This is a genomic window from Cyclobacterium roseum, assembly GCF_010119225.1.
Lineage (GTDB): Bacteria > Bacteroidota > Bacteroidia > Cytophagales > Cyclobacteriaceae > Cyclobacterium > Cyclobacterium roseum.
Genome location: NZ_WNKF01000006.1, coordinates 173,015 through 230,685 on the forward strand (window position 1 = coordinate 173,015; position 57,671 = coordinate 230,685).

Consider the following 57,671-nt stretch of genomic DNA (forward strand, 5'->3'; position numbering starts at 1 on the left):
ATACCGGAGACACGGTACGCGACTTCCTCCTGCACAATGTTGTCTTTTTGGTCTTTGTGGCCTTCATTTTCTACATGGAAAAAAAGGAATTATATTCGTTGTTAAAATCCATCATTAAACCAAAGCATGCAAATTAACGTCATTAACAAATCGAAGCATCCTCTTCCCGAATACCAAACCCAACTAGCTGCCGGTTTGGATTTGCGGGCGGAGCTCGAAGCTCCGGTCGTTTTAAAATCACTGGAACGAAAACTAATAGGAACGGGATTATACATTGAATTACCCGCAGGGTTTGAAGCACAGATTCGACCCCGAAGCGGATTGGCATACAAGTCTGGAATCACCGTGCTGAACAGCCCTGGCACCATCGATGCGGACTACCGGGGAGAAATTAAAATCTTACTCGTCAATAATTCCAGGGAGGATTTTACCGTTCAGGATGGGGAGCGGATTGCACAAATGGTAGTGGCCAAACACGAACAAATCGAATGGAAGCTGACAGAAAACCTTTCAGAAACCAAGAGAGGAGTGGGAGGTTATGGAAGTACTGGAAGTTAGTTGATTGGAAAGACCACCCATGGCTTACGCTCCTGCCTGGGGAACCAAACGCCCACTTATATTGTATGAAAATTAAATTAAATACGTAAAATACCCCTTCAAGCACCTTCTCAGAAACCTTGAGAAGGTTGTGGCCATTACCTACAGGGAACCATTTCAAAGGATATTTTACGCTAACGATAAGAAAGAAAATAAATGAATAAGTGGTATTTAAGACCTTTGATCTGGACTTTTGCGCTGGCATTATTTGCCAGTACCCTACCGGAGTCTGTGTTTGCTCAAAAGAAACTCAGCCGTAAGGAACGAAAAGCCCAGGAAAAAGAAATGATGGCGGACAGGCTTTTCATCGAAGGGCAGAAACACCTTATTTTAGAAGACTTCAAGAAAGCCTATTTTTATTTTAACAAGGCATTGGAGTTTGATACCGAAGAACCGGCCATCTATTTCAAGCTTTCTGAAATGATGATTCGGGCCAACCAACCCGATAAAGCATTGGAATTCGGGCAAAAAGCACTTGCGCTTGCACCGGAAAACAAATATTATCATTTACAAATTGCAGAAATTTACAATAAACAGAATAAAGGCAGAGAGGCCGCAAAAATATTAGAAACATTAATGGAGAAAGAGGGCAACTACCAGCAATACATTCTGGAGTTGGCTTCTATTTACCTTAATTTAAAGGATTTTGACAAAGCACTCGTAGCTTTAAACAAGGCGGAAGAATACTACGGTGTGGTAGAGCAGCTTACGGCTCAAAAGCAACGCATTTACCTGCGAAAAAATAATCTGGAAATGGCAGTAGCTGAGGGGCGAAAGCTTATAGAAGCCCATCCGGGAAATCCCAATTACGTGTTGGCGTTGGTAGAAATACTGTATAACAATAACCAAACCGACGAGGCTCTAGAAATGGTATTGACTTCCATGACTTCCTACCCTAACCAACCGGAATTAAAGATGGCTGCTCATACGCTTTACAAGGAGAAGGGAGAACTGGAAAAAGCGCGACAGTATTTACTAAATGGATTTAAGCATCCGGATTTGGATCCGGCAACGAAAGCCAGGGCTTTTGAGGGGATTCTATCTCAGGTAAAGAATACCGCACGGGACCAATTGTTGACCAAACTCGCCCAGACAATGGAGTCACAGTACCCAAATGACCCGGAAGTAACGGCTGCTTTGGGAAAATGGAAACTACAGGAAGACCATCCGCTAGAGGCCATTTCTTACCTCCAAAAATCCCTGCTTGCCGATCCGGAAAGGGAGGAATTGTTTCAACGGCTTTTGCCGTTAATGTTTGAAAACCAACAGCCCTTTGAAGAAATAGTAACGATGGGCTCGACTGCTACATCCGTTCATCCCGACAAGGCCGAATTCTGGTTTTTTTTGGGTGCTGCTCAGCTGGGAATGAAAGACCATGAAGCCGCCAAAATGGCACTTACCAAGGCTATTGACCTGAATGCGGGTAGCAATCCACAACTTTCCCTCATGGCCAATGCGCAACTGGGTGATGCCCTGCATGCGTTGGGTGAAACAGAGGCAGCTTTTACTGCCTACGAAAAAGTTTTATCGGAAAATAAAAATAATGAGCATATTTTAAATAATTATGCCTACTTTCTATCTCTGGAAAAAAAGGAGTTGGATAAGGCCTATACCATGTCTCACAAACTCGTGTCCCGGTTTCCTGAAAACCCGACCTATTTGGATACCCATGCATGGGTATTGTTTCAGTTGAACAGGTACGAGGAGGCCAGAACCTATATGGAAAAAGCGTTGGACCACCTGGAAGAACCTAGTGGAGAGATGCTGGAACATTACGGTGATATTTTATTCAAACTGGGAGAAAAGGAACGGGCACTGGATTACTGGAACAAGGCTAAGGAGCTGGAGGATACTTCGGAATTTTTAACATTAAAAATCCAAAACAAAAAATATTATGAGTAAGGCCAAGTTAATCGCCTTCATTTTAGGGGTATTCATCGTAAGCTCCTGTGTGCGAAAGCCACTTTCCTACAGCGCAGACAGTGTAATGGAAGAATTCGAGCCTTTTTACCTGGATTATAACTACCTTACAGCAAAAGGCCGTGTGACCCTGGAAGAACAGGATGGGAAAATCACCAAAGGAACGTTAAACATCCGAGCCAAGAAAGACAGCATCATCTGGTTTAACATGTCTCCCGGCCTGGGCATTGAAGCGGTGAGAGGCTATATCAGTACGGATCAAATCAAAATTCGGGACCGGATAAACGGACAAAAAATTGACATGGGGTATGCGGAGTTTCAGGAAAAATTCGGCGTTCCACTATCCTTCTCACTGTTCCAAAACCTGTTGTTTGCCAATATTCCCCACGAATTCAGTTATCGGGATCGATTGATCCGAATTGGAAAAACCTTTGAACTAAGACAAGAAAGAGAAAATATACAGTACAAAACGCTGATAGACGCAGGCCATGGAAAAGTGACGCAATTGGAAAGTGAGGCATCAAAAACCAGATCTGGAAGTGTGTCCGCCTCCTACATGGATTTCAGAGACCTGCAAGGCCAGCCCTTTCCTTATCAGGCCATCATTAAAATGGTGCTCAGCCTGCCACAGAAACCTAAATCCAATTTCTTTCTCAATGCAGAAATGGTAAAAGTAGAACTAACGGATGATCCCATCAGCTTTCCATATAATTTTTAACTTTTCTTTTTATCGCTCAGTTTTCCTACTGGTTATTGCTCTCTTCCTGATGGCGGGTCCATCAGCAGCACAGGTAACGGCCAACAGAGCCGAGCTGGAGCAAGAAAAAGCCAGGATTCAAAAGAGGCTGCGGGAATTTGATACGGTATTAAAAAGGACGACGAATGAAAAACGGACTTCATTGGGAGAATTGCGTGCCGTCAATCAGAAACTAGAAGCCAGAGAAAGCTATATCGCCACCTTAAACAGGGAATTGAGGCTGGTAAAACAGGAAATACAGCAGACCTCTTCCCGTATCGATCAGCTGGAAGAGGAACTGAAAAATCTGAAGGAAGAGTATGCAAAAATGATTTATACTTCGTATAAATTGAATCAGGGCGTAAACCTCGTGGCGTTTATTTTCACTTCTGCCACCTTCAAACAGTTTTACATGAGGCTAAAATACCTCAAGCAATACAGCGATGCGCGTAAAAAGCAGGTGGAGCAGATGGAAAAAGTAAGTCAGGACCTGACACAAAAGCAACAGGAACTGGAAGCACAACGCTCCAATCAACTTGCGGTATTGGAACAGGAAGAAGAACAACGGAAGGAACTGAATGCGCTAAAAACGGAACAGCAGCAATTAGTAAGTTCGTTGAGTCAAAAAGAAGAGGCATTGAAAAAAGAGATTGCTGCCACCCGAAAGCAACAGGAAGAGTTGAATCAATTGATAAAACGAGTGATCGAGGAAGAAATGCGGCTGGCCAGAGCGCGGGAAGAAAGGGAAAACGAGGCGGCTGCCGAGCAGCCTGAGGAAAAGAGCCTTCCTGCTGCACCTAAAGCTACCGCACTTTCCACGTCATTTGCGAGTAACCGGGGTAAAATACCCTGGCCGGTAGAATCCGGTTTTATTTCCAGAAAATACGGCACCTATCCGCACCCTACTCTCAGAGGAATCACCGAAACCAATGACGGTGTCGACATTCAAACCAACAATAACGCTCCAGTTAAAGCGGTATTTGCCGGGAAGGTTACCAAAATAACCACCGTACCGGGCATGGGGGGTACCATTATTATTAAGCACGGTGATTTTTACACGATGTACAGCCGGTTAAAAACCATTTCGGTGAAATCCGGTCAGGATGTCAATACATCCACCGTGATTGGCACGGTATATACAGATTCAGACGGCATATCCGAACTTCATTTTCAAACCTGGAAAGGTTTGGAAGTAATGGACCCAAGTATTTGGCTTTCTAGCAAATAATGCTTAAATTTTACTATATTTAGAAAAAAAAATTACAACATGCTTTATTTCCTTTGCGTTAGAAAAGCACAGTTCTATATTTGTAATAATTTCATAATCAAAATAAGCAAAACATGAGTACATTGGGTTTTATACAAAATATCGGAGGAGGATCACTTGTGATCATCGTTCTGGTAGTCATCCTTCTTTTTGGCGCTAAAAGGATTCCTGAACTGGCCAGAGGCCTGGGTAGGGGTATCCGTGAATTCAAAGATGCCACCAAAGAGATACAGGATGATTTGGAGGAAGGACTGAAGGATGACAACAAAAAAGCAAAAAAATAACAGGTTGGAAAAATTTCTTTCATTCGATGAGATAAAAAAATCGCTGGAAAAAAAGGAAACGAATTGTAAAGCGATTGTTACTTATTACCTAAACAACATTAAGACGAAGGCGCAATTAAACGCCTTCGTTGAAGTTTACGGCCCATCTGCTTTGGAGCAGGCGGCTGTCATAGACGAAAAGATCACTGCTGGCAAAGCAGGCAAACTAGCAGGCATGGTAGTGGGCATCAAAGATGTCCTATGCTACCAGGGTCATGTGGCCAATGCGTCCAGCAAAATTCTGGAAGGATTCGAATCTCAGTTTACCGCTACCGCCATCCAACGGCTAATCGACCAGGATGCCATCATTATTGGCAGACTCAATTGCGATGAGTTTGGTATGGGTTCTTCCAACGAGAATACAGTACATGGCCCCGTGTTAAATGCCCTGGATGAAAGTCGTGTGCCCGGAGGGTCGTCGGGAGGATCCGCTGTCGCCGTCCAAGCTAATCTTTGTACGGTTTCGCTCGGAACAGATACGGGCGGTTCCGTTCGTCAGCCAGCAGCTTTCACCGGCGTTATTGGGATCAAACCTACCTATTCCAGGGTTTCCCGTTTTGGGTTGATTGCCTATGCCTCTTCATTTGACACCATCGGTGTCTTTTCAAGAAATGTCAAAGATAATGCCTTGGTATTGGAAACCATGGCTGGCCCGGATGAATACGATAGCACTTCCTCACGCAAACCCGTTCCTGCGTACAGCAACCTGCTTCATTTCGACAAACCGGCCAAAATCGCCTATCTTAAAGAAACGGTGCATTCGGATGCCTTGCAGCCGGAAATTAAAGCCCACACATTGCAGGTGCTTGACAACCTAAAAAGTGAAGGCCATCAGGTGGAGGAGGTGAATTTCCCTTTATTGGATTATGTCTTACCAACTTACTATATATTGACCACTGCCGAGGCCAGCTCGAACCTTTCCAGATTTGACGGTGTTAAATACGGGTATAGGTCATCAAATGCCCACAACCTGGAAAGCATGTACAAGCTAACCCGGTCCGAGGGATTCGGTGAGGAGGTGAAAAGAAGAATCATGTTGGGAACTTTTGTGTTGAGTGCCAGTTACTACGATGCCTATTTCACAAAAGCCCAAAAAGTACGGCGGTTGATCAAGGAATTCACCGAAAACTTATTGACCAAGTTCGACTATATCGTTTTGCCAACCACGCCGAGTACGGCTTTCAAATTTGGGGAGCATTCCAATGACCCGGTGGCCATGTACCTGGAAGATCTTTTTACTGTACAGGCCTCCGTTTCCGGAGTGCCATCCATATCCATTCCAAATGGAAAGGATGAAAATGGCTTGCCCATTGGTCTGCAAATTATGACCAATTCGTTTAAAGAAGCGGAATTATATGCCTTTGCTAACTACTTAAGTGAGCAGGCAACTACTAATTAGTAAATAAATGATTACGGATATGAGGGAAGGATTTTTAAAAAACGTGTTGAGGGGCGTGCTTGCCGGGATTTTGTTTTTACCCGCAGCAATTGCCCAGGATCAGGTAGCAAGTCTATCGGAAGAAGGAGCAAGTACGGCCACGGTAGCTCCTTATTATGACTATGAATACATTCCGGACTTCACCTATGAGGAAGTGGAAAAGCGAGTCTCGGAAATGGAAACAGATATGCCATTTGAGCTTAACGAGACCATTTTTGCTTTTATAAACTACTTTACCGTTCGAAACAGGGATTATACCCGAATGGTTTTAGCCCGTCAGGACATGTATTTTCCGATGTTTGACGAGGCATTGGATAAGCACCAGATGCCGGAAGACATTAAATACCTGGCGATCATCGAATCTGGGCTGAATCCCAGTGCCCGATCGAGAATGGGTGCCAGCGGATTGTGGCAATTCATGCCTGCAACAGGAAAAGAATTCCAATTATACATCAACAGCCACGTTGATGATCGCCTTGATCCGGAAAAATCCACGGATGCCGCACTGCGTTATCTGAAAGCCCTGAACCGAAGGTTCAACAACTGGGAACTGGCATTGGCAGCCTATAACTGTGGCCCGGGAAATGTCAACAAAGCCATCCGAAGATCCGGAGGAAAAAGGACATTTTGGGGTATTTATCGCTATTTACCCCGCGAAACAAGAAGCTATATCCCCCAATTTCAGGCCATCATGTACGTACTTCGTCACGCCGAAGAACATAACCTGATTTTAGAAGAGCCAGCTTATGCCATGGACTTTGATAAAGTAAGTATGGGTGCCGAATTTACATTGAAGGATTTGGCCAAACATACCGAACTATGTCTGGAAGATCTGGAGTACTTAAATCCCTCCCTTCTCAGAGGAGAAGTACCTGATTTTAAGAAAAACATGACGATCAATGTTCCCAAGTACATGCATGCCTACATCACCGAAAACCAGCCCAGGCTGGTCGATTCCCTGATGGTAGAAAAGGAACGGTATCTGGCATCTCTACCCGATGAACCGGAAAAACCAATCCATAACCTTACCTATCGGGTGCAGAGGGGGGATGTTTTAGGGAAAATTGCACAACAATATGGTGTTTCTGTCAGCCAGTTAAAGTCATGGAATAACCTGTATTCCAATACCATTCGTATTGGCCAGGTAATTCACATCTACCAGGATAACCCCACCTTTGAAAAAAGCATTGCTTCCTCCCAACAACCTGCGGTTTCTGAAACCCGTGCCGGGAAAATGTATACCGTTCAGCCCGGTGATTCCTTATGGTTAATCTCCAGGAGACTGGAAGGAGTAACCATAGAGCAGCTTAAAAAGCTGAATAACCTCAATACAAACCAAATCAAGCCGGGTCAAAAATTGATTATTGGATAATTTTAAAACTAATTTTTTAATTTTATTTTTTTCAATAGGCAATTATTCCTAATTTAGGCTTAGGTAAAAAACTACCCTATGGAAAAAAATATCAGATTATACATTTTCGTCTTATTTGCAGCTTTTGCCCTCGCTTCTTGTGAGGGAAGTAGTGAGAATGATTCCTCCAGCAACAAACCCAGAGCTCGGGGGTCGCTTGGAGAAATCCTGTTGGTGATTGATTCTGCCAAATATGCGGGGCCAGTGGGAGATGCATTAAAGGATATCTTTCAAGCTGATATTCCAGGTATTATTCGTTCTGAATCCATGTTTTACATACGAAAAGTGGATCCGCGAGCACTAACCCGGATCTTGAAGATGGCCAATAACATGGTATATGTCACCACTTTCGATGACTCCAGTCCTGCGAGCAGGGTTATCAATAATCAATTTACGCCTGAATCCGTGGAGATGAGCAGAGGAGATTCATCGCTATTCATGCTGCGAAATAAGGATGAATTTGCCAGAGGCCAGGAGGTGATGTACCTCTTTGGAGAAAATGAAGAAGAACTGGTCCAAAACTTACGCGCTAACAAAACCCAACTTCAGAATTTTTTCATCAACAGGGAAAAAGAAGGACTGGCCAGGGCGCTGTTTAATCGAAAAAATGGGACAGCAAGCACCAAATCCCAGGAAAAATTTGACTTAACCCTGAATTTGCCCGTTTCTTACCAATTCGTACTGGAGGAAGAAAAGTTTTTATGGTTTCGACAACCTACTCCCGGACCGGATAAACCGGACATTAGCCTGTTTTTCTACGAAACGGATTATACCGACGAGTCGCAGGTTTTTCCGGAAAACATCATTTCCTTCCGCGATGAGATTACCAAAACACGTATATTTGGCGACCCGGATATTAAAGAATCGTATCTGGTGACCGAAAAGCAGGTACCTCCGGTCTTCAAAAACACGCAGATTGATGGTAAATTCAGTATTGAGATGCGGGGTTCCTGGAAGACCAACAACTTATCCATGGGGGGGTCCTTTTTGTCGTACACGGTGGTAGATGACAAAAATGGCAAACTATTCTACATGGAAGGATTTGTCTATTACCCCAATGAAGCCCATAGAGCCTCTCTTCGGGAAATTGAAACCATTTTACAAGCCACTTCATTTGAAAATGAGGAAGAAGAAAACTAAGTCCTAATTTGTACCATTTTTCCCCAGCCTATCAATGAAGATCAGAAAAGAGGATGCATTAAATTACCATCAATTCAAAAAACCTGGAAAAATAGAAGTCATACCTTCTAAGCCACTTTCCAGTCAGCTTGATCTGGCCCTCGCTTACTCTCCGGGCGTAGCCGAGCCCTGCAAAGCCATACAGGAGGACCCGGATTCCATCTACAAGTACACCGCCAAAGGCAACCTTGTGGCCGTTATTTCAAACGGTACTGCCGTATTGGGACTGGGAAATATCGGTCCGGAAGCTTCCAAACCCGTCATGGAAGGAAAAGGGGTATTGTTTAAAAAATTCGCTGGAATAGACGTTTTTGATCTGGAAATTGATGAAAACGATCCGGACAGTTTGATTCAGATTATTCGCTCGCTTGAGCCGACTTTTGGTGGAATTAACCTGGAAGACATCAAGGCTCCGGAGTGTTTTATCATCGAAAAGAGACTGAAAGAATTGATGAAAATCCCGGTCATGCACGATGACCAGCATGGAACGGCCATTATATCCGGAGCCGCTCTCCTAAATGCCCTGGGAATGATCGGCAAACGCATAGAAGACATTAAACTTGTCGTCAGCGGTGCAGGAGCAGCAGCGGTATCCTGTGCCCGGTTCTACGTGGGACTTGGGGTAAAGCTGGAAAACCTCATCATGTGTGACATCGAAGGGGTCATCCGGCGGGACAGACCCGGGCTGAATGAGATTCATCAAATGTTTGCCACTGACAAAGATATTCACCACATCACCGATGCCATGAAAGGGGCTGATGTATTTTTGGGCCTCTCTGCGGGTAATATTATCAGCCAGGAACAAGTTCAGTCCATGGCTGCCAATCCAATTGTATTTGCGCTGGCCAATCCCACCCCCGAAATCAGCTATGAAGAAGCCATGGCGGCTCGAAAAGACATCATCATGGCAACCGGCCGATCGGACTATCCCAACCAGGTCAATAATGTCATCGGGTTTCCCTATATTTTCAGAGGAGCACTGGACGTGCGTGCCACGGGTATCAACGAAGAAATGAAGTTGGCGGCAGCTTACGCGATTGCCAATCTGGCAAAGGAACCGGTACCCGATATTGTCAACAAAGCTTACGGTGAAACCAAATTGGCCTTTGGAAAAACCTATCTGATCCCCAAACCGTTGGATCCCCGGCTGATTACCACTATAGCCCCGGCAGTAGCCAAGGCTGCCATGGCTTCCGGAGTGGCTAAAACCCATATTCAGGATTGGGAAGCCTATGAATTGGACCTGCAGGAGCGAATAGGAATAGACCAGCGGTTGATGTCCCGTGTCATTGCCCGGGCAAAGAAAGAGCCCAAACGTGTCGTTTTTGCCGAGGCAGACAATCCCAAAATCCTGAAAGCTGCCCAGTTAATCCGGGATGAAGGTATCGGAGAGCCCATTCTGCTGGGTAACCGCCAAAAAATAAAAAAACTGATCAGGATCAACTCACTGGATCTGGAATCGGTAAAAGTTATTGATCCCAACGAAGAAAAAGCAACGATCAGGCGTTTTGGTGAAATTCTTTACGACAAGCGAAAACGTAAAGGGCTGACTCCCTATGAGGCACGAAAACTCATGAAAGACCGGAATTACTTCGGGGCCATGATGGTAGAAGTGGGCGAGGGAGATGCACTAATTTCAGGACTTACCAAAGATTATCCACGAACCGTATTGCCCTCACTACAAATTATTGGGGTAAAAAAAGGAGTGGACCGCGTAGCCGGTATGTACATCATTAACTCGGACAAAGGGCCCTTTTTCTTTGCCGACACCACGGTCAATGAAAATCCTACGGCTGATGAACTGGTGGAGATCATCGGACTCACGGCCAACGGCGTGCGGTTTTTTGATATTGATCCCAAAGTGGCCATCCTTTCGTTTTCCAATTTCGGATCTGCAAAAGGAACCGTACCTACGAAAACCGCTCTGGCCACCCAAAAAGCTAAAGACCGCTTTCCGGAACTCATTATTGAAGGCGAAATGCAAGCCAACGTGGCCCTGGATGAAAATATCCAAAAAGAAAATTACCCTTTCAGTGCATTGATCAACAATAAAGCGAACACGCTGATCTTCCCCGACCTTGCTTCCGGGAATATTGCCTACAAACTGGTGTCAGAAATAGGAAATGCCGAAGCCATAGGACCTATTCTGTTAGGAATGAATAAATCCGTGCATGTACTCCAACTTGGTAGTTCGGTTCGGGAAATTGTCAACATGGTAGCCATTGCTGTAGTGGATGCCCAAAGTATCGAGTCACCATGATCGCTTATTTAAAAGGAAAGCTTACCTACAAGGATCCGACCTATGTGATCATTGATATACAAGGGATAGGGTACGAGGTTAAAATTTCACTTACTACTTACGGAAAGGTAAAGGAAGAAGAACAAACCTACCTGCATACCTATCAACATATCAAAGAAGACGGTCATACCTTGTATGGGTTCAAAGAGCCTTCGGAAAAAAAGGCGTTTTTAGAACTGATCTCCATTAACGGCGTAGGCCCGAATACCGGTTTGATGATCCTTTCCTCACTGAGCGTGGAAGAGCTGGAGCAGGCCATTTTACAGAACGATCACGCCACCATTCAGCGGGTAAAAGGGATCGGTGCAAAAACTGCCCAGCGTATCGTTTTGGAACTAAAGGATAAAATTAAGAAAGAAGGAATTTCGACTGGCGATGGTACAATCCCTGGCTTTATTCAAAGCAGCAATAAATTAAAACAGGAAGCGTTACAAGCCTTGATTACTCTTGGTTTTACCAAGGCGCAGGCGGAGAAAAATATCCAGACTGTTTTGAAAAAAAGTGGCCCAGATGTTTCGTTGGAAGCATTAATTAAAGCATCTTTAAAGTCGTCATCATAACCAAGCAACATTGGCCTTTAGTTTCTCAAATATTTTTTGGAGAATAAAGTCATTTCATCGGTACAGCATTCTACTTCCGGGAGTGTTTAGTCTGGTGTTGAGTATGTCGTATTCCGTAGCAAATGCCTATCAGGAACCGGCTTCCGATACCATTCCTACCAAGATGGACACCTTAAACAAGCGAAAAGAATTACCTTCTTACCTGCTTTGGGACGATCTCGATACCCAGCCGCTTTACCCCTATCAGAATCCATTTTTACGAAATAAATCTCCTTTTATACTATCGCCTAATCAAAACCAACGGATTGAGGTGGAAGTAGATACGGCGGTAAATTACAGGATCTATCAGGATCTGGATTCCGGTTCTCTGGATCCGGGCTATTCATTGGACTTTGAGGATTATTCGCGGATGCAGGAATTGCGCATCCGCCAGGAATATTGGCGAAACCGCTCCAGAGGGCTTGACGGCGAGAGTGCAGTTGGGGGACGGGGCCTCATTCCGCCCATTACCATGAGTCCTACTTTTGACCGGATTTTTGGTGGAAGTGAAATTACCATTGTGCCTACAGGAAATGTAAACCTGGATTTTGGTGGCATCTTCCGAAGAATTGATAACCCATCCATTCCGATCAGGCAACAGCGCAATGGTGGATTCAACTTCAATCAACAAATACAAATGAGCGTCAACGGCATGTTGGGGGAAAAAGTACGGATTGGAGCCAATTTTGACAGCAATAATTCCTTTGATTTCGAAAACCAGCTAAAGGTGGAATATGCCGGCTTCGACGAGGACATTCTGAAAACCATAGAAATTGGAAACGTCAGCATGCCGATCCAAAACAGCCTCATTCAGGGTGCCCAAAACCTCTTTGGTGTAAAAACCCAGATGCAGTTTGGTAAACTTTTTATGACAACCGTCGCCTCCACACAGCGGGGACGAAGGGATGAAATTGTTATCGAAGGAGGAAATCAAGGCAGGCCCTTTGAAGTCCGCGCCTCTGCATACGATGAAAACCGCCACTTTTTTCTGGGCCATTTTTTTAGAAACAACTATGAAAACTGGTTAAGAGGGCTCCCTCAGGTGTTGTCAGGAGTACAGATCACCCGGGTAGAGGTCTATATTATGAACCGGGCCAATAACACCCAAACCCTGCGAAACTTCGCCGCCTTTATGGACCTGGGAGAAGGACAGCGAATTTATAACCCGGAAAACCCCGGTATCGGTCAGGGAAACCCCCAATCTCCCGCCGCCAACAACGCCAACGAACTGTACAATACCCTAAGAAACAATACCGCTTACCGGGATTTCGAGACCGCTGCCACGGCCATCAGTTCTGATTTGGGACTGGAAAGAGGCGTGGAATTTGAGCAAATCAATGGTGCTCGTAAATTGGCCGAAAACGAATATACTTTTCACCGGCAGTTAGGCTATTTCAGTTTGTCCCGAAAACTCCAGAATGATGAAGTCATTGCCGTATCTTACGAATACACCTATAACGGTCAAAGCTATAAGGTAGGAGAACTATCAGAAGATTATCAAAACAGATCGGAAGACGATGTCATCTTCCTGAAAATGCTCCGCCCGGCGCGGATCAATACCCGGATCCCTACCTGGGATCTGATGATGAAAAACATTTACAATCTGAATGCCAATCAAATTCAGAAAGACGGCTTTCAGCTTCAGGTTATTTACCGGGATGACCGTACAGGCCTGGACAACCCCAGTCTGCTTGAAGGGGAAAATGTCAAAGACATCCCGCTCATTCGCCTTCTGAAACTGGATAACCTCAATCCGCAAAATGACCCGCAGCCGGACGGCAATTTTGACTTTGTACAAGGCCTGACCATACGACCCGAACAGGGGCTGGTAATCTTTCCAGTGTTGGAACCCTTCGGGGAGACCCTTGAGGACTACTTTTTGCCCTCAGAGGTTAATTTGATAGATAAATTTGTCTACGACACCTTATATCAAACTACCCAGGCGGATGCCGAGCTGGTGACCCGTCTGAATAAATATTTCCTGAAAGGAAGCTTTACCTCTGGATCAGCGTCCGAAATCATGCTACCCGGCCTCAATATCAGTGAGGGGTCTGTTCTGGTAACTGCCGGCAACATACCCCTTACGGAAGGCGTGGACTACACGGTTGATTACAATATCGGCCGGGTGGTCATTATCAACGAGGGCATTTTACAATCGGGCAAACGAATCAGCGTCAGTTTTGAAAAGGCTGATTTGGTCTCCTTTCAGACGCGGAGTTTGCTGGGTACTCGCCTGGATTACATGGTCAACGAAAATTTCAACATCGGTGGTACCTTCCTCTACCTCAACGAACGACCTAATATTTCAAGGATCGCTACTGGTAATGAAACCCTTCGGAACTCTCTCTGGGGATTGGACGTGAACTACAATGAAGAATCTTTATTCCTCACCAAGCTGGCGGATGCCCTGCCCTTTACCGAGACCAAAGAACCTTCCCTGATTCAGTTTAGCGGTGAATTTGCCCACCTGATCCCGGGCACTTCCAATCAGGTGGATGGAGAAGGAGCCTCCTATATTGATGATTTTGAGACCGCCATTATCCCGTTCAATTTGGGGTCTTCACCGCAAAACTGGAGACTAGCCGCCACCCCTGTCACCGAAGACAACCAATTCGATGAAAGTCCCATGACAGAGGATCGGCTGGGCAATGCGTACAAGCGGGCCCGGCTGGCCTGGTATTCCATCGATAATGTGTTTTACAGACCCTCCGGAAGAGGAGTCCCACCAAACATTACCAATGATGACCGGCGAAACCATTATGTACGCAGGGTACTGCCCCAGGAAATTTTCAAGGGACGTAACCGGGATGTGCTGATCACCCCGGAGCCCTTGTTTGAAATGGCTTATTTTCCACACGAACGAGGCATGTATAATTTCAATCCCTCGCTGGATGCCTCCGGGTTGCTTCCCAATCCGAGGGAAAATTACGGGGGCGTTACACGAGCCATTACCTCAGAGGTAGACTTTGACCGAACCAATATCGAATACATTGAATTCTGGCTAATGGACCCCTTCCTTCCAGGACCTAATGGACGGGTGTTGGATGGTATTTTCAATGAAAATAACACCACTGGAGGTAAACTAGTCTTTAACCTGGGAGAATTATCCGAAGACGTAATCTTAGATGGCCGCCATGCATTCGAAAACGGCCTTCCGGCTGATGGAGAAGCAGGAGGGACCGCTACCAATGAATGGGGGCGGGTAACCAACCAGCAGTTTCTCACCCCGGCGTTTGACAATTCCCCGGAGGCCCGGGAGAATCAGGACGTAGGCTTAAATGGATTGAGCAGCGAAGAGGAGGTCGAATTTTATCAGGATAGGTTTTTAAACCGGCTAAACGTGACGCCCCAATCCCTGGAGCGGATCAGGGAAGATCCTGCTGCTGATGATTTTCAGTATTACCTGGACAGTGAATTTGACCAAAACGATGTTAAAATCCTGGAACGATACAAGCGGTTTAACGGCTTGGAAGGGAATACCCCCATCACTTCCAATACCAACCTGCCCTATACGCCTTCCGGTTCGAACGTGCCGGACAATGAAGATCTGAATAACGATAATACTTTAAATGAGGTAGAGAGCTATTACGAATACGAAGTAGATCTTAGACCCGGGGAACTTGAGGTAGGCGAGAACAATATCGTTGACCGGGTAACACACGTAGAAAACGGAGAAGAGGTCGACTGGTATTTGTTCAGGATACCGATCCGGCAGCCGGACGCATCGGTGGGAAATATATCCGGATTTAAGTCGATCCGGTTTATAAGAACGTACCTTACTGACTTCCGACAGCCCGTCGTTTTGAGAATGGGGCATTTCCGGCTGGTGGGTAGTCAGTGGCGGATTTTTCAGGAATCCCTTTTTGAAAAAGGATTTTCCGAAATACCTGAGCCAGACAATTCCAACTTAACCGTCGGCGTCGTAAATATTGAAGAAAACGGGCAAGGAGGCGAAAACCAAAGTCCTTATGTATTGCCTCCCGGCATATTCAGAGATCGCGACAATACCTCCACCATCGAGCGGCAGCTGAACGAGCAATCGCTGCGGCTTTGTGTGGAAAACCTTCAAAGCAGAGACTCAAGGGCCGTATTTAAGAATGCCAGCCAGGACCTGGTCCAATACGGCAGGCTTAAAATGTTCTTGCATGCCGATAGTCAGGATGCCAACGATGGCGAGTTGACAGCCTTCTTGCGTATCGGTACGGACTACACCGACAATTATTACGAAATCGAGGTGCCCCTGAACATCACACCTCCCGGCACACGAGATCCCCGGCAAATCTGGCCATTGGAAAATGAAATTGATGTAGCGATCGATGAAATTGTAGGGGTGAAAGCGGAAAGAGACAACAACCAACGGCCTCAGAACCTCCCCTATTCCGTTCAGGTGAGGCAATACCGGATCACCGTTGTGGGCCGGCCGGAATTGAATTTCATACAGGGAATGATGATTGGTATCCGCAACCCCGGGAATACCGGAGGAGCCAGCAAATCCGTATGTGTCTGGGCGAATGAATTGCGGGCCACTGATTTCAATAAATCCTCCGGCTGGGCCGCCAATGCCCGATTAAATGCTCAAATTGCGGATGTGGCTACGATTTCTTCCTCCATAAGGCACAATACCTTCGGCTTTGGGGGATTGGAAACCAGACTATCAGAAAGAGCGCGTGAATCCACCACCCAATACGACATTTCGGCCAATGTAAGTGTGGATAAAATTTTACCGGAAGGACTGGGATTCAGCATCCCGCTATATGTAAGTCTCGAAAACTCCACCACGAAACCGGAGTTTGACCCCTTAAATCCAGACGTTCCTTTCGAAATAGCCTTGCAGAAATTCCGATCGGATTCAGAGCGGGAGGCCTACCGAAACCTGGTTTTGGACCAGTCCAAACGAAATAATTTTAGTCTGAATAATGTGCGCAAAATCAGGGACCCTGAAAAAGAAACCAACCGGCTCTATGACCTGGAAAACTTCTCCTTCTCCTATGCTTACGGCTCTGTAAGGCAGAGCAATACCCAATTGGAAAGTTATAATTTCGAAACCTACCGGGGAAGTATTGCCTATAATTACCAGCCGGATCCGCTGGTGGTCACTCCCTTTCAAAAAATGGGCTTTTTGCGAAACGACCACTTGCAGTTGATCCGCGATTTCAATATCAATTTTTCCCCCAGCCAGGTTTCGGCAAGAATCGACGTGGACAGAAGGTTTATGCGCACGCAAAACCGGAACGACCAACTCAGTACGGCCGGAGTCGATCCTTTATTTCAGAAAAGTTTTTACATTAACCGCTTTTATAGCGTGAATTGGGACCTCACAGAAAGCCTCTCGGTAGATGTGAGTTCCAGCGTGAGTGCCGTAGTAGACGAACCTGAAGGAGACCTGGATACGGAGGGAAAACTGGATTCACTGAGAAACAATATCAGAAGACTGGGCAGGACCACTAACTACAACCAGCAAGCCGTAGTAAACTACAGCGTCCCGCTGGAAAAATCGCCGCTGACAGACTGGATCAGTGCCGACTTGAGGTACGAAGCTACCTATAGCTGGCTTACCGGAGCCATTGGGCAAAAAGACACCCTGGGTAATGTCATTCAAAATTCCCGGGACCGTTCGATTTCGGGCAAGTTGGATCTGGTACAACTCTATAATAAAAACAAGCGACTCAATGCCCTGAATGCGCCAAAACGGCCCAGCATACCCAGCAGCACTCCTGTACCTGCCGCCGCCGATGACGAGGAAGAGGACGAGGAACCCTCTACCGAAGGTATTGTGGCTGATGCCCTGAAATTTCTGATGATGATAAAAGAGGTGAATTTCAGGTACCAGATCACCGAAGGTACCTTCCTACCCGGCTACCTTCCAAACACCGGCTTACTTGGCATGGACCGTAGTTTTCTAAATCCGGGTCTGGGCTTTTTAATGGGCAGCCAAAACAGTGACATTCGCTACGAACTGGCCAATCGGGGCGTTTTGGCTGCCAGCAGCTCGCTTACCCAAGCGTTTCGTCAAAACCAATCTATAAACTTACAGGTCAGCTCACTGATAGAGCCCTTAACGGACTTTCGGATCACCGTAGACTTCCGAAAACGGGAAAATGGGGATTATAGCGAAATATTTCGCAGATCCGGACCGGGAGCGGAAGATTTTACTTCCATCAATCCCAACAGAATAGGCTCCTACAGCATCAGTTACAATATCCTGAAAACAGTATTCAATGGCCAGGACACGCAAAATGTTTCGCCCCTTTTCACGAACTTTGAAAATAGCCGTACCATTATCCAGTCCAGACTGGAAACAGAAAATCCGGGTGGTGCCTATAACATCAACGGGCAAAATGTATTAATCCCCGCCTTCTTAGCTGCTTATTCGGGTCAAGAAGCCTCTTCTATTTCACTGAATCCATTCCCCAAATTCCCCCTGCCAAATTGGCGGTTAGAATACCGGGGACTGGCCCGCTTACCCGCCTTAAGCGAATACTTTTCCTCCATTAATCTAACGCATAATTATACCTCTACCTATAACGTTAGTAATTTTTCCAATGCCCTGATTTACCAGGAAGGATTGGAATTGTACAACACCCTGCAACAACTGCCCATGCCTAGCATGACGGATGAATTTGGATCGTATATTCCCATTATGATTTTGAACGATGTTTCCATTTCCGAGGAATTTGGTCCCCTGATCGGCGTAGACTTACTGACCAAAGACCGGATGAATATTAGCTTTGAATACAATACCCAAAGAAACATTGGATTAAATTTTTCCAATGCCCAGGTAACGGAACAAAACAGCCAGGACTTTCGATTTGACCTGGGGTACACCAAAGCCGGAGTAAAAGTACCCTTCAAGATTCAAGGGAGACAAGAGGTGCTTAATAATGACCTGACCATACGTATTTCTACCCGAATCGTGGATACGAATACCGTACAGCGGAAAATCGAAGGAGAAAACACGCTAACGAACGGAAACCTGAACGTTCAGATGCGGCCCAGTGTGGGCTATGTCGTCAATCAAAAACTGAATATTCAGTTTTATTTTGACCGAACCATCAATGATCCGAAAGTATCTACCGCTTTCAGGAGAAGCTCTACCTCATTTGGAGGACAATTGACATTTAATTTAAGCCAATAATTTTGTCCTGATAAGAAACATTGTATTTTTGAACCGTTAACAACTAGCCAATGAATTTTCCAAAAAATTTACAGTATACCAAAGACCACGAATGGGTCCGAATAGAAGGTAAGACAGCCATAATAGGCATCACCGATTTTGCTCAAAAGGAATTAGGAGACATCGTCTTTGTAGAGGTGGACACCGTAGGGGAAAGCCTGGATGCAGGAGCGATTTTTGGCTCTGTAGAGGCCGTAAAAACGGTTTCCGACTTATTTATGCCCGTTAGTGGCAAAATCCTGGAATTAAATGAGGAATTAGAAGATTCTCCGGAATTAGTCAATGATGATCCCTATGACAAAGGCTGGATGATCAAAATCGAATTAGACGATGATGCGGACCTGGCCTTACTTTCACCAGAGGAGTACGAATCGCTGATCGGGCAATAAAGGCGAAACCTTGAATCTTAGAAAATTGCTCGCATTCGGATGGTCAATAGGCATGGCTTATGCCCTGTTTAGTCCCGGCAGCAACGTTCCGGAGCTTCCCCGCTTTTATGGTTCGGATAAATTAATCCATTTTGGAATGTTCTTCGGAATGGCATTTCTCTGGAGTAGGGTTATTCGCCAACGTCTCAAACCCGAAGAGCGGGAAAAATCAAAAAATTTTACTAATTACTTAGTTTTATGGATTTTTCTTGCTATCTTCACAGAGTACTTGCAAGTACTGGTTCCGGGCAGATCTTTTGACTACCTGGATATTACCACCAATATATTGGGAGGAACTATTGGTACAGTTATTTTTGTTTATATGAATAAGAAGGGTAGCACTCTTGTATAAATAAAAATAATTTGTTATGATTGTTACTTGGAATGAACAAACAGAATCAATAAAATTAAAAAAGGAATTATACCATGGAAGCCAAAAAAACACCAAAAGCTGATCTAACCAAGAAAACAGGAATGTTCCTGAACCTTGGGTTGATGGTCAGTGTTGGTCTGGTTCTATTCGCTTTTGAGTACAAGTCTTATAATGATGGCCTGCTCAAGGATTTAGGATCGATCGATGACGACTTTGAAGAATTATTAGATATTCCGATCACGGAGCAACCACCACCACCACCGCCACCAGTAGAGCAGCCTGAGATTAAGGAAATCCCCGATGAGGTGGAGATTGAAGAAAAAATCGAAGTAAACTTCGATGTGGATGTTCAGGAAGAAACCGTTATTAAAGAGGTTGAGATCTCAGAAGCACCCGTTGAGGAAAAAGCGGAGGAAATCTTCGATGTAGTGGAAAACATGCCTACTCCTCCGGGAGGAATGGAAGGATGGAATAAATACCTTTCTAATAACCTGAAATACCCAACTCAAGCCAGAAGGATGGGAATCGAAGGTACCGTGTATGTTGTTTTCGTAGTGAATACGGATGGTTCCATCCAGGATGTTGGCATCCTGAGGGGAATCGGCGGAGGCTGCGATGAAGAGGCCATGAGAGTGGTTCGAAATGCGCCAGCCTGGGAACCAGGAAGACAGCGTGGACGTCCCGTTAGAGTAAAAATGAGACTTCCGATCCGATTTAAGCTAAGCTAATTTCTAACAGTAAATGTTACATTGAATACAAAACCATAGGTGTTACCATCTATGGTTTTTTTTTATTTAACTGCCTCCACTATGGTAAAGAACGTATTTGGACTAGCCCTTAAACCTTGCTGTTTCTCACCCAAAACAGGGTTCTACCGAGATGGATATTGTCTCACCGGTCCAGATGACACAGGTACCCATACCGTCTGTGCGATCATGACCAAAGAATTTTTGGAATATAGCCGCTCAGTAGGCAACGATTTGACGACTCCCAGGCCAGCATACGATTTTCCGGGCTTACACCCCGGTGACAAGTGGTGCCTGTGTCTGACACGATGGATCCAGGCCTACCATGACAATGTTGCTCCCAAGGTTTTATTAGAGGCCACTCACGAAAAAACACTGGACCTGATAGGACTGGACGAATTGGTAAAATTCGCCGCCAAATAAGGTGGGACTACAAAATATTTAACGCCTGTTCCTTTATCTTCTCCAATTCATCTTTCATGTTGATCACCTGATGCTGTATCGTGGCATCATTGGCTTTGGAGCCAATGGTATTGATCTCCCTACCCAATTCCTGGCTCACAAAGCCCATCTTCTTACCCTCGGATCGATTCGAATTCAGTACCTGCGAAAACAACTTTAAATGTGCTTCGAGTCGCACTATTTCCTCCGAAATATCCAGCTTTTCGAAATAGTAAATCAATTCCTGTTCAAAGCGATTGGCATCAAAATCCTGCTCTTTGACCCAGTCTGAAAAATTATTCTTTATTTTATTTTTTAGCCGTTCTTTACGAATCGGTACCAATTCCTTAATGGAATCCAGACTACTCTGAATCAGGTCCAGGCTTTCAGAAAATTTTTCCATCAATACAGCCCCCTCCCTGAGTCTGGAAAGGTCACATTCTTCCAGGGCTTGTACCAGCACTTCCTTTACTTTTTCCCATGCTTCTGTACTGCCTGTTTTGTCCGAATTTGAAAGCACCACGTTCGGAGATTGCAGTGCCAGTTTGAATAGTTCCGGTGTATTGGTCTCCACCGATGCGGCCATTTCAGCGTATTTCTGAAAATAGCGTTGAAAAAGCTCTTCCTGTATCACGATGGGAAGTTCGTCTTCCAATTTTGACACAAATTCAATGGAGATCATCACCTTTCCTCTCTCCAGGGCAGCGGATACCAGGGTTTTTACCTCCGTTTCTTTATCCGAAAACTGTTTGGGAGACCTGAAACTAAGATCAAGAAACTTGGAGTTCAGTGTCTTTATTTCAATCTGAATCGAATAATTCTGGTCTTCAAAGGCAGCCAGGCCAAAACCTGTCATGGATTTTATCATCACAAAAGATTAGTCTTTAAAAATTATACCCCAAAGTTACATAGAATCTTGTCTTTTCTATGGAGTAATTTCGAACAGGTCGTGCCGCGTCAAGCTTCACATAGTAATTTAACAGAACGGTTCGTATGCCCGCCCCATAGCTTTGCAACCATGGATTATTGAAATTATTTAGGGTAATGACAAATGGCGAACCTTCAGTATTGATTATTTCGGTATTTTGATCGTTTACCCTTTCCCAAGGTGCGGCATTGGTCCAGGCGGATCCGGCATCATAAAACCCTACTAACTGAAAGTTTCTGATAAAATTTGAGGTAATATTTCCTCTGGAGAGGTAAGAAAATAAGGGAATCCGCAATTCGGAACTAAAGGTAATCACATTATTCCCCCTGATTTCATCGTAATCAAACCCTCGTAAGTCTACAAATTCAGCAAACAAAAGATCGGAATTTTCCACGCCCGACTCATTTCGGATTGGCGAAACTTCCGGTCGGTTGGTTGGCGGCTGATGAAACTGATTAAATAGCCAGTTATCCATCCCTCCTACCAGGTATTTTTGAGGGTTATTACCGAAGAAACTACCTACGTACAGTCTTGTGGCCAGGGTAATGTTTTTATGTATTTTCTGATAATTACGAAGATCCAGGTAGGCATTTGTAAAGGAGCGTTCAACCATATTGAGCCCCTGATAATGGACCATTCCTATTTTTCCTTTCAACCCCTGTTCCATGTAAAGTCCCAGCTGCCTGGTCTTATCCACCACTATTTCAGCTCTCCCCCCAGCATAATTGATATCCAGCCGGTTTTGAGGGCCGTCACTTCCCCTGAGAATGGAATCCGGGTTTAGGTTGAAATATTGACTTGTTGCTATAAAAGGGGCCAGACTCACGCGGGTACTAACCGACAAGGGATAAGAAACGCCAATCTCTGATTTAGAAAGAACGTATTTTTGGGAAGTGAGGTCGCCTTCTTCTCTTAAAATGGACCTTCGGTCAAATCTCCCCCTGATATCTAAACGGTATTTAAGGTATTCGTATTCAAAGTACAAATCGCTGCCGGACTGAAAATCCAGTGCCGTCATGACTCCTCCTTTTATCGAATGATTATCAAGAAGATCGGTCATTCGGCCATTCAGGTTGATGCCGAAACCTCTCAATGGATCCACCACAAAAGAGGTATTCAGGCTGGTAGTGATGAACTGAGGAATATAGTTCCTAGGACCCTGAACCCGCTTCACCATGTTCTGCTGCCGGAAGGCATCTAATATGTTACTTCTTCGTTCCTCCGGAGAGGTTTGTTCTTCCTCGGCGCGGGCCGACTCTTGCCCATAAAGATTTGGAATCGTGTCAAAGGTGTAATTATCCGTATCCAATCCATCTTCCCTTTCAAACCGTAGCCGGTCAACATTGATGGCGGTAGTTTGCGCTTCGGTAGCTTCCGGCAGGCTGTCCTGGGGGATCGGTTCGCTGGCATCTGGTAGATTGCCTTCCTCAGCGGCTCCTCCGATCAATAAATCTTCCAGATTATCTACTGCAGCACTTGAGTCAGCTTCCGTCATTTCTGGGCTCGCGTTTTCTAATTCTACTGCCTCATTATCGTTAGTACCGACGGATTCTTCCGCCTCAAGATCTGATTCATCACCGCTTTCATCTTCCCGTTGAATTCTCCGGTTGGAGATCCGTTCGTTTAGCATTTTGGCTTGCTCCAACTGGATTCGGGGTGTACTGGGTGTAAACTGGTCCAGGTTTGGAAAGCTCTCCACAATCAATTTACTCTGACTCCCGTCTCTTACCGCATAAGCCCATTTATTCGTTTGCAGATCATAATCAAAAGATTCCAGGCTTTTATTGAAGGCAGAAACCTGACTCGAAATCGAATTGCCTAAACCAAGCCGCATGATGTTGGTGATACCACTTTGCTCGCTGAGATGAAGAATCATCGTATTGTTAAGCTTTTTAGGCTGCAGGTTGATGTGGTTCAGGTTTGTCAACCGATTTTCATAGGTACTGTCTCCAAGGTTCAGTTGGAATAGGTTGTAGTAGTCCGGTAAATGATGGACATCCATCACCCCTGTCATCAGACTATCCGGCAAATCCGTTTTGTTGGAGGAGTATATGATCGTGGAATCGTTCAGGAAAATGGGCGTTCGGTTATCAAAGATATCGTTTGTGATCCTTCTGCCCTGGCCGCGCATATTTAGGGTGTAAATATCGGTTTTTCCATTATTGATAGCGGAAAGTACCATGGTGCGGGAATCGGGAGCAAAATCCAGGTCAAGTATCTGGGTGATGTTCCGCAAAAATATTTTATCCTGACTACTCCCATCAATGGCACGCATGCGCAAGGTGGTGACTCCTCTTTTGAAGGTTGCGATTACCAGGTTCAGCGTATCTCTCCAGGCCAATGCAGGGGTCGTGTAATCTGCTTGCTGCTCGTAGGAGGCGTAACCTCCTCTAAGAATTACCCTTTCCCTGTTGCTAGAAAGGTTCCTGACCTTCACTTTGAATTTTCCTTCTACATTTTGAACGTAGGCCAGGTGTTTACCATCCGGGCTAAAACTCAAGCTGGAAAGGGCCCCGTATTTATTATTAGGAGTGGAAACCATGACATTACTTTCGTTAATGTCTTTAAAGTTTTGAAAAACTTCCTTGTTAATTCCGGAGTAAAAATCCCTCCACTCGTTTGTGAAATCACGGAACCTTCTTCCCAGGGTATTGGAGATGCTGTTTTCTTCGTTTCGATTGATCCTACTTAGATTTAAGATACTGGAAATATACCTTCTCCCATACTTTTCTACAATGTAATTCCAGATCGACTGCCCTACCAGCCCGGCTTCCTTATCACGTAATTTAAAGAGCTTGGGATTTTCGTTGTCCCGAAGGTAATGCCTGACAAAATCATCCATTTCACGGCTCCATCCATAGGCCAGGTAGCGGGCGGCCCCATCAATAAACCAATCCGGAAAATTATTAATAAGATTAGCCTGAAAAGCATCAGAAATACTGGAACCGTACAGCATTTCTTCGATTATTATTTTTGATGTTTTGTAAAGTAACTCACTTTTAAAAGACTCCCAGGAGCCGGAATAGGCCACTTCGGCAAGCAGCTTACTGAAGAAAGTTTGACCATCTACGGTGTAGTTATTGTTGTTCAAATTTAAGTTACTTTCCAGTAATTCCTGATTCGAATTGTAAATAAATATTTTTGGCTTGGTATAGGCCACGTAGCCGATTGACTGAGTTAGTTCATCAAACTCTTCTTCCAAAAAATCGATGGCCATTCGGGCATTGGTTTGCCCGCCGTCGTAATAATAAACCTCAAAATTATTCGATGCGAAAAAGTACCAATCTTTTTCTTTATGCTGAACCCTGTTTTTTCCAAATCGTTCCTGATCAAATTGGGCCATTAGCGAACCGCCACAGCCACAAAAAACCAGTACCCAAATAAGTGCTAGATTTTTAAGTCTCATTTACTTGCCTTCCAATTATTTGCCAATATCTTAAATATACTTAAAAAAACGATTTATGTTCACTTCTTTTTGAGGTTCCTTTCCTGAAATTAAATATTCGGTCATTTCTTTACTAAAATAGGGAGCCAGGGAAACTCCCTTTGCCCCAAGCCCTCCAAACAGGAAAACGTTCTCTTTTTTGGGATGTCTTCCCATCACCGGTCGCCGGTCCCTCATTGCCGGCCGGATACCTACCTGATGATCAATAATCGCGGAGACCTCTATTGGGACCAGTTGTCGTAATTTATCCAGAATCTCACGCTTACCCGCGGCGGTTGGTTCCAGGTCTATCTCCCGGTTATTGTAAGTAGACCCCACCTTTCCGATCCCATTTCCCAAATCTATTCTGAAAACCCCTCTGTTGATTATTTCATGCGATTTAAATGCCTGCCTTACCGTCAATATTTCTCCCTTCACCGGGGTAAAAGGTACCCAGTTGTAAAAGGAGTTGTCTTTCACGCCGATCCCATTGCAGAAAACCAGTTTTGGGGCACGGATTTCCTGAAACTGCCAATTGCCGGAAGCATCTGCTGTCAATTGCGCTTCCGAAAAGCGGCCCTGGATCAGACTTCCCCTTTTCAACAGCCAGGATCGGTAGCTTTCCAACATCTTTTTAATATCCAGGTAACCGGACGATTTGAGCAACAATCCCCCAAAAGGGTCACTCACCCCTGGAAAACCCGGCTCCCGTACTATTTTTCCGATATACCGGTCATACTGAGAATCTGCACTTTTGGACAGCCACTCGTTTTGCTCCTCGTAGGATATAAACGGCCGGTAGATGCCGGTGGGATGCAGAAAGTTTTGGTTTAAGACGGTTTCCAATTCCCTGTAAAACGTTTCTATCTCGTCAAACAATATATCCGCCTGCCAGGTTTTTACCATTTTTCTACCCGTTATGGGATTATAGAGTCCGGCAGCCACCTTACTGCTACTAGCGGGGCTACCATCGTCTACCAGGCAGACCTTAAACCCTGCCTTTATCAGGCGGTAAGACAAAATACTACCCGCCAATCCCTGACCAATTAGTAAAAAATCAACTTCCATAGTCTAAATTAACGCATTCTTTGTTATTTTGAACTTGAATTTCAAACGATTTTACCATGTTACAGATTAAGTCATTCACATTCAATCCATTTGCCGAAAATACCTACCTGGTTTATGATGACAGTAAGGAAGCATTGATCATAGATCCGGGATGTTATGAGAAACAAGAAAAAGGCGAATTGTTTGACTTTATTTCCAAAAATGGCTTGACACCGGTCAAATTGCTGAATACCCATTGCCACATTGACCATGTACTGGGCAATGCCTTCGTTAAAAGCACCTATGACATTCCATTGTGGTATCATCAGGAGGAAGAGGCGATCCTTAAAGCGGTAAGTAGTTATGCTCCGAACTATGGATTTGCCCAATACCAGGAAAGTAAAGCAGACCATTACATTCGGGAAGGTGAGTATATCAAGTTTGGAAATTCCCAGTTACTTTCCTTATGGGTGCCCGGTCACTCTCCGGGGCACTTGGTATTCTATCACCAGGAATCGGCAACCTGTATCGGAGGAGATGCGCTTTTTAAAGGAAGCATTGGTCGTACCGATCTCCCGGGAGGTCATCACGAAACCCTGATTCAAGCGATCCGGCAAAAACTCTTCGCATTGCCGGATGAGGTAGTGGTCCACCCCGGGCACGGTCCCCAAACAACCATTGGTGAAGAAAAGGAAACCAATCCATTCGTAGGCAAAACAGCATCCTCTTGAACCTAACCAAACACATCCCGAACCTGATCACATGTTTGAATCTTTTAGCCGGAATGGTGGGGATTCACTACGTCATGGTGAACGGTGCCGTTTATGGTTTTTACTTTATTTTGGCAGCAGCCATTTTCGATTTTTTCGATGGATTTGCGGCGCGAATGCTTGGCGTACATAGTGAGATTGGCAAACAACTGGATTCCCTTGCTGACTTGGTTACCTTTGGGGTACTGCCTTCTTTTATTGTCTTTATGCTGATCCAATCCTCGGAAGGACCGGCATATTTACCATACATTGGATTTTTGATCGGGATCCAGTCTGCCTTACGGCTTGCCAAATTCAATATTGATGAGCGGCAAACCGATCGGTTCATTGGCTTGCCCACACCGGCTAATGCGCTGTTTTTTTCCACTCTCCCGTTGATGGGCCAGGAAATGGGAATTTTAGCAGGAATCTGGAACAATCCGTGGGTACTTTCAGCCTTAACACTTATTTTTTCGTACCTATTGACTGCGGAGCTACCCCTGCTGGCATTGAAATTCAAGCATTTTGGTTGGAACCAAAACGAATCCCGCTACCTAATGCTGCTAATTTCACTGGCGGGAATCATTATTTGGGGATGGGCAGGCATTCCCATAGCGGTGGTTTCCTATATATTCCTGTCCCTAATTAGTAATCGACTGGAAAAAAATGAGGGGGAAACGTAACTTTTCCGTGCGCAGGTGTAGGGAATTTTTAATGGGCTTATTCCTCCTATTCCTTGCCGGTCCTCTCATTTCTCAGCAAGAGTTTAAAATCCCCATCGTTTCGGAAGGCATTTACCGGCTTTCGCAGGATCAGGCCAGTGCCTGGGGCCTGGGTAACCTGAACGAAATTTCACTTTATGGGGAAGCCGGATCCCTGCCTCAAAAACTAGATAGCAGTCTGTTTCATTCGAAGGAAGTGCCTCAAAAAAAGATAGGTAATCACCTTTATTTCTTTCTGGGACAGGCCGATTGGATTCGTTTGGAAAATGGTAAAGCCCAATTGGAAACCAATCCCTATACCGATACTTTACACTACCTAATCCGGACGGGAAAGCCTCCGGAAAATCCGGTGCGGAGTATTCCTGAAGAAGCGGTAACTCCGGTACAGCAGATCTGGAATGAATCCCTGATTCAATACCAGGTTTATAAATCGGAAGAATACAACCTGCTGACTTCCGGAAGGTCCTGGTATGGCTTGCGTACTTTTAACAATGGGACCCAGACCATCACCTTTCCGCTACCGGAAACCCTACCGGATGGGCAGGTAGCTATTCGTGCCAGGATGATGGCGCAATCCTTTGGCGAAAGCCGGATTCAGTTCAGATCCCGTGGGGAAGCCTTAGGGGAGCTTTTGATCCCCTCTATCCCCGACAGTCGCTATGCCGTCAAAGGCAAAGAGGCCATATTTGAATCAGCTGTGCCCCTTACAGAAACGAACGAAAACTTCTCACTCCGCTTTACCTATACGACCACAAATCCAAACGGAGCAGGCTATCTAAAAGACCTGCTGGTTGGCTATCCCTATGCGCCCGCGGCCCTACCGGCAGGTATTTTCTACAACTTATCTGAAAATGCCACCTTGATTTCCGAAAATCTGCATACCGTTTGGGATGTCAGTGACTTTCATCATGTAACAGCACTCGGATCGGATCAGTCCATCATCACCACCGCCAAAAAATTAGCCGTTTTTGACCCTGAGCAGGTTCCCGAAATTCCCAAACCCATAGCCATCAACTCGCAATCCGGACTGCCATCCGGTTTTCCCGAGTTAATCATCATAAGCGCCCCCTCACTTCTTTCCCAGGCAGAAAGATTAGCCCGGTTTAAAAATGCGCATGGGACTACTACTGAAGTAGTCTTATCCCAGACCCTTTACGATAGCTTTGGCTATGGTAATCCCGACATTACCAGTATCCGCAATTTCCTGGCGTTTCAGTGGCAGGTAGGGGGAAACCTCAAACACGTCCTCTTCTTTGGGAAAGGAAGTTTTGATTACAAACATAGATTAGGAGGAAGACCCAACCTGGTCCCCACCTACAGTTCAAGAAGCAGCCTGGATCCCCTGACCACCTTTGGGTCAGACGACTATTTTGGATTTCTGGCAATGGGTAAAGGTCAATGGGAGGAGTCCAATGCGGGCGACCACGAACTGGACATAGGTGTCGGCAGAATACCGGCCATCAGCCCTGCAGAAGCGGCAATAGCCGTGGACAAAATCATTCAGTATAGCGAGGCTCCCGCTGGTGCCTGGAAAAGAAAACTACTGTTTGTCGCAGACGACGGGGACCAAAATATTCACTTACGAGATGCCGAAAGGCACGCAACCTATTTGCATAAAACCCATCCCGAGTTTGAGCTCAGAAAATTATACCTGGATACGTTTGAAAAGAACCCATCCGAAACCACCCTTCCTGAGGCCAAAAGTGAGTTGGAAGACCATATAAACGCCGGACTATTACTAGTTAATTACGTAGGTCATGGCAATGAACTGACCTGGGCGGCCGAGGAGATTTTTACGGTGCCCGACATTGGTGACTGGCCCGAAAACAGGCGCTATCCGGTTTTTATCACGGCCACCTGTGAGTTTGGAAGGCACGACAGCCCCTTCTTACGGTCAGGGGCTGAAGAACTGCTGTTTGCCAAAAACAAAGGGGCCATTGCAGTATTATCCACAGGGAGACCCGTATTCAGCAGCATCAACTATGCCTTGAACAAAGCCTTTATTGAAGCGATTTTCGATGAAGGAGGAACCCTATCCTTGGGAGATGTTTTCAAAAAAACCAAGAACGAAAGCCTTTCCGGGGCTTTAAACCGGAATTTTTCCCTTTTGGGTGACCCATCCTTACGATTGGCCATTCCGCAATTGAAAGCGATGACCACTTCCCTGAAAAATCTCCAAACGGGATTCGAAACCGACACCCTTTCCGGATTGCAGCGGATCCAATACCAGGGAGAAATCCAGGACCCGCTGACCGGAGCCCTGATTCCCGGCTTTGATGGAACCTTTGAAATCCGCATCGAAAATGAACCGAAAACCATAGAAACGCTAGGGAATGAAAGCCCGGCTACCACCTTCCTGGACTACCACCAGCCTTTGTTCAGCGGCACCGGAAGGGTCGCTGAGGGACGATTTGAAGGAGAACTTTTTTTGGGAAACGGGGGATTGCATGAAGAGGGGATTAGTGGAAAAATCAAGCTTTTCGCAAGGGATGATGAGCGGTCACGGGAGGCCTTTGGCGGGTCCGAGATTCCCTTACAATCCGGAAACAGTGACTTGCCCCAGGATCGCAGCGGTCCGGAAATAGAAGTGTTTTTATTTGACAGTTTGGAAACGAGGCAATTGATACCTACCACACAGAGTCCAATCTGGATTTATCTGTCCGATGACACGGGTGTGGATTTGGGTAATCCCGAAGGCATCACCTTAAAAATCAATGAAAATGACCCCGTTTCCCTTAGGGATTATTATCAAGCCCGTTCCGGAAATTATCGGCAAGGATACCTTAAGTTCCTCATTGACGATTTGATGGAAGGTATGAATACGTTGGAGATTAATGCCATTGATCCCCTGGGAAACACCTCCACTAGAACCCTTCAAGTGAGGGTAGAAGGCAGTATCAGGCTGAAGGTAGACAGCGTCCACTCCTTCCCCAACCCGGCTTCGGATGTCGTTCATTTTCTTATTTCCCATAACCGCCCGGGAGAAAATTTGCTTTTACACTTACGCATATTTTCTTTGTCAGGACGTGAAATATTTTCATTGGAGCGGCGTTTTCCAAAAGCCGAACGGTTTTTAACAGACATTCAATGGATATTTTTACAAAGCAAAACCAAATATCCGGCAAAAGGAACTTATCTTTACCAAATAGAACTCTTTTCTGAAGGAGACGGCACTTCGGGAAATATAGGAGGCAAAATTATTATTCAATGAAATTGACCAAAAACATTCTTCAGCTCTCACTTTTTTTAGTGGCATTCCTCGCTTTTCAGGTAGATAGCCACGCACAACTTTCCATACCACAGCTATCCGGGCAGGATGTTGATAGGCGGGTAATCATTACCGCAGTACCTTTTCTCAATTTTGCCCCGGACAGCAGGCATTCTGGTATGGGAGACGTAGGGGTGGCCACCTCTCCCGATGCCAATTCAGCCCACTGGAATGCGGGCAAACTGGCATTCATCGAAGATGACATGGGGTTTTCCTTATCTTATTCTCCCTGGCTGGGGCGACTAGTACCGGACATGTCGCTAAACTACCTGACCGGCTACAAGCGGATCGATAATGTTTCTGCGTTTGGCCTGGATCTAAGGTATTTTAATATGGGCGATATCCAATTAACAGACACAAGAGGTAATCCATTGGGGGATTTCAGCCCGCGGGACATTGCGATTGGTGGTACTTACTCCCGAAAATTATCGGATAACCTTTCCCTGGGTATCAGCGCACGATTCATCCACTCCAACCTTTCGGGTAATTTAAGCTCTGCCGGTGGCAACGAAAGCAGACCCGGAGTAAGCATCGGAACGGATGTGGGGATCTACCACACTTCAGAAATCATACTATCGGATAAAGAAGCCAATTTCTCCTGGGGAGTTAACCTCTCCAATATAGGTCCTAAAATTACCTATAACAGTGCCGAGGACCTCGATTACCTGCCGACCAATCTGAAATTCGGATCCGCTTTGCAGCTTCCTATGGACGAATTAAATACCATTACCCTCGCACTGGATTTTAATAAGATGCTGGTTCCTACCCCACCTTTGTACGAGGTGGATGAAAACGGACAATTGGTGCTGGACCCTAATACCAATGAGCCGGTGATCGCGGCTGGTAAGGACCCAACCCGTCCACTGATCAGCGGAATGTTCGGGTCACCCTTTGATGCGCCAGATGGGTTTCGGGAAGAAATCCAGGAAATAATGATTTCTTTCGGTACCGAATATTCCTACGACGATAAATTTGCTTTGCGCGCTGGCTATTTCTATGAAAATCCAAAAAAAGGAGGCCGCAGGTATTTTACCATGGGCGTGGGTTTTAAATTCAACCGTCTGGGATTTGACTTTTCATACCTTGTCCCACAGGTACAAAACCATCCATTGGCAGAAACACTGAGGTTCACACTACTATATAACGTTCCAAGATGAGCATAGACCGCAGTCAGGCTCCCCCATTCCAGATACCCGATCAAATCAACCTAACACCTCCCGAATGCCGGCACCTTAAAGGCGGCACCCGGTTGTACTATATTCCGTCCCCGACCATCGCTGCGGTAAAGCTCGAAGTGATCTTTCCAGTGCATTTTCAGGAAAAGAAAGCCTTCAATCCGCTGGTTCCTTTTTTTATGCTGCACATGCTATCTGAGGGAACAAAAGACTTGCCATCAGAGGCATTAGATGATTTTTTTGACTTTCACGGCTCGGAAGTAGAAGTCATTTCAGGCTATGAGCGGCAGGGCCTCAGCTTATTGACCACCAAAAAACACCTTGCGAAGGTTTTGCCGGTATTTCGTTCCTTGTTCACAGAAGCTGTATTTCCCGAAAAGAACCTGAAAAAACGGAAATCCCAGAAAAAGCTGAGCATCAGCATTCAGAATGAACAAACTTCCTCCCGGGCCAATCAGCTAATCCGATCCGGCCTTTTTGGGGAGCAGCACCCCTTTGGTTTCCAGGCTACCGAATCGGATGTAGATGCTATTTCCAGGGAGCAGCTTGTTTCCTACTACCAAACTGAATTTCTTACCCAATCTCATTTATTCGTAACCGGGCACCTTTCGGAAGCAGAACTCAGCTTACTGGAAAACTATTTTGAAGATTTACCACTGATTTCAGGAAAAAACACCAGCCCACCACTCGCTAGTCCTACCACGGGAAGGCAGGCCGAAGCGAAAGCCAATGCCCTGCAATCCAGTATCCGAATCGGTAAATGGATGGTCCCACTTACCCACCCGGATTACCTGCCGCTTTCCTTGTTCAATACCGTGCTGGGAGGATATTTCGGAAGCCGCCTGATTCGTAATATCCGGGAGGAAAAAGGGTATACCTATGGGATCAATAGTTTTTTAGGCAATCTGAACGGTGATTCCTACTGGATGGTGGCTGCGGATGTGAAAGGAGGGTATGGAGAGGAAGTGATCCGGGAAGTTTATAAGGAAATTCAGCGTCTGATAACCGATCCGATCCCAGGGGAGGAATTAGAAAAAATAAAAAATTACCTTGCCGGAAACCTGCTGGCTAAATTCAGTAGCCCTTTTGACTTGATGAGTCACTTTCAACACGTTTATTTTGAAGGGTTAGATTTCTCCTTTTACGCTCGAAAATTGGCCTTTATTAAAGATTTTGATGGCACCCAATTACAGGAAATGGGTGAGAATTATTTTTCTCCCGAATCGATGCAGGAAGTCATTGTTGGTCAGTTATAGTCCCTGCTTTTTTATCCACCACTGGTAAGCACCCGAAACATCCCATTTGGTGAGGAACCAGGTTTTATAAAGAAAAAATTTCCAGTTCCGGGGAAAATGGTGGGCGTACAATTCTAGAAATTGCCCAGCCACTTTGAAATTCGCGGAAGCCAGGGAATGTTTGGTTTCGTGCAAAATTCGAAATTTCAAGGCATGCCTTTCTTCCGATGTTCGTACCATAGCAGCTATTTTCTCGCAAACCCGGAGTGTAGAAGGAAGCAAGACTGAATGACGGGCCTGGTATTGACGGGTCGAAAGCGATCCTGCCAGGATGCGCTTAGTTACTCCTAAATAATCCCCGTAGACAAAGGCATGATCTCGTGCCATTCTCACAAGCAGGTCAAAATCCTCATAGGCAAGGTTTTCGTCATAGCCACCTGCTGCTTTCAAGACTGCCGCATCCAACACCAGAGCCGCCGAACTGATGGCGTACCTCCTCACCACCACGGGGAAGACATTGCCTGCCGTCACGGGTACGTTCGATTTTCCCGAAGCATCCACCGGATAAAAAGGACGGGTACTCCCGTCGGGAAAAAGGTGAAGCACATTGCTGAAGTAAATTTTCGCTCCTGTTTCCTGGAGGCGGTGAACTGCTCTGCTTAGGTGAAGGGGGGCCAGGAAATCATCGGCTGCCAAATCTACCACATAAGTGCCGCTGACCTGGGTCAAAGCCCTATTGAATGCCCGGCAGTAATTGATGGGAGTATCGTGAAACAGGTACCTAACATTCAATTTTTCTTCGTTTTTCTCCACCCAGCCACGAATTACCTCCTGTGAAGAATCACTACTTCCATTATCTATTATAAACAGTGCTACGTGCGGGTACTCCTGTTGCAGCACACTTTCCATAGCCGCTACTACGTAAGCTGCCTGATTATGACAGGTGCAAATCACCGAAACCAGCGGTTCGTCTTCCTTCAGATTCATTTGAGCGTTTAAACTTTCGATTATCCCTACCACGTGCAGGAAACAATACCTCGAATAACAACATCCGGGCGTTGACAATAAATCCCTCCCAGCCAGCCCGAAGCAATGGCCTAAAAACGGGTAATAACATTAATTTCTACCATATACCTGTATACTGGCTGGCAGATACATTCTATTTGGCTAAATTAGCAATTCTAATCCAGCCGGCAGCTACCTGAGAAGCACTCAAATTCATGGAAGACACCTACCTGACCTTAAAAACAACTGCCAAAGGGCTCTACAAAGAGAAAGGGAGTAAATTTTTATCGTTTGCCTACCCGGTGGAAGATGAGGGAGAAATCCAGCAGATCCTGGACGAGCTCAAAAAATCCTACCACGATGCCCGGCATCATTGCTATGCCTATATCCTGGGTAAAAATCAGGAGGTATATCGAGCCAATGACGATGGTGAACCCCATCATAGCGCCGGGGACCCCATATTGGGGCAACTTCGCTCCCGGGAGCTAACGCAATCCCTGGTCGTGGTCGTGAGGTACTTTGGAGGGGTCAAGCTTGGTGTGGGTGGATTGGTGCGAGCCTACAAAACGGCTGCTGCAGAAGCCATTGATGCCGGTGAAGTGATCCAAAAAACACTGTTCGCCAGCATTAGCATGCGCTTTGATTACCTATCGCTGGATGAAGTCATGCACCTCATCCAACGCCATGACCTGAAGATTTCAGATCAGAAATTTGACTTGCGTTGTCAAATAAGAGTGGAATGCCGCCAAATACAGGAGGATGAAGTTAGAAAAATCCTTTCGACCGTTCCTTCTTTGGAATTTCTTACATAGAGAAGATTTCATCCAGGTACCCCTGTCGATACAATTTCAAAAATATCTCCAAACAAGCCCAGGCATCCGTAGCAGCGTAGAGCATCTGCTTTTCTGTCAGGGCGGGAGCTTCCCAGTTGGACACCTGCTCGGATTTGGAAATCCGGATCCCCAGGACCATGGCACTAAGATTTCTCACCCCCACATTCAGGAAACCTACTTTTCGCAATTCTTCATTTAGGTCGAAAAAAGAATCGGGGGTAAAGTTAGGGTCCAGTTTTTTCAAGGCTTTGATATCGTCTCTGACGGCAGCCCCAACTTTTACAATATTGGCATTTTCCAGCAGTGCTTTTGCCTGAATGGGAAAACCCAGTTCGTTGAGACGGATAAGGTAAGCCGTTTCCCGGGTAGACAATTGAAGTAAGGCAACGTCGTAGGAAACGCCTCTTCTAAATGCCGGCCTGGTTTCGGTGTCGAAGCCAATAAATTTTTGAGAAGCCAAATCTGATTCCATCCGTCGCAAGTCCTTTTGGTCCTGAACCAAGATGATTTCGCCGGGAAATGCTTCTATTTCCAGTTCATTTACTTCTTCTTTGGATATTTTAAGTGGTATCATGCCAAAATCTCTTCTTCTTTAATCTGTTCCATTTCTTCTTTTGAGTAATAATTAATCCCCCAATTCATATACCCAAACAAAATCGTCATGAACGGGCTAATAATATTAAAAAAACAATACGGGGCATAGGTAAGGGTGGCTACTCCTAAAACAGAGGCTTGGGTCGCGCCACAGGTATTCCAGGGGATCAAAACCGAAGTAACGGTAGCACTATCCTCCAGTGTCCTGCTGAGGTTTTCCCCCTTCAGGCCTTTCTTCTTGTAAATATCGGCATACATTCTGCCGGGAACCAAAATAGCCAGGTATTGATCCGAGGTGGTAAGGTTGAAAAAGACACCAGTACCAGCGGTAGCGGCGATCAGGGACCCGACGGAGTTTACTTTGCTAATCACCGCCTCGGCGATGACCTTAAGCATGCCGCTTACCTCCATTATTCCTCCAAAAACCATGGCACACAAGATCAACCAAACGGTAAACAGCATCCCTGCCATCCCCCCGGTAACCAGTAACTCGTTAACAATTTCGTTGGAGGTAACAATAGCCGTGTCCCCAAACAACGCTTGCATCACAATGCTAAAGGTACGAAGCAATGCTCCTCCGTCCATGCCACGGGATAATTCCCGGATAATCTCCCCCTGAAAAATGACTGCGAAAACCCCTCCCAAGAGTGCTCCGGCGAGCAAGGTCGGAATGGCCGGGACCTTTTTTATAATAAGAAACAAAACGAGTGCGGGAACAATGAATAGCCAACCATTGACCACGAAGGTTTCAGAAATCACGTCGGAAATGGCTTGCACCTGGCCGACTGTACCTTCGGGCTGCCCCATCACGCCGATGACCCCAAAGATCAGAAGGGTAATGGAGATAGAAGGCACTGTGGTTCTTACCATGTGCCGGATATGCGTGAACAAATCTGTCCCGGCCATGGCCGGAGCCAGGTTGGTGGTGTCCGAAAGCGGTGACATTTTATCCCCGAAGTAAGCCCCTGAAATAATCGCTCCGCCAATGATGCCCTCTCCAAACCCCAGGGCTTTTCCGATCCCCAAAAGGGCGACCCCTACGGTAGCTACCGTCGTCCAGCTACTTCCAGTGGCAATGGATACTACTCCACAAACCACACAGCCGGCTAATAAAAATATAGTAGGATTCAACACCTGAAGACCGTAATAAATCATCGCAGGGACAATTCCACTCAACATCCAGGTTCCCGCTAGGGAGCCTATTAAAAGCAAAATCAAAATAGAGGACATGGCGGAGGAAATGCTTTTGATCATACCATCCTGAATGACATCCCATTTTACACCCAATCTAAAAACAGCCAACAAGCCGGCTACCCCAGAAGAAATGACCAAGACCAACTGATTGGATCCAAAGAGTCCGTCTGTGCCAAAAACATTGATATTGATCACCAAAAGGACAATCAGGAAGATGATTGGAAATAATGCCTCCCAGATGGACGGCCTTTTAGAAGTTGTACCCATTATGACTGGTCTAAGAAAAGATAAACCTAAAGTTAAAAAAAAATATGTATTTACCGCCCAAACCGCTGATACTCTTTGTTACTTAAAGACTAACGCATGCTTTCCAAATTTTATTCTGAATGTATGGAAAGGTATTTGTTTTTCAATTATTTTATTTAACTTAATACCAAATAATTTGGCTTAACGATACAGGTTCATGAGAAAAATTGACAGCCTGCTACAGGAATATGACCTCAGCCACCAAAATCCCACCAACAAATCCATCCATTGGCTTTGTGTTCCGGCTATTTACTTCAGCTTAGTGGGATTGCTTTACAGTATCCCTCCCGGTCCTCTGAGAGAGATGGAGTTTCTGCTAAGCCATTTTGCCAATTGGGCCACTCCGGCATTGTTGCTGGTATGGATCTATTACCTGGCACTTTCGCCACCTTTGGCATTGGGGATGATGCTTTTTACGGCCCTCTGCCTGGCGGTGGCAAGCGTATTCACTTTAATATTGCCCTTTCCACTTTGGGGCTTTTGTTTGGGGCTTTTTGTACTTGCCTGGATTTTTCAATTTTACGGGCATAAAATGGAAGGAAAAAAACCCTCTTTTCTAAAAGATTTGCAATTCCTTTTGATTGGGCCTGCATGGCTGATGCATTTCATATACAAGCGTTTAGGACTTGCCTATTGAGTTTTCCAATAATACTTTCAGGAAAATCATGCTGTATTTCCCGTCACCCTACCATTTAAATGCTTGCTTTATTTTTATTATATTCAGGGAAATTTGATCCGAACGTATTTTTAACCCGAAACAATAAATGAATCCTTTTATACTCGCAGCGGCTGAAATACCCCTTTTGTCTGACATTGTAGTCATATTCGGACTGTCTACGTTGGTGATATTGCTTTTCATGCGGCTAAAGTTACCTACCATTATTGGGTACCTGCTGACGGGAGCGATTGCTGGACCTTATGGGCTTTCCCTGGTAGATGCCTCCACGGCGGTGGAAGTCTTATCAGAGATTGGGGTAATCCTTCTGCTTTTTGTAATTGGGATGGAATTTTCGCTGAAAAGCCTGATGGCTATCAAGAAGGCGGTATTTATCGGTGGCAGCTTGCAGGTGCTCCTCACCATCGGAGCCACTACCCTGATAACGTATTCTTTCGGGTATGACTGGAATAAGGCCGTGTTTTTTGGGTTTCTGTTTGCCCTGAGCAGTACGGCCATCGTTCTTAAACTACTGCAGGAGACAGGGCAGGTAAATAGCATTTCCGGAAGAACCACCCTTGCCATATTGATTTTTCAGGATATCATCATTGTTCCATTGGTGCTATTAACGCCCATGCTTGCCGGAGAATCGGACAATGTCCTGCTTTCACTAACCTATATGGTGCTTAAAGGCGGCCTGGTGATCGTATTAACCATCCTTAGCGCTAAGTACCTCATCCCGCAGTTGCTGTACCGAGTCGCCAAGTCAAAAAACGAAGAACTGTTTCTCTTGAGCATTATCGTTACCTGTTTCGCCGTAGCTTATGTCACCTCATTATTGGGGTTATCGCTGGGTTTAGGAGCTTTTCTTGCAGGACTGATCATAAGCGAATCTGAATACAGCCACCACGCTACCGGGAAAATCCTACCCTTTCGGGAAATATTCCTCAGTTTCTTTTTTGTATCCGTGGGCATGCTATTCGATCTGGGTTTTTTGTTGGATAACATTCTGATTATCCTGGCGCTTGTCCTGCTGACCTTTGTTGTCAAATTTCTGATTACTACCCTGGCCGTAAAATCCATTGGTAGTGATCTTAAGGGTTCTTTTATCGTAGGGTTTTCTATCTTTCAGGTCGGTGAATTTTCCTTATTGCTGGCAAAAGAAGGACTTGAATACGAGCTTTTAGATCCCATTACCTATCAATACTTCCTGGCGATTTCTATTTTGACCATGGTAATGACACCCTTTATCTTAAAGAAAAGAGAAAATCTTGCCTGCAGGGTGCTGAATATCCCTTTACCAGAGAAAATAAAGTCCCGGTTTGGAGAAAAACCAGTGGCTCATATCGCTAAGATTGAAACCGATGAACTTGGCGATCATCTTGTCATTATCGGTTTCGGGCTGAATGGCCGGAATTTGGCGCGCGCAGCAAAGAGAGCCAACATTGCCTATGCGATCATAGAAATGAACCCCGAAACCGTACGGGTAGAGTCTGCCAAAGGAGAACCCATCATGTATGGAGATGCCGCCAATCCGGTGGTCTTAGAGCACGTGAAAATCCACAAAGCAAGGGTGGCTGTGATTGCTATCTCCAACCATGAAGCAACACGAGGCATCATTACCAATATCCGCGCGATCACCCAAAATGCCTTTATCATCGTTAGGACACGATATGTAAACGAAATAGAGGCCATGCTACGACTAGGTGCCGACGAGGTGATTCCCGAAGAATTTGAGACATCCATTGAGATATTTACCCGGGTGCTGAACAAGTACCTGGTACCCAAAGGAGAAATCGATGATTTCACCCACGATGTACGCTACCACAACTACGAGGTATTTCGCTCCCTGCAAGGAGACAGCGGTTCAACCATCGCCCTGGATATTCCCGAAATCAATTTCGCAGGAATTAAAATTGAAAAGGATCACGGCGCTTTTATCGGAAAAGCCATTAAGGAGATTAATTTGCGGGAAAAAGTGGGGATCAACCTGGTGGCTATTAAAAGGGATGGAATGACAAACACGGATATTGATGGAGATACCAAAATCAAGTTAGGGGATATCGTCTACGTGGTGGCCCGACAGGAGGCCCTGGAGAAGTTTGAAGAAGACGTTAGCATTTCCTAACCGCCGCAGTAAAATTAGGAGCAAATAAAAAATCCTGTCGCTTTTTCCGACAGGATTTTTTATTAACAGCCTGAAAAGGCTTATAAGATCAGCATGGCATCACCATAACTGAAGAACTTATAATTCTCTTTGATGGCTTCCTTGTATGCTTTCATTATCAAATCATATCCTCCGAAGGCAGATGCCGTCATGAGTAAGGTGGACTCTGGCAAATGAAAATTAGTGATCAGCGCATTGGCAATTTTAAATTCATAAGGAGGGATAATGAATTTATCTGTCCAGCCACTACTTGACTTCAGACGGCCATTTGCGGTCACAGAAGATTCTATGGTTTTCAGCGAGGTGGTCCCCACAGCTACCACTCTTTTTTTGGTATCCAGCGACTTGTTAACCAAGTCTACGGTTTCCTGGGGAATATCATAATTCTCCGAATCCATTTTATGCTTGGTAAGGTCCTCAACGTCTACCTGACGGAAAGTACCCAGACCAATGTGCAAGGTGATCGGACTGACTTCCACTCCTTTGATTTCCAACCTTTTTAACAGATGGGGAGTAAAATGCAGGCCCGCAGTAGGTGCCGCTACAGCCCCCACATGTTTGGCGAAAATGGTCTGATAGCGCTCTCTGTCCGAATCGACCACATCCCGTTCGATAAATTCTTTCAGTATCGGTGTCTCTCCGAGCGTGTCAATGGTTTTGTAAAATTCTTCATCCGTGCCATCAAACAGGAACCGAATGGTTCTACCCCTGGAGGTGGTGTTGTCTATCACCTCTGCTACCAGATCACTGTCTCCAAAATACAACTTGTTTCCAACACGTATTTTTCGCGCAGGATCCACCAGCACGTCCCAAAGCCTGAGATCCTGATTCAATTCCCTAAGCAGGAAAACTTCTATTTTCGCTCCCGTTTTTTCCTTATTTCCATACAGCCTGGCCGGAAATACTTTGGTATTATTGGTGACGAATACATCGCCCTCCCCAAAATACTCAATGATATCCTTAAAAACCTTATGCTCTATTTTTCCGGTATCGCGATGAATCACCATCAATCTGGACTCATCCCGGTTTGCCGGAGGATGTAAGGATATAAGTTTTTTAGGAATTTCAAATTTGAAATCAGATAACTTCATGTGTATTAATTTTGGAAATAACGAGTGAACGTAATTATCGTAAAAAATGCAAAGATAGTAAGAATTTACCTTTATTCTACTTATCTTGTGGAATTGTTTTAAATTATCTTAACATTGATGGTATTTCGTCTTATTTGGGAAAGTTTTCGCTTTGCAATGCAAGCATTAAAGTCCAACCTCACACGGACCATCCTCTCATTGCTAGGTGTAACGGTGGGGATTTTTGCCATCATTGCTGTTTTTACCCTGGTAGATTCTCTGGAACGGAACATCAAGGACAGCCTTACCTTTCTGGGCAGTAACGTCATCCGGGTAGACCGGTTTCCCTTTTCTTCCGGCCCCCAGGAATACCCCTGGTGGCGGTACTTCAGGAGACCGCCTGGTAACTATTCCGAATATGCTTTTTTGGATGAGCGACTCAAAAGTGCTGCTTCGGTAACCATCTTCGCCAACACCCGAACCACGGTAAAGGCAGGAAGCAACGCATACGAAATGGCCAATCTGGACGGGGTGGTTTACAATCATAAAGAAGTATACGATATTCCCCTACAGGAAGGACGCTTTTTTACCCAAATGGAAATCAATTCCTCCAGAAATGTTTCGATTATAGGTGTCAAAATCGCCGATGCCCTGTTTCCCAACCAAAATCCCCTGGGAAAAGAGTTTAAAATCAAAGGATTAACGTTTATCGTAGTGGGAATTCTGGAAGAAGAAGGGGAAGGTCTCTTTGATACGCCTTCCAAAGACGAAGCCTTGCTGGTGCCTTATGGTGCCTTTAGTAAATTGTTTTATGTTGGCAAAAACGGAATCGAACCCACCATTGCTGCCAAAGGCAAGGAAGATGACCCGGGTTTGATTTACTTGGAAAACGAAATGGCCGGATTGCTCCGGGCAAAAAGAGGGTTAAAGCCTACTGAAGAGAATAATTTTGCATTGAACAAATCGGAGTTTATCCAGGACGCCGTGGGTTCCATTTTTGCCGTTATTTCCATCGCCGGCTGGGTGATCGGTGGGTTTTCGATATTGATCGGTGGTTTTGGAATCGCGAATATCATGTTTGTATCCGTGAAAGAACGGACCGGCATTATAGGCATTCAAAAATCCCTGGGTGCAAAGAATTATTTTATTCTCCTGCAGTTTCTGTTTGAGGCCACCTTCTTGAGCCTTATAGGTGGATTGGCAGGGTTGTTAATCGTATTTGGGACCACGTTTATTTCCCTGGGCAATCTTGAAATTATCCTTAGCTTTAAAAATATACTGTTGGGAATCGGATTATCTTCGGCCATTGGGATTGCTTCGGGTATCATTCCCGCCTCCATGGCGGCCAAAATGGATCCGGTAGAAGCTATCCGTACGGCCTAACGACTACCGGAATCCGAAGATATCCGCTGTTGACTATTCTTCTTTTTTACTTTTTCCGTTGGATTTGGCTTTTTCCTTGCTATCCTTCAGTATGCCTGCTTTTTCTTTGATTTTAAGCTCCAGCTCTTCCATTAATTCCGGATTGTCCAGCAGCAGGGTTTTGACAGCATCCCTTCCTTGCCCCAATTTGTTTCCCTCATAAGAGAACCAGGAGCCTGCCTTCTTTACAATTTCGAATTCCACACCCAAATCGATGATTTCGCCTACTTTGGAAATGCCCTCACCGTACATGATATCAAATTCCACGACCTTAAAAGGCGGAGAAACCTTGTTTTTCACTACTTTCACTTTGGTTCGGTTGCCCAGAATATTATCCGGACCTTCCTTGATTTGGCCTATCCTTCGTATGTCCAGCCGTACCGAAGCATAAAACTTCAGCGCATTACCACCGGTGGTGGTTTCAGGATTACCAAACATCACTCCTATTTTTTCCCGAAGCTGGTTAATAAAAATGCAGGCACAGCCTGTTTTATTGATAGCACCGGTCAGTTTACGCAGGGCTTGTGACATCAATCGGGCCTGAAGACCCATTTTAGAATCACCCATCTCGCCTTCTAATTCTCCTTTGGGAACCAGTGCTGCCACCGAGTCAATCACGATGATGTCTATGGCTCCAGACCGGATCAGGTGTTCGGTTATCTCCAGAGCCTGCTCCCCACTGTCCGGCTGGGAAATCAGCAAATTTTCGATGTCGATTCCGAGCTTTTCCGCATAGGACTTATCGAAGGCATGCTCCGCATCGATGAAAGCGGCCAGGCCACCTGCTTTTTGGGCCTCGGCGATACAGTGCATGGAAAGGGTGGTTTTACCAGAAGATTCCGGTCCGTATATTTCGATCACCCGCCCTCTGGGTACGCCGCCAATTCCCAATGCCATGTCCAAGCCCAGGGAACCGGTAGAAATGGCCGGCACGTCCAGCACCACGTTGTCGCTCAGTTTCATTACCGTACCTTTGCCATAGGTTTTCTCCAGCTTATCCAGGGTTAGCTGCAGGGCTTTTAATTTCTCAGTGTTCGCACTCATACTATGTATCTTCAGAAGTTAAAATCGTTCAATTGATAATGTGAAAGTAAACATTCGAGGGATCATTCACAACTCCGGATAACCATTGTTTTCCGATTTCGTTAGTATAGCTTTGAAGAAACCGGTCCCTGGCATTGATAGTCAAAATGGTACGGACTTTGAAGTAAACGCTTTTAAAAACGCATGGTCTTACAGCTGCAAACCATCTTACTAACGCTCCTTTTACTGGTACATTTCCAGGCTCCTGATCCGGTACCGGCAAGAAAAAACCAGGCGTTTGGCAAAGGAGAAACACTGACCTTTAATGTCAGCTACTTTTTTATCAATGCCGCCGAAGCAAAAATGGTCATTTCGGATGATATCCACCGGGTGAATGGCAAGCCAGCCTACAAAATTGATGTGTATGGCAAAACGCTTAATATTTTCAAACTTTTTTATGTGAAAGATAATTGGGGTACCTACATTGACACGGCCCGAATCGTCCCTTACCGCTCTTACCGTCACATTGAAGAAGGCAATTATCGCAAGCACGAAGTCATTGATTTTGACCAGGAGGATGGGAAAGCCGAAGTGAAACTGTACGACCGGGAAAATGAAAAACTGGTTAAAACGGAGAAATTTGACGTCCCTAATCAGGTTCAGGATATAGTGAGCGGGTATTACTTGCTGCGGACCATGGATTTTCAGGGATTGAGAAAGGGGGATGAAATTAGCATTAAGGGATTTTTCGATGAAAAAAATTATAACCTAAAGTTAATATACGAGGGTAAAGATGATGTATCCACTTCCCTGGGTGATTTTGACACCCATGTATTCAGCCCTGTGATGCCCAGTAATAAATTATTTCGGGGCAAAAAGCCTATCAAAATGTGGATTACAGCTGATGAAAACCGGATACCGGTAAAGATTAAAGCCAGCATGGTGGTAGGTTCCATCAATATGGACATTGTATCCGCCGAAGGATTACGTAACAATTGATTAACACCTGGTTAATAGTAGCCTGACACATTTTAAATTCACCTCAAAAATTTACGATTCTTCTGGTCAATCCGATCGGGATATAAAGCTATTTTTTATATTTTACCTACCTTTGCATATCAATTTTAATGTACTGTTGTTATCAATCCATGAGTGACAAACAAAAGTTAAAAGTCCTGGTAGTGGACGACGAAGAAGATATCATCGAAATCGTCACCTACAATTTGGAAAAAGAAGGGTATGAAGTAAGTGCCGCTCAGGACGGAATACAGGCCGTCAAAAAAGCCCGTACCTTCCAACCCGATGTCATCCTGCTGGACATCATGATGCCCAATCAGGACGGAGTGGAAACCTGTCGGCAAATCAGGGATATTCCCGAGCTAAAAAACACCTTCATTATCTTTTTAACGGCACGCTCCGAGGAATATTCAGAGGTAGCCGCCTTCGATGTAGGGGCGGACGATTACATCCACAAACCGATCAAACCGAGGGCGCTCGTTAGTCGCATTGGTGCCTTGTTTCGCCGGGAAAATAAAAAAGAACCGGACAGTACTAAAATTGAAATCAGGGATCTGGTCATTGACCGAAGCAGTTATACCATTTCTCAATCGGGAAAGACCATCATCCTTCCTAAAAAGGAGTTTGAACTGCTCTACTTTCTAGCAAAGAACCCCAACATGGTATTCAGCCGGGATGAGTTGCTCAAAAACATCTGGGGAGCCGACGTGTTTGTGCTGGCACGGACGGTAGACGTGCACATCCGAAAGGTTCGGGAAAAAATTGGCGATGACTATATTTTCACCGTAAAAGGAGTCGGCTATAAGTTTAATTTAATCTAAGGCCGGCATGTTCAGTACTTCCAGGGGAATTGCGTTTGTACTGGCCGTATCCATCGCCTTGCTTTTGGTGGCCTTTTTGTCCCTGATTGATGAAGTGGGGGCCATGGTCTTGCTGGCCTCCGGAGCGCTTTCCTTCTCCATTTCTTACCTGCTCATCCACCTAAGCCTGGAATTTCTGGTGTTTAAGGAAATCAGCAATATTTACAACGTACTGGAAAAAATCCAGCGCAAGGACGTATCCTTCAAGGGCGTAAAAAAAATCAAAGCCTCCCTGCCCCCCTTAAAAAGCATCCAAACCAACATCAACGAATATGCCGCGGCTAAAAACCGGGAAATCGAAACCCTGCAAAAAAACGAAACCTTCCGGAAGGAATTTATTGCCGATATTTCCCATGAACTAAAAACGCCAATTTTTGCTGCGCAAGGCTATATCCATACCTTGCTGGACGGGGCGGTGGAAGACCATACCGTCAGGGATAAATTTCTGAAACGTGCCGCCAAAAGCCTGAACAACCTGGACAACCTGGTGCAGGACCTGATCACCATCAACCAGATTGAAAGTGGCTTTATCCGCTTTCATCCGGTTCAATTTGACCTGCGGGAGACCATATTGGAAGTAATCGAACAACTGGAGGGCAAGGCCCACAAACGGGATATACGAATTCATTTTCAGCATTCCCCTGAGGAACGATATTTCACGCATGCCGACCGGGAGAAAATATTCCGGGTGCTCCAAAACCTGGTCTCCAATGCCATCAAATATAACAAAGACGGAGGGGAAGTTACGATTCAAGTAAAAAACCATAAAAACCACCTGACGGTCAAAATAAAAGACCAGGGCATGGGCATTCATCCCGAGGACCTGAAGCGTATTTTCGAACGTTTTTACCGGGTAGAAAAGAGCCGCTCCCGGGAGAAGGGAGGAACGGGGCTGGGCCTGGCCATCGTCAAGCACATTCTGGAAGGCCACAAAAGCACCATTTCCGTAAGTTCCATCGTCGGTAAGGGCTCGGTTTTCAGCTTTGACCTGCCAGTGGGGAGCAGCCCGGTAAGGTTGGAAAAAAAGAGCTAAAAATATAGGGACAGACCCTGTTGGTCAAATTCCGGGGAATTCATCTACCCGACCCGAAAGAGGTTCAACTGAAACCACCCGCTGCCCCCCTTGCAAACCCTTAGCGGAGGCCGCAAGAAAAGGGGTTCACGCATCCGCCGCAGCGGAGGCGCAGCGAGATAAAATCCACTAACCGAAATCGGTTTATCAACCAGTCGATTCGCTGGCGTTCATACGTACGCCCCGGAGCGAATGGATATGATATGCCAGGCTTTATCTAAATTCAACTTCTCCCTATTGCTCAAACACAAGAGAGTCGGTTTTCACACCCAGCTCTCCCAGTGCTTTTTCAACTGCTTTCATAAACCCTTCCGGCCCACATAAGTAAAAATGACGATTTTCAAAATGCGTGATTTTCTTCTCTAAATACGCCTTGTCTATCCTTCCCTGGTCATAGGCCGTATCTGCTTGTTTTTCGATGATATTATGAAATTTATGACCCAAAATGGATTTTAATTCCTCAAAAAGAATGATGTCATCATTGGTCTTGTTGGCAAATACTAGTTCGTTATTACCGATTTGATTTTTTTGACGCAAGTCTCGGAAAATAGAGATAAACGGAGTGACTCCAGCTCCTCCGGCAATGAACACCCCTTCTCCCTTATAGGAGATCGCACCCCAGGCATCCCCAATCTCCAGGCTGTCACCCGGAACAGCCTCTCGCAGGCGCTTGGTCACTCCCTCGTGATCCGTGTAGGTCTTGATGGTGAATTCCAGATTTGGGTCTGATGGGAGGCTAGTAAACGTAAAAGGTCGCTTTTCTTCCTCCCAACCTTCTTTAAGCAGGCTCACTTCGGTAGCCTGTCCCGGTTCAAAGGTATATCCCTTGGGTTTCTCCGTCTGAAAAGCGAAGGTATCGTGCGTAACTTGTTTTTTATCTAAAATTTTTACTTTAAAATTTTCCATAATAGCGTTTATTTCTGTTAAAAACCTAACAATTATGAAGCAAACATTAATCCAAGAATGGAAATATTCCAGGGAATTTTTACTTTCGTGACCGGCGTATTACCAAATCAAAAATGAAAATAAGCGAACGCGTATACGAATGGATCACAGATGAGGGTGAAGTACGGGCTTGTGCCAATATTTCCGAGGAAGCCTGCCGGGAAACACCTTCTAATTTTTTTAAAAATGTATGCAGCGGTGCCTTGTCCAAATTGGCAGGACAATTGGTTAGTCCCGGTACTACCCTCCCCTGGGTGTTGGCGGCTATGGGAGTCCCGGCAGCCTTTTCGGGAGCCCTGGTCCCCATCAAGGATGCCGGATCCCTATTACCGCAATTAATAGTATCCGCAAAAATCCGGTCCTATCCCATTAGAAAATGGTTTTGGGTCATCCCTGCCTGGATTCAGGCACTGGCATTATTGGCCATGGCCTTTGTGGTCTGGAATCTGGATGGCGTTTTGGGTGGCTGGCTGTTGCTGGCCTGCCTGGCCCTGTTTAGCATTAGCAGTGGGGTAGCCAGCATCAGTTTTAAAGACGTGACGGCCAAGACCACTCCAAAAGGAAAAAGGGGGCAACTGCTCGCCATGCGGGCAACCTCCGGCGGCATTCTGACACTCTTGGTAGGTGGCTTAATTCTTGCCGATTTTTTCCAAAACAGCGATCGGGAATTCCTGTTTATGCTGGTTCTCTCCGGAGCAGTCCTTTGGGTATTGTCCGGATTTCTATTCAGCCTTATAACGGAGGAAAAAGGGGCTACCTCCGGAGGCAGGACACCCATTCAGGAAATTAAAAAGGCCTGGACCTTTTGGCAAGAAGACCGAAACTTGCGGATGTTCATTTTTACCCGGGGCTTGTTGATGGCCATTCCCCTGGCCCAACCGTTTTTCGTGCTGCTGGGGAGAGCCGAAATCGGGGAAGAAGTAAGTAATCTGGGGATAATGGTGCTGGCTGCGGGAATTGGCAGTGTCATCAGCAGCCCCTTCTGGGGGAGATTTGCCGATCGGTCCAGCAAAAAACTCATGATTGTCATTGCGCTATTGGGAATGGTTAACATTGCGCTGATGGCCTTGTTTCCACTTTGGCCCGCCTTCCTTCAGAATAGCTACACGTTTGCGGTTCTATTTCTAATACAGGTCATGGCTCATGGCGGCGCCCGGTTAAGCAGAAAAACGTACCTGGTAGATTTTGCCCCCGAAAAGGACAGGCCCTCCTATGTATCCCTTTCCAATACCGCTATTGGCATGTTCACATTAATTGGAGCAGGTCTCGGAAGCTTGGCAGGTATTTTCGGTATTCAGCCCATGCTTTGGATTTTTTCGGCCCTACTGCTTATGGCCGCCCTTTTGGGAAGCCAGCTAGCGGAAGCGCAAGATTGAAATCCCTAATTTTCCCTGAATCGTTAGGAAGGCTTTAAATCCATCTAAAATTTTATGTAGCCTAAACTGATTTACAACCCTTGATTATTGTAATTTATTTTATAAATACAATTTATTCATTATATTATTTTATACCTACCGATTAATTCACTATATTTCTTCTATAAATCTATTGACAGAAGTGAACGTGGGTAAGAAAATAAATCGATTTTGACATGATGAATATCGCAATTTTAGGAGAAAGTAAGCTGGCAAGAAGCCTGGGAAACCGGTATATGAACAGGGGGATTGAAGTAATTTTTGGGGTGAAAACAAATTTTGAAATCAAGGACATCGAATGGAAAATTTACAATAAATTACTGGATAAAGTACTATCCTATTCAGAGGCTATCGCAAAAGCGGAAATTGTTTTTATATGTTGCGAAAACGAATGCCTGCCGTCGGTTTGTGACTCGCTGCTTCAGGAAAACAATCCCGATACCATCATCATCGATTGCACCAACAGTTCGTATACCGAAGGTAACGCTGGAAATGCCTCCCTCATTCAGGAGCAGTTGGGAGATAAAAACCTATATAAAGCCTTTAATAACCTGGGCATGGACTATCCAAATTCAGATCCACTGGGAGTAATACAGGAAACCTACTATTGCGGGGAAAACAATGAAAACAAAGCCAAGGTGAAAAAATGGATCGAATTAGCCGGTTTTAAAGCCATTGACGCGGGAGCCTACGATAGTGCCCAGCTGCTGGAGGCCTTTTATCACCTGAAAATGAAAATAGCGCACCAGCAAAATCAAAACAGCCAATGTCATTTTAAGCTAATTTCAGTGTAGCCCAATCATCGATTAGATCAGGATTTACACTTAGAAGGGCATTTTTAAAACTTCTTATACCTTTCCAGGTTTTCGTTTGATGGCCTTAGTGAGAGGGCATTTTTTTTCATCGGGGCTCCGAAAAAATAAATAGATTCCTATATTTGAAGAGGAATTTATAAGCAATGCATTATACATTAAATCAACTTCAGGTATTCTTAAAAGTTGCGCAAACCCAAAGCGTAACAAAAGCGTCGGAGCAATTGCACCTCACGCAACCGGCCGTCTCCATTCAATTAAAAAACTTTCAGGCGCAGTTCGATATTCCCCTGACCGAAGTAGTAGGAAGAAAAATATACATTACTGAATTTGGAAAAGAAATCGCAGAAGCGGCTGCCGAGATCATCAATCAGGTCAATGGCATCAATCAGAAATCCTTGCAGTACAAAGGACAACTGGCAGGGAGACTGAAAATCACCATTGTCTCCACCGCCAAATACGTGATGCCTTACTTCCTCTCTGAATTTTTGAGAAGAAATCCGGGGGTGGAATTACTTATGGACGTAACGAACAAACAACGCGTGGTCGAAAGTCTGGAGGACAACGAGGTTGATTTTTCCATGGTATCAATACTTCCTAAAAAGCTGAACCTGGAACACATAGACCTGCTCCCAAATAAGCTGTACATGGTAGGTAATTCCCGGTCCTCGTTTGATGAAAGCCGCTCCCTGGAAGCACAATTTGACGAATTGAACTGGATCTACCGGGAAAAAGGCTCCGGAACCCGGCAGATGATGGAGTCCTTTGTGGAACAAAATCATTGGGCGATCGCCAAAAAACTGGAACTAACATCCAACGAAGCCGTAAAACAGGCCGTCATCGCAGGGCTGGGTTTTTCCATTATGCCACTCATCGGACTAAAAAACGAGCTCAATAACGGGGACATCAAAATATTCCCTGTAACAGGGTTACCCATGGCTACCATGTGGCAATTGGTATGGGTAAAAGGAAAAAAACACAGCCCCGTCGCTCAGGCATTCATTTCCCACATTAAACACGAAGCCAGTACCTTGATCCAAAAGAATTTTGATTGGTACCTGAAGTATTGAGGCAATCACAATCCCATAAGTTACTTTAAGCCAAAACATTAGGATTAATATAAATTATTTTTATGTTTTTTATAATAAATATAAATTTTCATTAATAATAATTCATTTATAGGTTTGCAGGGAACAAAAATAGCTGTCTCATGCAAAACAACCTTTACTTAGTTTGTCCGATCGGTTTATCAGAACACTATATCCAAAGAAAATACGGAATCCATCATTTTTTCCTTACCGCACTGGGAGCTGTATTCCGGTTTGATGAATTGCCGTTTATTGAAAAATTGGTGGATTTCTTGAATTGTGAGGCAGTAGACCAGATTACCATCGTTCACGACCTAAACTGCCCCCTAAAAAGTAAGGTAATCAACCATTCGAAAACCCTGACCACTTTTTCAGAAAAACAGTTGTTTGACCTCTATATTGACCACTACTACCAGATCAATCGCTTTGAATCAGAAAAAGAAAAAGTGAGGCAGCTGGCCTTAATCCATATCGAGGATCTCAGCCGTCAAATAGCCCACCATCCCCTATTACAAGGAGTAATACAGGAAGAGGGCATACATATCAAGGGACTCCTGGTCGACCCCTCAACACAACACACAGAATGTATCAACCCGGCTGTACCGGCAAGGAGTAATACCGTCTACTCCGCTGTCTAAAATTTATTTCCACCACCATCCTACTTCGAAACTATGAACGTGCAATTGCTTCTGCAAAGCCTGACCAACCCTGCCTTGTTGTTTTTTTTCCTTGGAATTCTTGCTGTCAGGCTCAAAAGTGATTTGAAAATACCCGAAAACTCTTCGAAATTTATATCCCTTTACCTCTTATTCGCCATAGGTTTTAAGGGAGGCCAAGAGCTGGCGCATAGCCAATTTCAAATGGGAATCGTATGGGCCATCCTTTTTGGAATGGCTACGGCCTGTATCATACCGCTGTACACGTTTTTTATACTGAAAAAACGCATGGGGGTGGAAAATGCCGGAGCCATCGCAGCCGCCTACGGCTCGGTTAGTGCTGTCACCTTTGTAACTGCCGCTAGTTTTCTGGAAATGCAAACCCTTGATTTCAGCGGGCACATGGTGGCCATCATGGCACTGATGGAAGCACCTGCTATTATTTTGGGGGTACTGCTGATCCGGTGGTTTGGAAATGGACATGGAAAACAAGCCAGTCTTGGGAATTTGCTAAAACACTCCATCACCAATGGCAGCGTCTTTTTGATTTTAGGAAGCCTGGTCATTGGGTTTCTTGCCAACGAACAGGAAGCCGAAGGGATCAAACCCTTTACCACCGATATTTTCAAAGGTTTTTTGGCGATCTTTTTGCTCGACATGGGAATCACCAGTGGCAAAAAACTGAAGGATTTTCTTCAATCGGGATGGTTTACGAGCACTTTTGCCGTGATAATCCCAATCCTGAATGGTTCGCTGGTAGCGTTTCTCAGCGAATGGGTCAGTCCCGAACCCGGGGATCGGTTTATGCTGGCGATTCTAGCTGCCTCGGCCTCCTATATAGCCGTGCCTGCCGCAATGAAAATGGCCGTTCCCAAAGCAAACCCTGGCATCTTTCTGCCCATGGCCCTGGCAGTAACCTTCCCGATAAATATCACCATTGGCTTTCCCATCTATTTTATGATTATCCAATAACCACCTATTAGCCTTTAACAAAAAAGCAAAATGCTGTACTAGTTTCCTCCGGTAGCAAAGATGCGGTTTACATTGAACCCCAGACGAAATTCTTCTCCAGGGACACCGTTTCCTCCTGCCAACAGGTATTGTTCGTTCAGTGCCGGGGAGGTGACAAAATACATTTGAAAGACATGTCCTCCCGCTTCCACATCGATGCCAACCCCTACATTGTTTCGCAATCCATTATTTAAATTGGGTATCCACTGCAAGGTCAGGGAGGACATGGAGGTCACCTTGTATTTTCCGGAAAACCCCAGGGCCAGGTACAGCTGTTGCTCACCCTCGATCAGAAAGACTGGCAAGGGGTCAGTAAAATAGACCATCATGGGGCTGAGTTGAAAACTGAGTTTTTCCGAAAACTTCCTCGCCAGCATCAATTGACCGGCAAAACTACTGCGTTCGCTAACATTCGGCTCAGCTTCCTGTAGAAAATCGTAGTCAGCTGTATTGACTCCTGCGGCTCCCATTAATGAAATGGAAAACGGAACACTGCCGCTATCAGTTTGCTTCACCAGATGATACCGGCCATAGAGGTTGTAGAATTTATCTCTTCCCGATCGGGAGGCTCCCAACGAAAAACGCTCGTCAAACGCGTATTCAAAGCTAAATTGGATATTGGCTCCATAATCCAGCCCGTAAAGGTTTCGAAGTCCTCCCGATAGCGGCCCAAAGGTATGCATGATGGCAAAATGCAGGACTTTCTTATCCAGCGGCTCCACCGTTAGCAAGTTGATGTGCCGGGGCGCATGGAAGGTCAACTCCGTGGGACGATCGGCATTGGCCAGTTTTCGTTCAAGTTGAGCCACGGAAACTCCCTGTACAAACAGCAGCAACAGGGTTAGGTTTAGGTAAGTGAGCGATCGATTCATAAATCAGCTTTTATTAAAATTGCGTTGATGGTTACCGCTTGGTTTTCCGATAATTCGTAAAACATCAGTTTCGGGATTTCGATATCAAAATCCCCCAGTTTTACTTGAAACCCGGTTTCCAACTGGATCTCCGAGGGGGAAAGCCGGGTTAGGGTCCCCGTGATTTCCATTGCTTTCTCCTTTCCGTGGATTGTGAAGGTACCCCGGGCCTCCACTTCTATTGGCTGGTTAAATTCCAGCGGGCCGGGTTTTTCCAGGCTTCCGGAAAATTCCGCAAAGGGAAACCGTTTTGTTTCCAGGTAATTGTCACGCATGTGTCGATCCCGAAGACCGATGCCCGTGTCCAACGTATTCAGGTCAATGTAAAAATCAATCAACCCGCTATCCATATCCAGCAGTCCGTTTAGCTGGCTGGACTCACCGGTAAACTCATTGAGTGCGGCAGTCGACAAAAAAACCACCTCTCCGTCTTCAGTCTGGTACCGCTGCGCATTGGCCCCGTTCGTAAGCTGCAGGCAAACCAGGAAAAGAACGGATGTCAGCTTCCCGCTCATGACAGGCTAATGGTCAGGTTTTCCCCATCTTTGCTGACCGAATACGACCTCAGCGGACTGGAAGCTGGCCCATTGACTACCTGTCCGCTTGTATCGAAGCGGGAACCGTGGCAGGAGCAGGTAAACACCTCGTTGCCATAGGACCAATTTCGATCGCATTGGGAGTGGGTACAAACCGATGTAAGTGCATTGAACTGCCCGTTTACGTTGACGACCAGGACCCGAGCCTGAGTAATCAGCAGCCAACCTCCGGAACTGGCCAGGGCTTCATTCCGTTCCAAATCGATTTGCACGGATTGCTGCGTCACTTGTATACCGTTGCTACCACTATCATCGCCGTCACCATCGGGGTCGGGCATCGGGTCTTCCTCTTCCGTACATCCGGTAAAAAAACCCACCCCAAAAAGGGCCATGCAGGAGGCCATTCCCGACTTCTCCAGAAACTGTCTCCGGTCAATTGCCAGTTTCCCATGTTTAAATTCTACTGTCTTTTTCATACGAGTTGATGTTTGTTTTCGGGTACATGCGCCCCATGAATTTCTGTTGTTTTATAAGCTACGTAGGAAGTGCCCGCTTTGGATCTACAGAGGGCATCCATTGTCGAATTATTCCACCCTTTGAGCTTCTCGATCGAGACCGGGAAGCAGCGAATAGGCTGTCATAAACCCGGTCAAAAACAAAGCATTTCCTTGTCTATTTCCCGCCATGCGCTACCTTTACAGCTTCCAATAAACCAGAGGAAATGAAATTTGTTTGTGCTGTTTTTGTTCCGCTATTCCTTGCATTTCCAGTCTCCCTGGAGGCTCAATCCACAGACCATCAGCTGGTACCGGATTTTGCGCAGCTCTTCCTGAATCTGGACACCCGACCGACCCGAACCTATTTTCTCGATTACCAGCGTTCCTTTGATCCAAGTGGCGGACACTTGCAGGGAATTCAGCGTTTTGGGGAATCGGGGCTGTACCTAAGTGGAAGCACCGAAACCCACAGCTACATGGCCCTGGCAGACGCAAAAAGCAAGCGTATCGTGTCGGTAGACAGTCTGATGCCTGCTCCTTTTCGCCACGCGGGGGGCTTTCAGATATACGACCATTACCTGGCGGTAGGAATTGAGGACAATCAAAAACGAACCGTTTCAGTTGTCCACATTTATGACCTAAATGCCAGCAATCCCTGGTCTAACCCTGTGTATAGCGTGAAACGAACCGGTGAATACCAACGGGTAACTGCTGGGGCCGTTGGGCTGACCGCCTACCGGCAAAAAATCTGGCTGCTGGTGGCCAACTGGGACAGTAAGAACCTGGATATCTACACCTGTCCGGAAGCTGAATTTTACCGGGGAACCGCTGAGTTTACACTGGAAATAAGTATCAACACGGATTCGGAACCCCGCAGCTCCTGGTCGGATCCGGAATGGCATTCCTATCAAAACATCAATTTGTTTACCGACCAGAAAGACCAGCTATACCTGATAGGAACGACCAAAATTGACGATGAAAAACACGTCGCTGACCTGTATCAATTGATATTAGGAAATTCACCTGCCCGAATTCGCAAATTGTCCAGCAAGTTTTTTTACCCTGGAAAAACGGTTGATTTTAAGGCGGCCGCAGGTTTGGTGGTGACGGCCGATGGCTATCTGGAACTACTGGCGGCTCCTTACCAGTTGGAGGGTGAAACCAGAATTGAAGTGTTTTCTCACTCTCAACGGCCTGCAAACTGATTCGCTAGCGGTAATAACACCCTCCAGGAAAGCACTAATAGGGTATTTCCCGTCTAAAAATCCGTTGGCAAACCAACGATGTGAAGGACAAAGCCGCATTTCCGACCGGATAACGCTTAGTCGATTTCTTTCACAAAATCCCTTACCCAGCGGAATGCCCTTCCGGGAGTATAAAAAAACTGCACCATCATGGGGATATGCCGTTTGTTCTTTTGAAGGTTATAATTTGGGTTCGGTACATGCTCCCTGTAGGCCTCCATAAACCGATCGGTACCCTCCAAAATACTGGAATAGGTCTTTCCCCCCATCATTATCAGCATGGGCGGCATGTCTCCATGTAGGTGATAAATGGGCGAGGTTTCTTTCCATACCTCGGGGTCATTTGTAAAGGTTTTCAAATGAGAGGTCCCTGGCTCATAATTTTGATTTACCAGGTAATGGTACATATCCAATCCCGCCGCATCGATCAGGGCAGCCCCTGCCACGGGACTTTCTACGGCTAAGCTGTCAAAATAAATGTCCCTAACCGCTACAAGTGCCGCCAGATGACCTCCTGCCGAATGCCCCGATACCACAATCCTTTCCGGATCCCCGCCATAGTCTGCGATATTGCCGGCCACCCAATCCAGGGACTTTGCGGTCGCCAGTGCCATGGCCTGGACCTGGTAATCAGGACTTAATGGATAATCTATAATGACCGTTACAATATCCCGCCGGGCCATGCGTCTGCCGAAAAACCCGTACCGCTCCTTGCTCCCCGAACGCCAGCTACCGCCATGGATAAACACCAGAACCGGTAGGGACTGCCTGGTTTTTTTGGGGGCAAAGATGTTGAGTTGCTTTTCGGGCAATGCTCCCAAAAATCCCTCCTCCATGTAGGTTATGTTTTCAGAAACGGTGATCCCTTTGAAGGAACAGGAAGCCGCCAGAAAGAGCAGCATTACCGAAAGATACTTTAACATGATTTCTGTTTATTAGTTAACTTTAACAAAAATAGTCGGGCCACTTCCTGACAGGTTATGGGGTGATTTTTATTTTTAAGCGAAATAGAGGCGCATACCCTGATCCTTTTCCTGTCCATGAATAACCGATCAAATGTAACAGAACAATTGCAAAACCTTACGAATGACACCCATAAACCGTATTAAATTTCAGGACCTGCAGGCAGTTAATGGTCGTTTTGAACCTCAATTAAGCCAACGCATCCTGGAAGTGGTCCGTAGCGGACAGTATGTGGTGGGGGAACAGATCCGGCAATTTGAAAATGAATTTAGTGTTTTTATTGGAACCAGCCATACCATCGGCCTGAGCAATGGAACCAATGCCCTGGAACTGATTCTCAGAGCATACCTGGAGATGGGACGCATTCAAAAAAACGATGAAATACTGGTTCCAGCCAATACCTTTATTGCTACCTTCCTGGCTATTGTCAATCAAGGCTTGGTGCCTGTGCCGGTAGATCCGGAAATCCCTTCCTTCCTGCCGACAGCAGATGCTCTGGAAAAAAAAATCACCTCGAGAACCAAAGCGATGGTGATGGTTCACCTCTATGGAAGAACTGCCTATTCCAAAGAGATTGCCTCCCTTTTAGATTCTCGGGGCATGCTATTGATTGAGGACAATGCCCAGGCAGTAGGAAGCCGGTTCGAGGGTAGGAAAACGGGTAATTTAGGCCAGGCGGCTGCTCACAGTTTTTTCCCAACCAAAAATCTAGGGGCCCTGGGAGATGCGGGAGCCGTTACCACCGATGATCCGGAATTAGCTTCCATCATCCGAGCACTGAGGCATTATGGAAGGACGGGAAAACATTGCTATACCTATGCCGGTACCAATTACCGAATGGCTGAAATCCAGGCGGCTGCACTACGGGTGAAATTACCCCACCTGGATCAGGACAA

Annotated in this window: 48 protein-coding genes (2 of these 48 running past the window's edge); 35 read left to right on the top strand and 13 right to left on the bottom strand. The window is 45.6% G+C overall.

Annotated elements, in window-relative coordinates; all coding sequences use genetic code 11:
- From GJQ68_RS10765 to GJQ68_RS10840, 16 genes are all read left to right on the top strand, one after another.
- Positions 1–137 carry the 3' end of a lipopolysaccharide biosynthesis protein gene (locus GJQ68_RS10765; RefSeq protein WP_162417287.1) on the top strand. It extends 1,393 nt beyond the left edge of the window, so 137 of the gene's 1,530 nt are visible here — the last part of the coding sequence; the start codon falls outside the window, past its left edge; it ends in the stop codon at positions 135–137.
- Positions 127–558: a dUTP diphosphatase gene (gene dut / locus GJQ68_RS10770; protein WP_162417288.1), complete on the top strand. Its 432-nt coding sequence runs from the start codon at positions 127–129 to the stop codon at positions 556–558. Before GJQ68_RS10765 ends, dut begins: the two co-directional genes overlap by 11 nt.
- A gap of 195 nt (positions 559–753) precedes the next feature.
- Positions 754–2,499 (top strand): tetratricopeptide repeat protein, encoded by a 1,746-nt coding sequence (locus GJQ68_RS10775; RefSeq protein ID WP_162417289.1) that lies wholly within the window; start codon positions 754–756, stop codon positions 2,497–2,499.
- Positions 2,492–3,235 carry a DUF4292 domain-containing protein gene (locus GJQ68_RS10780; RefSeq protein ID WP_162417290.1) on the top strand — a complete coding sequence of 248 codons (744 nt, stop codon included), beginning with the start codon at positions 2,492–2,494 and terminating at the stop codon, positions 3,233–3,235. Before GJQ68_RS10775 ends, GJQ68_RS10780 begins: the two co-directional genes overlap by 8 nt.
- Before the next feature lie 49 nt (positions 3,236–3,284).
- Complete coding sequence (locus GJQ68_RS10785) at positions 3,285–4,481, top strand: murein hydrolase activator EnvC family protein (RefSeq protein ID WP_235941399.1); 1,197 nt, start codon at positions 3,285–3,287, stop codon at positions 4,479–4,481.
- A 113-nt stretch (positions 4,482–4,594) separates the two neighbouring features.
- Positions 4,595–4,804: a Sec-independent protein translocase subunit TatA/TatB gene (locus tag GJQ68_RS10790; RefSeq protein WP_092176689.1), complete on the top strand. Its 210-nt coding sequence runs from the start codon at positions 4,595–4,597 to the stop codon at positions 4,802–4,804.
- 4 nt (positions 4,805–4,808) lie between these two features.
- A complete protein-coding gene (gene gatA / locus GJQ68_RS10795; RefSeq protein WP_162417292.1) occupies positions 4,809–6,242 on the top strand; it encodes an Asp-tRNA(Asn)/Glu-tRNA(Gln) amidotransferase subunit GatA in 1,434 nt (477 codons plus the stop codon).
- A 19-nt stretch (positions 6,243–6,261) separates the two neighbouring features.
- On the top strand, positions 6,262–7,653 hold the full coding sequence (locus GJQ68_RS10800; protein WP_162417293.1) for a lytic transglycosylase domain-containing protein: 1,392 nt from the start codon (positions 6,262–6,264) through the stop codon (positions 7,651–7,653).
- A 78-nt stretch (positions 7,654–7,731) separates the two neighbouring features.
- Positions 7,732–8,832 (top strand): DUF4837 family protein, encoded by a 1,101-nt coding sequence (locus GJQ68_RS10805; RefSeq protein ID WP_162417294.1) that lies wholly within the window; start codon positions 7,732–7,734, stop codon positions 8,830–8,832.
- 34 nt (positions 8,833–8,866) lie between these two features.
- Positions 8,867–11,131, top strand: a complete 2,265-nt coding sequence (locus GJQ68_RS10810; RefSeq protein ID WP_162417295.1) for an NADP-dependent malic enzyme — start codon at positions 8,867–8,869, stop codon at positions 11,129–11,131.
- Positions 11,128–11,730: a Holliday junction branch migration protein RuvA gene (gene ruvA, locus GJQ68_RS10815; protein ID WP_162417296.1), complete on the top strand. Its 603-nt coding sequence runs from the start codon at positions 11,128–11,130 to the stop codon at positions 11,728–11,730. Before GJQ68_RS10810 ends, ruvA begins: the two co-directional genes overlap by 4 nt.
- Positions 11,731–11,833: 103 nt before the next feature.
- Positions 11,834–18,904, top strand: coding sequence for a T9SS outer membrane translocon Sov/SprA (sov, locus tag GJQ68_RS10820; RefSeq protein WP_162417297.1), 7,071 nt, complete (start codon positions 11,834–11,836; stop codon positions 18,902–18,904).
- 50 nt (positions 18,905–18,954) lie between these two features.
- On the top strand, positions 18,955–19,332 hold the full coding sequence (gene gcvH, locus GJQ68_RS10825; protein ID WP_162417298.1) for a glycine cleavage system protein GcvH: 378 nt from the start codon (positions 18,955–18,957) through the stop codon (positions 19,330–19,332).
- A 10-nt stretch (positions 19,333–19,342) separates the two neighbouring features.
- Positions 19,343–19,723, top strand: a complete 381-nt coding sequence (locus GJQ68_RS10830; protein ID WP_235941402.1) for a VanZ family protein — start codon at positions 19,343–19,345, stop codon at positions 19,721–19,723.
- Between the two features lie 74 nt (positions 19,724–19,797).
- Positions 19,798–20,472, top strand: a complete 675-nt coding sequence (locus GJQ68_RS10835; protein WP_162417299.1) for an energy transducer TonB — start codon at positions 19,798–19,800, stop codon at positions 20,470–20,472.
- An 81-nt stretch (positions 20,473–20,553) separates the two neighbouring features.
- On the top strand, positions 20,554–20,913 hold the full coding sequence (locus tag GJQ68_RS10840) for a DUF2237 family protein (RefSeq protein WP_162417300.1): 360 nt from the start codon (positions 20,554–20,556) through the stop codon (positions 20,911–20,913).
- 7 nt (positions 20,914–20,920) lie between these two features.
- Here the strand turns inward: GJQ68_RS10840 and GJQ68_RS10845 are convergent, their stop codons facing one another.
- The 3 genes from GJQ68_RS10845 to GJQ68_RS10855 are packed head-to-tail and all read right to left on the bottom strand — an operon-like array spanning position 20,921 to position 26,351.
- Complete coding sequence (locus GJQ68_RS10845) at positions 20,921–21,799, bottom strand: YicC/YloC family endoribonuclease (RefSeq protein WP_202927916.1); 879 nt, start codon at positions 21,797–21,799, stop codon at positions 20,921–20,923.
- Positions 21,800–21,815: 16 nt separating this feature from the next.
- Complete coding sequence (locus tag GJQ68_RS10850; protein ID WP_162417301.1) at positions 21,816–25,265, bottom strand: PD40 domain-containing protein; 3,450 nt, start codon at positions 25,263–25,265, stop codon at positions 21,816–21,818.
- 30 nt (positions 25,266–25,295) lie between these two features.
- Positions 25,296–26,351: an NAD(P)/FAD-dependent oxidoreductase gene (locus GJQ68_RS10855; RefSeq protein WP_162417302.1), complete on the bottom strand. Its 1,056-nt coding sequence runs from the start codon at positions 26,349–26,351 to the stop codon at positions 25,296–25,298.
- Between the two features lie 56 nt (positions 26,352–26,407).
- Between GJQ68_RS10855 and GJQ68_RS10860 the strand changes: the two genes are divergently transcribed.
- Genes GJQ68_RS10860 through GJQ68_RS10880 form a run of 5 tightly spaced genes read left to right on the top strand, consistent with a single transcriptional unit; the run spans position 26,408 to position 33,500 of the window.
- On the top strand, positions 26,408–27,061 hold the full coding sequence (locus GJQ68_RS10860) for an MBL fold metallo-hydrolase (RefSeq protein ID WP_162417303.1): 654 nt from the start codon (positions 26,408–26,410) through the stop codon (positions 27,059–27,061).
- Positions 27,058–27,762, top strand: a complete 705-nt coding sequence (pssA, locus tag GJQ68_RS10865; RefSeq protein ID WP_162417304.1) for a CDP-diacylglycerol--serine O-phosphatidyltransferase — start codon at positions 27,058–27,060, stop codon at positions 27,760–27,762. Before GJQ68_RS10860 ends, pssA begins: the two co-directional genes overlap by 4 nt.
- Positions 27,746–31,012, top strand: coding sequence for a type IX secretion system sortase PorU (gene porU / locus GJQ68_RS10870; RefSeq protein WP_162417305.1), 3,267 nt, complete (start codon positions 27,746–27,748; stop codon positions 31,010–31,012). Before pssA ends, porU begins: the two co-directional genes overlap by 17 nt.
- Positions 31,009–32,226 (top strand): type IX secretion system outer membrane channel protein PorV, encoded by a 1,218-nt coding sequence (porV, locus tag GJQ68_RS10875; protein ID WP_162417306.1) that lies wholly within the window; start codon positions 31,009–31,011, stop codon positions 32,224–32,226. The genes porU and porV overlap by 4 nt, the downstream gene beginning before the upstream one ends.
- Entirely contained in the window at positions 32,223–33,500 is a 1,278-nt protein-coding gene (locus tag GJQ68_RS10880; protein ID WP_162417307.1) for a M16 family metallopeptidase, read from the top strand. Before porV ends, GJQ68_RS10880 begins: the two co-directional genes overlap by 4 nt.
- Here the strand turns inward: GJQ68_RS10880 and GJQ68_RS10885 are convergent.
- A complete protein-coding gene (locus tag GJQ68_RS10885) occupies positions 33,495–34,466 on the bottom strand; it encodes a glycosyltransferase family 2 protein (RefSeq protein WP_162417308.1) in 972 nt (323 codons plus the stop codon). The two genes, GJQ68_RS10880 and GJQ68_RS10885, sit on opposite strands and share 6 nt — an antisense overlap.
- 233 nt (positions 34,467–34,699) lie before the next feature.
- Between GJQ68_RS10885 and GJQ68_RS10890 the strand changes: the two genes are divergently transcribed.
- Positions 34,700–35,296: an IMPACT family protein gene (locus GJQ68_RS10890; protein ID WP_162417309.1), complete on the top strand. Its 597-nt coding sequence runs from the start codon at positions 34,700–34,702 to the stop codon at positions 35,294–35,296.
- Here GJQ68_RS10890 and GJQ68_RS10895 read toward each other — a convergent pair.
- The gene (locus GJQ68_RS10895) at positions 35,289–35,891 is read right to left on the bottom strand and encodes a 3'-5' exonuclease (RefSeq protein WP_162417310.1); all 603 of its coding nucleotides are present in this window, start codon (positions 35,889–35,891) and stop codon (positions 35,289–35,291) included. The two genes, GJQ68_RS10890 and GJQ68_RS10895, sit on opposite strands and share 8 nt — an antisense overlap.
- Positions 35,888–37,372: a Na+/H+ antiporter NhaC gene (gene nhaC / locus GJQ68_RS10900; RefSeq protein WP_162417311.1), complete on the bottom strand. Its 1,485-nt coding sequence runs from the start codon at positions 37,370–37,372 to the stop codon at positions 35,888–35,890. Before nhaC ends, GJQ68_RS10895 begins: the two co-directional genes overlap by 4 nt.
- Positions 37,373–37,568: 196 nt before the next feature.
- Here nhaC and GJQ68_RS10905 point away from each other — a divergent pair, with 196 nt between their 5' ends.
- A complete protein-coding gene (locus GJQ68_RS10905) occupies positions 37,569–38,048 on the top strand; it encodes an Mpo1 family 2-hydroxy fatty acid dioxygenase (RefSeq protein ID WP_162417312.1) in 480 nt (159 codons plus the stop codon).
- A gap of 127 nt (positions 38,049–38,175) precedes the next feature.
- On the top strand, positions 38,176–40,194 hold the full coding sequence (locus GJQ68_RS10910) for a cation:proton antiporter (protein ID WP_162417313.1): 2,019 nt from the start codon (positions 38,176–38,178) through the stop codon (positions 40,192–40,194).
- Positions 40,195–40,274: 80 nt separating this feature from the next.
- On the opposite strand, the gene queA is transcribed toward GJQ68_RS10910, so the two are convergent.
- Entirely contained in the window at positions 40,275–41,324 is a 1,050-nt protein-coding gene (queA, locus tag GJQ68_RS10915) for a tRNA preQ1(34) S-adenosylmethionine ribosyltransferase-isomerase QueA (protein WP_162417314.1), read from the bottom strand.
- A gap of 117 nt (positions 41,325–41,441) precedes the next feature.
- Between queA and GJQ68_RS10920 the strand changes: the two genes are divergently transcribed.
- Positions 41,442–42,686 (top strand): ABC transporter permease, encoded by a 1,245-nt coding sequence (locus GJQ68_RS10920; protein ID WP_202927923.1) that lies wholly within the window; start codon positions 41,442–41,444, stop codon positions 42,684–42,686.
- 33 nt (positions 42,687–42,719) lie between these two features.
- Here the strand turns inward: GJQ68_RS10920 and recA are convergent, their stop codons facing one another.
- Positions 42,720–43,769, bottom strand: a complete 1,050-nt coding sequence (recA, locus tag GJQ68_RS10925) for a recombinase RecA (protein WP_162343084.1) — start codon at positions 43,767–43,769, stop codon at positions 42,720–42,722.
- Between the two features lie 183 nt (positions 43,770–43,952).
- On the opposite strand from recA, the gene GJQ68_RS10930 reads away from it, so the two are divergent.
- The 3 genes from GJQ68_RS10930 to GJQ68_RS10940 all read left to right on the top strand — a co-directional run bounded on the left by GJQ68_RS10930 (position 43,953) and on the right by GJQ68_RS10940 (position 46,658).
- A complete protein-coding gene (locus GJQ68_RS10930; RefSeq protein ID WP_162417316.1) occupies positions 43,953–44,747 on the top strand; it encodes a DUF3108 domain-containing protein in 795 nt (264 codons plus the stop codon).
- Between the two features lie 149 nt (positions 44,748–44,896).
- A complete protein-coding gene (locus tag GJQ68_RS10935) occupies positions 44,897–45,586 on the top strand; it encodes a response regulator transcription factor (protein ID WP_162417317.1) in 690 nt (229 codons plus the stop codon).
- Between the two features lie 7 nt (positions 45,587–45,593).
- The gene (locus GJQ68_RS10940; protein ID WP_162417318.1) at positions 45,594–46,658 is read left to right on the top strand and encodes a sensor histidine kinase; all 1,065 of its coding nucleotides are present in this window, start codon (positions 45,594–45,596) and stop codon (positions 46,656–46,658) included.
- Between the two features lie 273 nt (positions 46,659–46,931).
- On the opposite strand, the gene GJQ68_RS10945 is transcribed toward GJQ68_RS10940, so the two are convergent.
- Positions 46,932–47,603 carry an FAD-binding oxidoreductase gene (locus tag GJQ68_RS10945; protein WP_162417319.1) on the bottom strand — a complete coding sequence of 224 codons (672 nt, stop codon included), beginning with the start codon at positions 47,601–47,603 and terminating at the stop codon, positions 46,932–46,934.
- Between the two features lie 113 nt (positions 47,604–47,716).
- Between GJQ68_RS10945 and GJQ68_RS10950 the strand changes: the two genes are divergently transcribed.
- The 5 genes from GJQ68_RS10950 to GJQ68_RS10970 all read left to right on the top strand — a co-directional run bounded on the left by GJQ68_RS10950 (position 47,717) and on the right by GJQ68_RS10970 (position 52,585).
- The gene (locus tag GJQ68_RS10950; RefSeq protein ID WP_162417320.1) at positions 47,717–49,018 is read left to right on the top strand and encodes an MFS transporter; all 1,302 of its coding nucleotides are present in this window, start codon (positions 47,717–47,719) and stop codon (positions 49,016–49,018) included.
- Positions 49,019–49,233: 215 nt separating this feature from the next.
- On the top strand, positions 49,234–49,851 hold the full coding sequence (locus GJQ68_RS10955) for an NADPH-dependent F420 reductase (protein ID WP_235941409.1): 618 nt from the start codon (positions 49,234–49,236) through the stop codon (positions 49,849–49,851).
- Positions 49,852–50,015: 164 nt separating this feature from the next.
- Positions 50,016–50,939 (top strand): LysR family transcriptional regulator, encoded by a 924-nt coding sequence (locus tag GJQ68_RS10960; protein ID WP_162343089.1) that lies wholly within the window; start codon positions 50,016–50,018, stop codon positions 50,937–50,939.
- Between the two features lie 140 nt (positions 50,940–51,079).
- Positions 51,080–51,595, top strand: a complete 516-nt coding sequence (locus tag GJQ68_RS10965) for a hypothetical protein (RefSeq protein ID WP_162417321.1) — start codon at positions 51,080–51,082, stop codon at positions 51,593–51,595.
- A 33-nt stretch (positions 51,596–51,628) separates the two neighbouring features.
- Positions 51,629–52,585 (top strand): sodium-dependent bicarbonate transport family permease, encoded by a 957-nt coding sequence (locus GJQ68_RS10970; protein ID WP_162417322.1) that lies wholly within the window; start codon positions 51,629–51,631, stop codon positions 52,583–52,585.
- A gap of 38 nt (positions 52,586–52,623) precedes the next feature.
- Here GJQ68_RS10970 and GJQ68_RS10975 read toward each other — a convergent pair whose 3' ends face one another.
- The 3 genes from GJQ68_RS10975 to GJQ68_RS10985 are packed head-to-tail and all read right to left on the bottom strand — an operon-like array spanning position 52,624 to position 54,547.
- A complete protein-coding gene (locus GJQ68_RS10975) occupies positions 52,624–53,496 on the bottom strand; it encodes a DUF5777 family beta-barrel protein (protein WP_162417323.1) in 873 nt (290 codons plus the stop codon).
- A complete protein-coding gene (locus tag GJQ68_RS10980) occupies positions 53,493–54,050 on the bottom strand; it encodes a YceI family protein (RefSeq protein ID WP_162417324.1) in 558 nt (185 codons plus the stop codon). The genes GJQ68_RS10975 and GJQ68_RS10980 overlap by 4 nt, the downstream gene beginning before the upstream one ends.
- On the bottom strand, positions 54,047–54,547 hold the full coding sequence (locus tag GJQ68_RS10985) for a QcrA and Rieske domain-containing protein (RefSeq protein ID WP_162417325.1): 501 nt from the start codon (positions 54,545–54,547) through the stop codon (positions 54,047–54,049). Before GJQ68_RS10985 ends, GJQ68_RS10980 begins: the two co-directional genes overlap by 4 nt.
- A 245-nt stretch (positions 54,548–54,792) precedes the next feature.
- On the opposite strand from GJQ68_RS10985, the gene GJQ68_RS10990 reads away from it, so the two are divergent.
- On the top strand, positions 54,793–55,773 hold the full coding sequence (locus GJQ68_RS10990) for a hypothetical protein (RefSeq protein ID WP_162417326.1): 981 nt from the start codon (positions 54,793–54,795) through the stop codon (positions 55,771–55,773).
- A gap of 116 nt (positions 55,774–55,889) precedes the next feature.
- Here GJQ68_RS10990 and GJQ68_RS10995 read toward each other — a convergent pair whose 3' ends face one another.
- A complete protein-coding gene (locus GJQ68_RS10995; protein WP_162417327.1) occupies positions 55,890–56,735 on the bottom strand; it encodes an alpha/beta hydrolase in 846 nt (281 codons plus the stop codon).
- 163 nt (positions 56,736–56,898) lie between these two features.
- Here GJQ68_RS10995 and GJQ68_RS11000 point away from each other — a divergent pair, with 163 nt between their 5' ends.
- On the top strand, positions 56,899–57,671 hold the 5' portion of the coding sequence (locus GJQ68_RS11000) for a DegT/DnrJ/EryC1/StrS family aminotransferase (protein WP_162417328.1). It continues 346 nt past the right edge of the window; the window shows 773 of its 1,119 coding nt (coding positions 1–773); the start codon lies at positions 56,899–56,901; the stop codon falls past the right edge of the window.

Bases quoted from the DNA above. Each gene is read 5' to 3' on its own strand.
- nhaC (WP_162417311.1), bottom strand. From the start codon at position 37,372: ATGGGTACAACTTCTAAAAGGCCGTCCATCTGGGAGGCATTATTTCCA.
- GJQ68_RS10845 (WP_202927916.1), bottom strand. From the start codon at position 21,799: ATGATAAAATCCATGACAGGTTTTGGCCTGGCTGCCTTTGAAGACCAG.
- porU (WP_162417305.1), top strand. From the start codon at position 27,746: ATGAGGGGGAAACGTAACTTTTCCGTGCGCAGGTGTAGGGAATTTTTA.
- GJQ68_RS10790 (WP_092176689.1), top strand. From the start codon at position 4,595: ATGAGTACATTGGGTTTTATACAAAATATCGGAGGAGGATCACTTGTG.
- GJQ68_RS10775 (WP_162417289.1), top strand. From the start codon at position 754: ATGAATAAGTGGTATTTAAGACCTTTGATCTGGACTTTTGCGCTGGCA.
- GJQ68_RS10805 (WP_162417294.1), top strand. From the start codon at position 7,732: ATGGAAAAAAATATCAGATTATACATTTTCGTCTTATTTGCAGCTTTT.
- GJQ68_RS10880 (WP_162417307.1), top strand. From the start codon at position 32,223: ATGAGCATAGACCGCAGTCAGGCTCCCCCATTCCAGATACCCGATCAA.
- GJQ68_RS10910 (WP_162417313.1), top strand. From the start codon at position 38,176: ATGAATCCTTTTATACTCGCAGCGGCTGAAATACCCCTTTTGTCTGAC.
- GJQ68_RS10985 (WP_162417325.1), bottom strand. From the start codon at position 54,547: ATGAAAAAGACAGTAGAATTTAAACATGGGAAACTGGCAATTGACCGG.
- sov (WP_162417297.1), top strand. From the start codon at position 11,834: ATGTCGTATTCCGTAGCAAATGCCTATCAGGAACCGGCTTCCGATACC.
- GJQ68_RS10810 (WP_162417295.1), top strand. From the start codon at position 8,867: ATGAAGATCAGAAAAGAGGATGCATTAAATTACCATCAATTCAAAAAA.
- GJQ68_RS10975 (WP_162417323.1), bottom strand. From the start codon at position 53,496: ATGAATCGATCGCTCACTTACCTAAACCTAACCCTGTTGCTGCTGTTT.
- GJQ68_RS10890 (WP_162417309.1), top strand. From the start codon at position 34,700: ATGGAAGACACCTACCTGACCTTAAAAACAACTGCCAAAGGGCTCTAC.
- GJQ68_RS10930 (WP_162417316.1), top strand. From the start codon at position 43,953: ATGGTCTTACAGCTGCAAACCATCTTACTAACGCTCCTTTTACTGGTA.
- GJQ68_RS10990 (WP_162417326.1), top strand. From the start codon at position 54,793: ATGAAATTTGTTTGTGCTGTTTTTGTTCCGCTATTCCTTGCATTTCCA.
- GJQ68_RS10860 (WP_162417303.1), top strand. From the start codon at position 26,408: ATGTTACAGATTAAGTCATTCACATTCAATCCATTTGCCGAAAATACC.
- GJQ68_RS10940 (WP_162417318.1), top strand. From the start codon at position 45,594: ATGTTCAGTACTTCCAGGGGAATTGCGTTTGTACTGGCCGTATCCATC.
- GJQ68_RS10835 (WP_162417299.1), top strand. From the start codon at position 19,798: ATGGAAGCCAAAAAAACACCAAAAGCTGATCTAACCAAGAAAACAGGA.
- GJQ68_RS10785 (WP_235941399.1), top strand. From the start codon at position 3,285: ATGGCGGGTCCATCAGCAGCACAGGTAACGGCCAACAGAGCCGAGCTG.
- recA (WP_162343084.1), bottom strand. From the start codon at position 43,769: ATGAGTGCGAACACTGAGAAATTAAAAGCCCTGCAGCTAACCCTGGAT.
- GJQ68_RS10855 (WP_162417302.1), bottom strand. From the start codon at position 26,351: ATGGAAGTTGATTTTTTACTAATTGGTCAGGGATTGGCGGGTAGTATT.
- ruvA (WP_162417296.1), top strand. From the start codon at position 11,128: ATGATCGCTTATTTAAAAGGAAAGCTTACCTACAAGGATCCGACCTAT.
- porV (WP_162417306.1), top strand. From the start codon at position 31,009: ATGAAATTGACCAAAAACATTCTTCAGCTCTCACTTTTTTTAGTGGCA.
- GJQ68_RS10935 (WP_162417317.1), top strand. From the start codon at position 44,897: ATGAGTGACAAACAAAAGTTAAAAGTCCTGGTAGTGGACGACGAAGAA.
- gcvH (WP_162417298.1), top strand. From the start codon at position 18,955: ATGAATTTTCCAAAAAATTTACAGTATACCAAAGACCACGAATGGGTC.
- GJQ68_RS10905 (WP_162417312.1), top strand. From the start codon at position 37,569: ATGAGAAAAATTGACAGCCTGCTACAGGAATATGACCTCAGCCACCAA.
- GJQ68_RS10960 (WP_162343089.1), top strand. From the start codon at position 50,016: ATGCATTATACATTAAATCAACTTCAGGTATTCTTAAAAGTTGCGCAA.
- GJQ68_RS10950 (WP_162417320.1), top strand. From the start codon at position 47,717: ATGAAAATAAGCGAACGCGTATACGAATGGATCACAGATGAGGGTGAA.
- GJQ68_RS10965 (WP_162417321.1), top strand. From the start codon at position 51,080: ATGCAAAACAACCTTTACTTAGTTTGTCCGATCGGTTTATCAGAACAC.
- GJQ68_RS10970 (WP_162417322.1), top strand. From the start codon at position 51,629: ATGAACGTGCAATTGCTTCTGCAAAGCCTGACCAACCCTGCCTTGTTG.
- GJQ68_RS10885 (WP_162417308.1), bottom strand. From the start codon at position 34,466: ATGAATCTGAAGGAAGACGAACCGCTGGTTTCGGTGATTTGCACCTGT.
- dut (WP_162417288.1), top strand. From the start codon at position 127: ATGCAAATTAACGTCATTAACAAATCGAAGCATCCTCTTCCCGAATAC.
- GJQ68_RS10955 (WP_235941409.1), top strand. From the start codon at position 49,234: ATGATGAATATCGCAATTTTAGGAGAAAGTAAGCTGGCAAGAAGCCTG.
- GJQ68_RS10920 (WP_202927923.1), top strand. From the start codon at position 41,442: ATGGTATTTCGTCTTATTTGGGAAAGTTTTCGCTTTGCAATGCAAGCA.
- GJQ68_RS10945 (WP_162417319.1), bottom strand. From the start codon at position 47,603: ATGGAAAATTTTAAAGTAAAAATTTTAGATAAAAAACAAGTTACGCAC.
- GJQ68_RS10840 (WP_162417300.1), top strand. From the start codon at position 20,554: ATGGTAAAGAACGTATTTGGACTAGCCCTTAAACCTTGCTGTTTCTCA.
- GJQ68_RS10995 (WP_162417327.1), bottom strand. From the start codon at position 56,735: ATGTTAAAGTATCTTTCGGTAATGCTGCTCTTTCTGGCGGCTTCCTGT.
- queA (WP_162417314.1), bottom strand. From the start codon at position 41,324: ATGAAGTTATCTGATTTCAAATTTGAAATTCCTAAAAAACTTATATCC.
- GJQ68_RS10895 (WP_162417310.1), bottom strand. From the start codon at position 35,891: ATGATACCACTTAAAATATCCAAAGAAGAAGTAAATGAACTGGAAATA.
- GJQ68_RS10850 (WP_162417301.1), bottom strand. From the start codon at position 25,265: ATGAGACTTAAAAATCTAGCACTTATTTGGGTACTGGTTTTTTGTGGC.
- GJQ68_RS10800 (WP_162417293.1), top strand. From the start codon at position 6,262: ATGAGGGAAGGATTTTTAAAAAACGTGTTGAGGGGCGTGCTTGCCGGG.
- GJQ68_RS10780 (WP_162417290.1), top strand. From the start codon at position 2,492: ATGAGTAAGGCCAAGTTAATCGCCTTCATTTTAGGGGTATTCATCGTA.
- GJQ68_RS10980 (WP_162417324.1), bottom strand. From the start codon at position 54,050: ATGAGCGGGAAGCTGACATCCGTTCTTTTCCTGGTTTGCCTGCAGCTT.